Raw genomic sequence first — 57435 nt, 5'->3', positions numbered from 1 at the left:
CTGTTTGACGAACCGCTGTCGAACCTCGACGCCGCCTTGCGGGTCAAGATGCGTATCGAGATCGCCAAGCTGCACAAGGAGCTCAGCTCCACCATCATCTACGTGACCCACGACCAGGTGGAGGCCATGACGCTGGCCAACCGCATCGTGGTGCTGAGCCCGCTCAAGGGCGAGGCGGCCACCAACCTGGAGCAGTTCGGCACCCCCCTCGAGCTCTACCACAACCCGGACAACAAGTTCGTGGCGGGCTTCATCGGCTCCCCCAAGATGAACTTCCTGGCGGGCGAGCTGGTGGAGATCGGCGAGCAGGAGTGCGTGGTCAAGCTCACCTCCGGCGATACCGTGCGTGCCCGGGTGGATGCCCGTCGCGGCGCGGTGGGTGACAAGGTGGAGCTGGGCATTCGCCCCGAGCACCTGGTGCCGCTGGGTCATGCCCATGCCGACAGCCGCGTGAGCGGCGTGGTGCAGGTAGCCGAACACCTGGGGGCAGAATCCTTCGTCTACATGGACGTGGATGGTCACGACTTCACCGTCAAGGCGAGCTCCGACATCGACGTGGCCACCGGCCAGGAGTACAGCGTCGGCATCCCGGCCGAAGCCTGCTACCTGTTCGATGCCAAAGAACAGGCGTTCCCGCGCACGGCCAAATATATCCGCGCCTGAGAGGGCGAGAGTGCCAGGTTTTCCTTTCTATACGTTCAATGCCTTTTGCCGGTCGCAAGACCGGCTTTTTATTGCCCGTCATCCGAAGCCCGGGTTCCGGCCAGCGGGGGCGGCTGGCCGGAACCCGTCACTGCCCGTGCTTGTCTGACTCGAGGGCGGCGGTGACGTCCGGCACGAAGTGCTGGCTGGTGAGCGGCGGGCGCTCATACCCTTCGGTCTTGATGGGAGGCAGGGTGATGGGCTCGTAGTGGATCACCTCGTAGGGCACCTTGCCAAGGAGGTGGGAGATGCAGTTGAGGCGGGCGCGGCGCTTGTCGTCGGCGTCCACCACGAACCAGGGGCAATCCTCGGTATCCGTGTAGGTGAACATGTCATCCTTGGCGCGGGAGTATTCCACCCAGCGGGAGCGGGATTGCAGATCCATGGGGCTGAATTTCCAGCGCTTGATGGGAGTATTGATGCGCTCCTTGAAGCGTTTCTCCTGCTCTTCGTCGCTGACCGAGAACCAGTATTTGATGAGGGTGATGTCGGAGCGGATCAACATCCGCTCGAATTCGGGGCAGGCGCGCAGGAATTCGCGATACTCGTCGTCGCTGCAAAAGCCCATCACCCGTTCGACCCCGGCCCGGTTGTACCAGGAGCGATCAAACAGCACCATCTCGCCCGCCGAGGGCAGGTGCGCCACGTAGCGCTGGAAGTACCACTGGGTACGCTCCCGATCCGAGGGGGCGGGCAGGGCGGTGACCCGGCAGACCCGGGGGTTGAGGGGCTCGGTGATCGCCTTGATGACGCCCCCCTTGCCTGCGGCGTCGCGCCCCTCGAACAGCACCACCACTTTGAGCCCCTCCTGCTTGACCCACTCCTGCAACTTGACCAGCTCCTCCTGCAGGTGGGCGAGGTGATGTTCGTAGGTCTTCTTGTCCAGACGGGGGCGTTTCTTGCTCTTTTCCTTGGCCATCATCCTCTCCTTGGTGACTCCTCGTTGTGAGTCTCTCCAGCTTGCACCTGGCGGACGCCCCTGCCAAGGGTGGCGTGTTACACTGCCGCCTCATCAGCCGCTGGCAACAGAAAAACAGGAAAGCCAGTTTCATCGCCGCTGGCAACAGGAGAAAACATGAAGCAGTTTATGGAGATAGCGGGCCGCCGCATGGCCTATCTGGACGAGGGGCAGGGTCCGGCACTGCTCTTTGGCCACAGCTACCTGTGGGACAGTGCCATGTGGGCACCGCAAATCGAGGCCCTTAAGGAGCATTATCGCTGCATCGTGCCCGAGCTTTGGGGTCACGGGGATTCCGATGTGCTGCCCGAGGGGCCCTGCACCCTGGCGACCCTGGCCCGGGATCACCTGGCGCTGCTCGATGCCCTCGGCATCGACGAGTGCGTGCTGGTGGGGCTCTCCATCGGTGGCATGTGGGGCGTGGAGCTGGCGCGCATGGCGCCTGCTCGCCTCAAGGGCCTGGTGCTGATGGACAGCTTCGTCGGCCTTGAACCCCAGATCACCTGCGAGCGCTATCTCGGCATGCTGGCGATGATCGAGCAGGTCGGCGCCGTGCCTGCGCCCATCGCCGATCAGGTTGCTCCGCTCTTCTTCGCCCATCAACCGGACGCGGCCCTGATGGCCGGTTTCAAGGTCCGGCTGGCCCAATGGCCCGCCGACAAGGTGGCGAGCCTGGTGGCGGTGGGGCGCAGCTTCGTGACCCGGGAGGATCGCATCGACTGGCTCGAAGAGATGAGGCTGCCCGCACTGGTGATGACGGGGTGCGAGGACAAGGCTCGCCCTGTGCTGGAGGGGTATCTGATGGCCGAGGTGCTGGGGTGCCCGTTCAGGGAGATCCCGGGGGCCGGTCACATCTCGACCTTGGAGAACCCCGCGTTCATCAACCGGGCGCTGGCGGCATTTCTCGCCGAAGTGGCAGGGTGACGCTGCGCCGGATAGCCGTAAAAAAGGAGCCATGGGCTCCTTTTTTGTTGTCCAGTCCGGATGGGGCTACCAGAGGTAGCCCACCCCGAAGCCTGCATAGAGTTCTCCCTGATGCTGGACGATGGGGCTGTCCGCGATGTCGTCGTCGTAGCGCTCGTAGTTGATGCCAAAGCCGCCAATCCAGTTGGCGCTGAAGCGATAGCTGCCGATGAGGGCGACCATGGGGGAGAGGGTGGTGCCCGTGTTCCACGCCGGCCTGTCCGCCCTCGCTTCGTCTTGCGAGACACCGCCGAAGTAGTAGTTGGCGAGGTTGTGGCTGCGCAGCATCACGCCGGCTCCCGGCATCAGCAGCAGGGGACCGCGGATGATGGGGAAGTTGGCCCACAGCATCAGCTCCTGACCGTTGCTGGTGCCGGTCACATCCGTGGTGGCCCGCACGCTCCAGAGGGCGTAGGGAGTGATGAGATCGGCCCCAACACCGGCCTCGAACTGCCCCTTGCGCTTCTCCATGCCATGGAGGAAGGGATCGTCGTCCGGGTCCAGGTTGCCAAAGCGCATCCGGCCGAAGGCATAGGTGGAGAGGTTGCCATCCCGGCTGAGGTAGTAGCGGGCCCGATCCCCCAGATACATCAGGTTGTCACCAAAATAGAGGGCCCCCGGGATGGGCATCAGGGTGTCGTCCTGGTGCTGGTAACGGGCCTGACCGCCGATGACGGCCCCGCCCAGCACCAGCCCCTTGGGAATGGGGCTGTCAGGGCTGTCGCTGGAGAAGGCGCTGAGGGCCCCGATATCGAGGTCTGCCCGGACGGGAGAACAGAACAGCAGTGCCAGAAAGGCACCCAAAGAGGCATGGCGCAGGGCAGGGACTGGGGACATGATATATCCTTGTCGGTGGGTGGGCAGTGGGAACGAATCAGACCTGCGTAGCAAGTCAAACGGATGTCGGTTTTCAATTAAACCCGACAAGGCAAGCATGAGCCAGCGTCACGGAGGTGCTGCTGGTGGCCGGTATCTGGAAGGGGCGAGACCCAGCCTCGCCCCTTGCCAGGGTCAGGGGGCGGGGCGGGGGAGATCTTCCCGCTTGGGCCAGGCGTTGAGCACCGCTTTGACCAGGGTGGCGAGGGGAATGGCGAAGAAGACGCCCCAAAAGCCCCACAGACCGCCAAACACCAGCACGGCGATGATGATGGCCACCGGGTGCAGGTTGACCGCCTCGGAGAAGAGCAGGGGGACCAGCAGGTTGCCGTCGAGGGCCTGGATCACGAAATAGGCCACCATCAGCCATGCGAAGTCGGGGGTCAGCCCCCACTGGAACAGGGCCACCATGGCCACCGGCACGGTCACCGCGGCGGCACCGATATAGGGGATGAGCACGGAGAAGCCCACCGCGACCGCCAGCAGGGCGGAGTAGCGCAATCCCATCAGGGCGAAGGGCACATAGGTGGCGATGCCGACGATGACGATCTCGATCACCTTGCCGCGGATGTAGTTGATGATCTGGTCGTTCATCTCCACCCAGACCCGGTTCACCAGGGTGCGGTTGCGAGGCAGGAAGCGGCGCAGGCCTCCCATCAGCACCTGTTTGTCCTTGAGCATGAAGAAGACCATCAGGGGCACCAGGATGGCGTAGATGAGGATGGCCACCACGTTGATGAGGGAGCTCAAAGAGGCGCTCACCAGTTGTTCGCCGCCGGTCAGGATGCGCTGGCGAATGTTGTCGATGATGGTTTCCACCAGGCTGACGTCGATGATCTCGGGGTATTTTTCCGGCAGGGTGCGGACATAGTCCTGGGCATGGGCCAGCATGGCGGGGGCCTCCTTGGCCAGGTTGACCCCCTGGCTCACCAGCGTCGGGATGAGGCCCAGCAGCATCAGGGTCGTCACCGTGATGAACAACAGCAGGACCAGGCTGGTAGCGACGGTGCGAGAAAGGCCGCCTCGTTGCAGGCGACTCACCGGCCACTCCAGCAGATAGGCCATCACCAGGGCCACCAGCAGCGGTGCCAGCAGATCCCCAAACAGCCAGAGCACGGCAAAGCAGAAGACCAGCAGCAGGAAGAGGGTGACGGCATCGGGGTCGGAAAAACGGGTCTGATACCAGCGCTTCAATACATCTAACATCGAGGCTTCCTTGAATGGCGGCTCACGGGGTGGGTGGCATGGGCTCGGGGGCGTCCCGGGGGGGACGGGCGACGACGAGCAGCAGGGAGAGGCGGGCAGCTGACTCTTCCCGGGTCTGGACTTGATGACCCTGACGGCGCAGATAGGCGGGAATGTCCTGCCGGGAGCCTGCATCCCCGAGCTGGATGCACACGGATTGACCGGGCCGGGCCTGGCGCAACCAGAGCTTGAGCCGGATGAGGGGCTCGGGACAACGCCAGGGGGTCAGGTCGAGCTGTTCCATGAGAACTCCATCGCGTGCGTGGCGGTCATTATGGCCGTGATGAGAGGATGAAACAACGCTTGTGGGCCTTGAATGGCAAGGGTATTCTGCCGATGCCCGCTGGGGTCTGATTGGAGATAGAGATAACGTGGCACGTTTTTCCCCCCTGATAGCATCGCTTCCCCTGTTGGTCACCCTGATGGGGGCGACCTTCCACGTCCAGGGGAGCAACCAGTTGCCCGACATCGGTACCGCCGGGGTCGCCGCACTGCCCATCGAGCAGGAGGTGCGCTACGGCAACGCCTTCATGCGTTTTGCCCGGGCGGGCCTGCCCATCATCGATGACCCCGTGCTCAACGAATACATCGACGATCTGGGCCAGCGGCTGCTGACCAATGCCGACGGGGTGCGCTTCCCGTTCACCTTCTTCCTCATCAATGATCCCAGCATCAACGCGGCGGCCTTTCTCGGTGGCCGGGTCAAGGTGCACACCGGCCTCTTCCTCTACGCCGAGAGCGAGAGCGAGCTGGCCTCGGTACTGGCCCACGAAATCACCCACGTGACCCAGCGTCACATCGCCCGTTACATGGAGGCACAGGCGAGCAGCTCCGCCATGACCCTGGCCGGCCTGGTGGGCTCCATTGCACTCGCGGTGATCAACCCCACCGCCGGCATCGCGGCCTTGCAGACCACGCTTGGCTTGTCGATGCAGTCGGCCATCAACTACACCCGGGACAACGAATACGAGGCGGATCGCATCGGCATGAAGACGCTGTATGACGCCGGGTTCGATCCCATGGGCATGGCCAACTTCTTCCAGAAGCTGGCGGCGGAGTACCGCTATGCCAGCAAGCCGCCGGAGATGCTGCTGACTCACCCCCTGCCGGAGACCCGGATCAGCGAAGCCCGTGCCCGGGCCGGGAGCTATGGCGCGCGCGCCCTGCCGCCGAGCCTGGACTTCTGGCTGGCCAAGGTGCGCATCCAGGTGCGCTATGGCACCGAGACGCCCCAGGCGCTGCTCACCTACTTCGACAGCCGCCTGCAGAAGGGGGATTACCCCCTCAAGGATGCCGCCATCTATGGCAAGGCGCTGGCCCTGTTGCAGCTCAAGCGCACCGACGAGGCCGACACCCTGATGCAGGAGCTGGCGACCCGTCACCCGGAGGATCTCTTCGTGGTGGATGCCCTGACCGACATCGATCTCGCCAAGGGGCGCAGCGCCCAGGCCATCGCCAGACTGGAGCGCTTCCGCACCCGGATGCCGGACAACGAGGTGGTGGTGGTGAACCTCGGCAACGCCTATCTGGAGGGGGGCAACTACAAGAAGTCCATCGCCATCCTGGACCCTTATGCCCGTGAACACGACGAGAACAGCCTGGCCTGGAGCCTGCTGTCGGACGCCTACCGCAAGGCGGGCAGAATGACGGACCTGCACATGGCACGGGCGGAGACCCTCTCCCTGCGCGGGGACTACCAGGCGGCCATCGACGAACTGATCGTGGCGCGGGGCACCACCAGTGACAAGCTGACCCTGGCCCGCATCGAGGCGCGTATCACCCAGCTGGAGCGGGCCAAGAAGGATCTGGACAGCCTCAAGGGCTGAGTCCGGAGCGGGTTGATGGCAGGCGGGGTGCTCCTTTGGGGGCACCCCGCCTTGTTTTGCAGGCTAAAATAGGGCCTTTCATCGGTTTCAACGCATCTTGATGATGAAGAAATGAGAGTGATGGATCGCTCTGCTATGGGGCGCTCGCCACGCGGCGTTTTATCTCGGCGAGCTTCTGCTCGTCCAGCTCCCCCACCAGGGTCTCCAGCAGCGTGCCCCTGGCATCGAGCAGATAGCTGGTGGGCAGCGCCCCGGGCCTTGGGAACGGGAGGCGGGCGTCGTCATCCGGGATCATCAGGGGAACCCTGATGGCGTGGCGCCGTGCCAGCTCGGTCAGTTCGGCGGGGGAGGCGGGGTCATAGTTGATGGCGATCACCCGGATCTGACCTTCCTGGTGCAATGTTGCCAGCAGGGGCATCTCCCGCAGGCAGGGGGCGCACCAGGGGGCGAAGTAGTTGACCAGCAGCGGCTTGCCACCGAGATCCGCGAGGCTGACCTTCTTTCCCGCGCCGTCGGTGAAGTCGGGTGCCGGGCTGCAGGCCCCCAGCAGGGTTGCCACAATCAGCCAACAGATCCGTTTCATTTCCATAGCCTTCCCGCTTACCCTGACCATCCGTTTCCCCTACAATAGCGCCATTTCTTGTCCCATCTTGCGATTAATCAGGGAGTTATCATGAGCGAGACCCAAATCTACCACAATCCGCGCTGCTCCAAGAGCCGTGAAACCCTGGCCTTGCTGGAACAGCACGGGGTCGCCCCCGAGGTGGTGCTCTATCTGGAGCAGGCCCCGAGCGAGGCACAGATCCGCACCCTCCTGAATCAGCTTGGCTTCACGGATCCCCGACAGCTGATGCGCACCAAGGAAGATCTCTACAAGGAGCTGGGGCTCGGCGAGGTGAGCGGCGATGACCTCATTCGTGCCATGCACCAGCACCCCAAGCTCATCGAGCGCCCCATCGTCATCAAGAACGGGCAGGCCCGCATCGGCCGTCCGCCCGAGCAGGTGCTGGAGATCCTCAAGTGAGCACCCGCTTCGCCCGTCTGCTGACCCTGGCCGGTTTTTTCGGCCTGCTGGCCTGGGTGCTGCTCTGGCACCTCTGGCTTTCGCCCCACCCGGATCTCGCCCCCTGGCTGTTGCCGGTGATCTGGACGGTGCCGCTGCTCTTCCCCCTCAAGGGCATAGTGCAGGGCAATCCCTACACCCACGCCTGGGGCAACTTCGTGCTGATGCCCTACTTCCTGCACGCCCTGACCATGATCACCACGGATGAGGGGGAGCGGTGGTTGGCGGTGGTGGAGCTGGTGCTCACCACCCTGGCGTTTGTGGGCACCATCTATTATGCCCGCCTGCGCGGCCGCGAGCTGGGGCTGAGTATCCGCAAGAAGGAAGGCTGAGCCCCTCCCTGTCCGCCTGCTGGCGGGCAGGGAATGTGTCTGAAATCGACGCAAGCCAGCGAATGGCATCTGGCGGTATCGCCCCGAAGTGGCTTGCTTATCTCTTTGATTAATTTATGGATATTGATCGCTGATTGGCAGGGAAGTGCCTCTGTTGGCAGATCTGTCACCTGGCTTGCCAGTCTCAGTCAGCCCCTGTTATGCAAAAAGGGGTATGCTTGTGTTTTCACCAGACTCGAGTGATCCATATGACAATCCTGCGTTCCCCCCTGTTGCACAAGACCCTGCTGGCCCTGACCTTCTCCCTCTCCGTCAGCTCCCTCGCCGATGCCTGTACCCGCGCCGTCTATCAGGGGGAGGGGGCGCTGGTGGTGACCGGTCGTACCATGGACTGGCGCAGCGCCATGCCGACCAATCTCTGGGCGCTGCCCCGTGGCATCGCGCGGGAAGGGGAGGCTGGTGCGCACTCCATGACGTGGACGTCGCGCTACGGCTCCGTGGTGGCGGCAGGCTTCGATGCAGGCACTGCCGACGGCATGAACGAGAAGGGGCTGGTGGCCAACCTCCTCTATCTGACCGAGTCCGAGTATGTGACCCCGAGCGACAAGGATCCGCGCAAGACTCTCTCCATCTCGCTCTGGGCCCAGTACGCGCTGGACAACTTCGCCACCGTGGCCGAGGCAGTCGCCGCCCTGTCGAAGGACGAGTTCTATGTGGTGACCACCCTGACCCCGGATGGCAAGCCGGGCCAGCTGCACCTCTCCCTCTCCGATGCGAGCGGCGATTCCGCCATCTTCCAGTACGTGGGGGGCAAGCTGCAGATCTACCACGACCGCAGCTATCAGGTGATGACCAACTCGCCGACCTTTGACAAGCAACTGGCCCTCAACGACTACTGGGAGGAGATTGGCGGTCTCACCATGCTGCCCGGCACCAACCGCTCGGCGGACCGTTTTGCCCGCGCCTCCTTCTACATCAAGACCCTGCCAAAGACCGACCAGGCCAACGAGGCGGTGGCCGGGGTAATGAGCGTGATGCGCAATGTCTCGGTACCCATGGGGATCAGCACCCCGGATCAGCCCAACATCTCCACCACCCTGTGGCGCAGCGTGGCGGATCAGCAGCATCGCCGCTATTTCTTCGAGCTGACCCATCTGCCCAACACCTTCTGGGTGAGCATGGACAAGCTGGATCTCACCGCGGGGGCCCCGGTGCGCAAGTTGCCCCTGACCGAGCAGCAGCTCTATGCGGGGGAGACGGCGGAGAAATTCGTCCCGGCCAAGGCGTTTCGCTTCCTGCCGGCCAGCCCCAAGGCCTGAGCGTCCCCCGATGACAACGCCCCGCTCGGGGCGTTTTTTATGGTGGGGATGAGGTGGCAGTGCGGTGGGCGGCGATCTGCGCCTCGCAAAAGCGCATCAGCTCCGGGTAGAAGTGCAGGAAGGCGTACTCGGCCTCGATCCAGCGAGCCTGATCCAGGGCGTGGAGCGCCTCCCCGAGCGGCACGGGGCGGCGCAGCCGACGACCGATGCCGTTGAGGGCCGCCCCCACCCCTTCCCGGTACAGGTAGGAGGCCAGCCAGTCCTGCTCGGCCATGTGCCGCAGGGCCATCGGCAGGCCCTGTGGCAGGCTGTGATGATCCAGGAGAAGTTGACCATAGCTCTGCGCCAGAAAGCGGGGCAGGGGGGCTGCGCTGAACCTCTGCCAGTGCTGGCTAAGCCAGTGATCGTAGAGCATGTCCACCACAATGTCGCCGAAGCGGCGCCAGGGGAGGGCGAAGCTCGCCACGGCGGCCCGATGGGCCGGGTGGGCATCGGTGAAGGCGTCTATCTTGCGGTGCAGCCAGATCCCCTCGTCGAAGTGGTCAGCCAGACCCGTCGGCAGCGGGCCCTTGATGAAGTCCCCCAGCAGGTTGCCGGTGAGGGATCTGCCGGTATGGGCCGCCAGATGGAGGTGGGCGAGAAAATTCATGGGATGGGGCTCGCGTGCCTGGGCGTGAACGGGTGATCCGAGCCTAACGAATCGTGGCCGGATTGACCATGGGCAGGATGTTTCATCCCCAAGTCCCCTTGCCGGGCAAATTTGAGGCGTGGTAAGGTGCTTGCCATCTTTGTCACAGGACGCGACAAATCACCATGATGCGCAAAGCCAGAGGCTTTTTTCTGGCCTTCTACTTCAAGCCTTTCTATCTCTCCGAGTGGTTCGACGAATAGGTCGAGGCCCCGGAGCAGTTCATTGACGCCCATGGCGGCGTAATCCAGCTCATCTGCAATTTGCCGTTTGTTGGCCATCGCTTACCTCTGCCTGCGATGCCTTGACCGCGCCTGTGCGCTTTTTATGTAATGGAGTACTCACGATGAAGACCACACTGACCCTGTCAGCCCTTGTTGCTGCCTGTCTGCTCGCCGCCCCCGTCACCGCCAAGGAGTGGAAGACGGTACGCTTTGGCGTGGAGGGGGCCTATCCACCCTTCTCATGGACCGATGCGTCCGGAGAGATCAAGGGATTTGACATCGATCTTGCCAACGCCCTGTGCCAGCAGATGGCCGTCAGGTGCGAACTGGTGGCCCAGGATTGGGACGGCATGATCCCGGCCCTGCTGTCGCGCAAGTACGACGCCATCATCGCTGCCATGTCGATCACCGACGAGCGGCGCAAGAAGGTCGACTTCACCGAGAAATATGCCCACATTCCCAACCGCTTCGTGGCGGCCAGGGGCACCGAACTGACGCTGACGCCGGAAGGGATGGCGGGCAAGCGCATCGGCGTGCAGCGGGCCACCACCCACGACAAGTACCTGACCGACAACTTCGGCTCCAGCGTCACCATAGTGCGTTACGGCAGTGCCGATGAAGCCTACCTCGACCTGAAGGCGGGACGGGTGCTGGCCCTGCTGGCAGACGCCTCGGCCATCGAACAGGGGTTGCTTGGCAAGGAAGGGGGCGACAAGTTCGACTATGTGGGGCCGGCCCTGACCGATCGTCAATGGTTTGGCGACGGCATGGGGATCGCGGTGCGCAAGGGGGATCAGGATCTCAGGGCCAGGCTGAACGACGCCATCAAGGCCCTGCGCGCCAATGGCAAGTATCAGGAGATCAACCGGAAGTACTTCAAGTACGATATCTATGGCGGTTGATGGGTAACAGTCGGAGGGAGCCTGCTCCCTCCTTTTTCATGCAGCAAGGAGAGACCCCATGTTGACCCTGATCGAGGGTGCGCAGATCCATAGTCCGGCCCCGCTCGGCCAGCAGGACCTGCTGGTGGCGGATGGCCGCATCGCCTGGATGGGCAAGGGACTGACGGTTCCGGCCGACTGGCCACTGACGCGGGTGGACGCTGGCGGCCGCTATCTGGTGCCCGGACTGGTGGACCCGCTCGCCCATATCACGGGAGGGGGCGGCGAGGGAGGCTTCGGCTTTCGCACGCCGGAGCTCTCGGCAAGGGAAGCTATGGCGGCGGGGGTCACCACGCTCGTGGCGGCGCTCGGCACCGACAGCCTGACCCGCAGCCCGGCCCAGGTGCTGGGGAAGGTGCGCGAGTTTCGCGCCGCCGGGGTGAGCGCCTTCATGTACACCGGCTCCTACCACCTGCCGGTCAAGACCCTCACCGGCACGGTAGAGTCGGACATCATGCTGATCCCCGAGGTGCTGGGGGTGGGGGAGGTGGCCATCAGCGATCACAGGTCCAGCGCCCCCACCCACGACGAGCTGGCGCGGCTGGCGAGCGAGGCGCGGGTGGCCGGGCTGTTGTCCGGCAAAAGTGGCGTCAGCTTCTTTCACCTGGGGGATGGCCGCGGGGCGCTGGCGCCCCTGCGGGCCCTGCGCGATGACACCGACATCCCGCTTCGCCAGCTCTACCCCACCCACTGCAACCGCAATCCCTGGCTCTTTGCCGAGGCCATCGAGTGGGGTCGGGCAGGTGGCTGGGTCGACCTCACCACGTCGAGCTTCCCGGATCTGCTGGATGACGGGGAGCGGCTCGCGGCCGACGCCCTGGTGGCGTTGCTGGCGGCGGGCGTGCCCGTGGATCGCATCAGCTTCAGCTCGGATGCCAACGCCAGTCTGCCGCGCTTTGACGGCGAGGGGCGGCTCATCGAGCTGCGCTGCGGCCAGATAGGGAGCCTGTGGCAGGAGGTGGTGGCGGCCTGCGGCAAGGGGGTGGCGCTGGAGACGGCACTGGCGGTAGTGACGGCCAATCCGGCCAGGGCGCTGGGGCTTGCGAGCAAGGGTACCCTGGGGGTAGGGCAGGATGCGGATCTGCTGCTGATCGATCCTGATACGTTCGCCATCGAGCGGGTGATGAGTGGGGGGCGGTGGCGCACCTGAATACCGGCGCTTGTCATCCAGCCCGCTCAGTTCATCAACAAAAAGCCCGGCAGCAGTGCCGGGCTTTGTCGTGCCATGGGGTTCAGATGGCGAGAAACCCCAGGATCAGAATGGGGCCGAGCAGGCTCAGGATAAAGCCGGAGACGATGGCCACCGGCACCACCTGGATGCCGCCGGATTTCTGGATGACAGGCAGGGTGAAGTCCAGCGCCGTCGCGCCGCCGTAGCCGATGGCGGCGCTGGGGTGGCGGCGCATCAGCACCGGGATGATGAGGATGGCGATAAGCTCGCGCCCCAGATCGTTGATGAAGGCGGCGGAGCCCAGCACCGGGCCCAGCTTGTCCGCTACCAGGATGCCGGAGAGCGAATACCAGCCAAAACTGGAGCTCATCGCGAGGCCATGGGCAAAGGGCATGCCGAGCAGCTGGGCGGCCAGCAGGCTGCCGAGCCAGCTGCTGAGGATGACGGTGAGCGCGATCTTCATGCCCCAGGGGTTGAGCAGGATCTGGCGCAGGCGCATGCCGGAGTTGCGCATCTGGATGCCGATGAGCAAGAGCAGCAGCATCAGGGCCCACTCGCTCAACTTGTCGATGGGCAGGGCGCGCAGGTCCACCACCAACCCCAGCAAGACGCCCCCCAGCACCACGAAACAGAGCTGGAGGGATTCCCACAACAGGTGCAGCTTGCTCGGCATCTTGCCGTCGCTGGCCTCGTGGGTGGGGGGGCTGCGTTTGTCCAGCCACCACAGGGCCAGCAGGTTGCAGAGGGTAATGGCGGCGAGCATCACCCCTGCCACCTTGAAGATCACTGCCAGGTTGCTGCCCAGGTTCTCCACATAGGCCAGTCCCAGCCCCATCAGGAACAGGATGAGGTAGACCATCTTGCCCAGGGACTGGTTGACCAGCTTGATCAGACGGGCGGAAGAGAGGGGAACCAGATAGCCGATCACGAGCGGCAGCAGGATCAGCAACACATTGAGCAACATCGGGGCCTCGATCACAAAACGTGGAAAAACGGCACCTTATCACGACTTGTTGCACCTGTGTCACGGATCTGTGCATCAGCATGGCCCATACGGGACTTTTTTATCATATTGTTGTGTTTTTTGATGACAGTCGGCTCTGTATGCAAACAGAGAAAGAGGGCCACATCACCTGAAAAATCAATTTCATCCCCATGAAATGACGAGAGAAGGGGAATCTGCCTGGATGAATAAAGTCCTTTTAGATGACATCTGGCGGATATGGTGAAATATGCTTGCTACCAGTGCGCTGCGGGTATAAAAGAGCGGTAGGGAAGGTGCGACAAAAAATGGATTTTATGCAGACAAAGTGCTGAAAAATACTCAATAGGCCAATAAAAATACAGATAAAACACCAAATACCTCGGTTCTGTATTGTTTTTTCACTACCTCAATGATATTTTCGCTGAAGGTTGCCATCGGTTAACGTTTTGTTAAATGGACGATGGTGGAGTCACGCCGAAGCGGCGTCTAGGGACAGACAAGGTTGTAATGGATGAGCGACGTTCCCGCACTGGAAGTTCGTGATCTGCACAAGTATTTTGGCACCCACGAAGTGCTCAAGGGCATCGATATGACGGCCCACAAGGGGGATGTGATCTCCCTCATCGGCTCCTCGGGTTCGGGGAAGTCGACCTTTCTACGCTGTATCAATCTGCTTGAAACCCCCTCATCGGGCAGCGTCTCCCTCCATGGGGAGTTGATCCGGATGAAAACCAGCCGTTCCGGCGAACGCCTGCCGGAAGACATGCGCCAGGTGGAGCGTATCCGCAGCCGGTTGGCCATGGTGTTTCAAAGTTTCAATCTCTGGTCCCACATGACCATCATGCAGAACATCATCGAGGTGCCCATCCAGGTACTCAAGGTGCCCCGTGCCGAGGCCATCGCCAAGGCGGAGCATCTGCTCAACCGGGTGGGGCTGTGGGAGCGTCGCGACTATTATCCCGGTCACCTCTCCGGCGGTCAGCAGCAGCGGGCCGCCATCGCCCGGGCGCTGGCGGTGGAGCCCGAGGTGATGCTGTTTGACGAGCCTACTTCGGCCCTCGACCCTGAACTGGTGGGGGAGGTCCTTGGCCTGATGCGCGAGCTGGCGGAAGAGGGGCGTACCATGATGGTGGTGACCCACGAGATGTCCTTCGCCCGCGACGTGTCGAACAAGGTGATGTTCCTGCACCAGGGGCGCGTGGAGGAGGAGGGCAATCCCAAGGAGATCTTCGCCCATCCCAAGTCGGAGCGATTCAAGCAATTCATCTCGTCCATCTATTGATGGACGGGATTCAATTTAAACCATCCGTACTTTCAACGATCGACGTGTTTATCAAGGAGAGATACATGAACAAGCTGATGCTGGCGACTGCCGTGATGACGGCCCTGTGTTCCGGTAGCCTGATGGCCAAGGAGTGGAAAGAGGTCCGGATCGGGGTGGAAGGGGCCTATCCCCCCTTCTCCTGGACCGAGCCGAGCGGCGAGGTGAAAGGCTTCGACATCGACATCGCCAACGCCCTGTGCGAAGAGATGAAAGTGAAGTGCACCCTGATCAAGCAGGACTGGGACGGCATCATTCCGGCGCTGCTGTCGCGCAAGTATGACGCCATCATCGCCACCATGGACATCACCGAAGAGCGCAAGAAGAAGGTGGACTTCACCCAGAAGTACCAGCACATCCCGGCGCGCTTCGCCGCCAAGAAAGGGACCGAGATCCAGCTTGACAAGGCCTTCATGGACGGCAAGACCATCGCCGTGCAGCGTGCCACCTCCATGGATACCTACATCACCGACAACTTCCCCAACGCCACCATCAAGCGCTACGGCACTGCGGATGAAGCCTACCTCGATCTGAAATCCGGCCGTGTCGACTACGTGATGGCCGACTCCGCCGCCATCAGCGACGGCCTGCTGAAGAAGGAAGGGGGCGATGCCTTCGAGTTCATCGGCCCGAAACTGACCGATCCCAAGTGGTTTGGCGAGGGTGCCGGCATCGCGGTGCGCAAGGCTGACAAGGATCTGAAAGAGAAATTCAATACCGCCATTCTGGCCCTGCGTGCCAATGGCAAGTACAAGGAAATCAACGACAAGTACTTCGACTTCGACGTGTACGGCGAGTAAGCCGACGTCAGGCGAACAACGACAGGTTGATCCCGTCAGTAGTCATCGGGCCCGTTGCCTTCCGCTGGGAGTGACGGGCCCGATTGCGATGGAGCTGCATTGCATATGTTTGATTTGAAAGGATACGAAACCTCTCTGCTGGAGGGGGCCTGGATCACCCTGGAGGTGGCGCTCGCCTCCCTGCTGCTGGCCCTGGTGCTCGGCATGCTGGGGGCCCTGGCCAAGCTCTCTCCCTACAAGTGGGCACGCGGCATCGCGGCGGCCTACACCACCGTCATTCGCGGCATCCCGGATCTGGTGCTGATGATGCTGCTCTTCTTCGGCGGCCAGGTGCTCATCAACGGGATCTGCACCTGGGTCAACGAGGCCTACAACAACCACCTGCTGGCGAGCAACCCGAACCAGGAGTGGGTCTCCCTGCTGCCCGATTACATCGACATCAGCCCGTTTGCGGCCGGGGTCGCCACCATCGGCTTCATCTTCGGTGCCTACATGACCGAGACCTTCCGCGGCGCCATCCTGGCGGTGGACAAGGGGGAGCTCGAGGCGGCCCGTGCCTTCGGCATGCGGGCAAGCCAGGTCTTTGTGCGGATCCTCTTTCCCCAGATGATGCGCCACGCCCTGCCCGGGTTTGGCAACAACTGGCTGGTGCTGCTGAAAACCACGGCCCTGGTCTCCATCATCGGGCTCGATGACATGGTGCGAAAGGCGTCGCTCGCGGCGGGCTCGACCCAGCAGCCTTTCACCTTCTACATGGCGGTGGCGCTGATCTTCCTGGTCTTCACCGCAGTCTCTACCTCGGCGCTCAAGTGGGCCGAGCGTCACTACGCCATCAAGACGAGGTAAGCCATGGATTTCTCGATCATTCTCAAGGAGTGGCCCACCTACTGGGAGGGGCTCTATACCACCATCTGGCTGGTGGCCGCCTCGCTCATGCTGGGGCTCATGCTGGCAGTGCCCATGGGCATACTGCGCAACAGCCGCAACTGGTTGATAAAGGGGCCAATCTGGGCCTATATCTACTTCTTCCGTGGCACCCCGCTCCTGGTGCAGCTCTTCATCATCTACTACGGCGCTGCCCAGTGGGAGTGGCTCAAGAACAGTGCGGCCTGGTCCCTCTTCTCGGAAGCCTGGTTCTGTGCCCTGCTGGCGTTCACTCTCAACACCGGTGCCTACACCGCCGAGATAGTGCGTGGCGCCGTGATGAACATGCCCAAGGGGCAGATAGAAGCGGCAAGCGCCTTCGGCATGACCCGCTGGCAGACCCTCACCCGCATCATCCTGCCCAACTCGTTTCGCCGTGCGCTGCCGGCCTACAGCAACGAGGTGATCTTCATGCTGCAGGGGTCGGCGGTGGCGGGCATCATCACCATCGTCGATCTGACGGGGGCGGCGCGGATCATCAACTCCCGCTACTACAGCCCGTTCGAGGCGTTCCTGACCGCAGGTCTGCTCTACATGCTGCTCACCTTCGTCATCGTCTGGTTGTTCAAGAAGTGGGAAGCCCGCTGGCATGCCCACCTGCGCCCGCGCAGCGTCTGACTGCCAGCAGAGAAAAAGCCCGCAACTGCGGGCTTTTTTTATGGACCACGGGCAGGCTCAGCGCCCCAGGTACTCCCTGTCGAAGAAGGTGTTGACCCAGTGGGGGCGATAGACGGCGAGCAGGGTCATGGTCATGCCGTTGAGGAGCGCCTCGGGGAAGAGCAGCAGCGGCCAGATGGAGAGGTAGTCGGCGCTGATGGTGTGCCAGGAGTAGGTGCCGCTCACCCCCATCAGCAGGGCGCTGGCGATCACCTTGGCCGAAATGCTCAGCGCCCCCCCGAGAAATGCCGCCACGAACAGATAGACGAAGAGGTGGCGAGGCAGCCAGGCCCAGCTCCCCAGAAACAGTAGCCAGCTGGTGGCCACCGGCAGGGCGACGCCGATGAGGGCTTGCCAGCCGATGTCGGTCAGGGGGATGACCCCGAAGTAAGCGAGGATCAGCAGGGTGAGGCAGGGGGCGAGCAGGGCGAGGCGCCAGCCCAGCAACAGGGTCAGGCTGGTGAGGCCGAGAAAGTGGATCTCGAGCCCCTCGTGCAACCCGGCCCGCAAGGTCCACAGCGGTACCAGCACGATGGCGCCGCCGAGGCAAAGATGCTGATAGAGCGGGTGGGCGCCAAGGGTGCGCAGCAGGGAGGCGTTCAGACTGAAGGCGAGCAGCACCAGCCAGAGCAGGAGGGCGGCGACTTGTCCTTCACTCATGAGCGGTTCCCCCGGATGCGGCTGTCGGTGATGGCGCCGTGGCGAACGCCAGCGCAATGAAAAGAGGCCGCCCTCTGCCGGGCGGCCTCCTGTCTCAATACTTCACGTTGGGGTGATACTTGCCAAGGATGCCCTGGACCCTGTCCATGGTCTCCTTGCTGGGGGGCTTGATGCCGACCAGATCATAGGTATCTCCCAGCACGTCCCACTTGTGCTTGCCAAGTTCGTGGTAGGGCAGCAGCTCCACCTTCTCGACGCACTCCCCCAGCTCGGCGATGAACTGGCCGAGTCCTTCTGCGCTCTCGTCATCGTCGGACCAGGTGGGTACCACCACGTAGCGGATCCACATAGTCTGACCGCGGGAGGCCAGGTAGCGGGCGAACTCCAGGGTGTATTTGTTGCTGACGTGGGTGAGGGGAATGTGCTTCTCGTCGTTGATCTGCTTGATGTCGAGCAGCACCAGATCGGTGTTGTCCAGCACCCGGTCGAGCAGTTCGTCGTAGTGACGCACGAAACCGTTGGTGTCGAGGCAGGTGTGGATCCCCTGGGCCTTGCAGGCGGTGAACAGTTCGGCGATGAACTCCTGCTGCAGCATGGCCTCGCCGCCGGAGGCGGTCACGCCACCGCCGGAGGCATTCATGAAGTGACGATAGCTGGTGAGATCCTTCATCAGCTCGGGCACGGTGACCTCGCGGCCGCCCTGGGTGTCCCAGGTGTCCCGGTTGTGACAATACTTGCAGCGCATCAGGCAGCCCTGCATGAACACGATGAAGCGGATGCCGGGGCCGTCGACGGTCCCGCAGGTCTCGACGGAATGGATCCGGCCAATGATGTCGGTAGTGCCGGTGTCGCTGGCTTCAACGGTCGGGATCCGCTGCGTGCCGGGGGTGGCAGGTCCCTTGGATTCAACGGCGGGGATCCGGTTAATGACTGACATAGACGACTCCAATGGTGCGGACAAGGTTCGAGCGGTCGTTATTTTATGACAGAAAGCCCTATAAATCCTACCAGTTTAGCCCGCAGGGGTGGCACCCAGCAGGCTCTCCAGTGCCTTGACGGGGAGCGGCCGGCTGGTGAGGAAGCCTTGATAATGCTGGCATCCCAGGGCCTTGAGCACGGCGAGCTGCTCCTCTTCCTCCACCCCTTCGGCGGTGACGGTGAAACGAAACACCCGGGCGAGATCCAGGATGGCCTTGACGATGGCCTTGTCCTGTTCGCTGTGGACCAGGGTCTGGATGAAGCTTCTGTCGAGCTTCACCTCGTCGGCGGGCAGATCCCGCAGATAGGCCAGGGACGAGTAGCCCGTGCCGAAGTCGTCGATGGAGATGAGCAGGCCGAGGGCCTTGAGCTGGCGGATCCTGGCGATGCTCTCCAGCCGGTTTTCCAGCACCACGGACTCGGTGATCTCCAGCAGCAGGCGCGACGGGGGCACCCCGGTGTCCCGCAGAATGTACTCCACCTGCTGCACGAAACCGGCGGTGTGGAACTGGCGGGCGCTGACGTTGACCGACAGATGGGGGATGGCGAGACCGTTGTTGAGCCAGAAGCTGTACTGGGCGCAGGCGGTCTTCATCACCCAGTAGCCTATCTCCTGGATCAGGGTGGTCTCCTCGGCGATGGGGATGAACTCCCCGGGTGGCACCATGGTGCCGTCGGCCTTCTGCCAGCGCAGCAGCGCCTCTATGCCCGAGAGCGTGCCGTTGTCGACCCGGTATTGGGGCTGGTAGTGCAGCACCAGCTCGTTGTTGCGCAGGGCATCGCGCAGCTGGTTGTTGAGAGAAAGCTTGCTCTTCTCTTTTTCCGCCATGGCTTCACTGAAGAAGATATGGTTGCCCTGGCCCGCGCGCTTGGCCATGTGGACGGCGGTATCGGCCTGCTGCATCAGGACAAGGTGATCCTTGTCGTCATCGCTGAACAGGCTGATCCCCACGGAGGCGCTGCAGTGCAGCTTGTGATCGCCGATGTCGAAGGGGGCACGGAAGATCCCCATCAGCTCCCGGGCAAAGTGCTCCGCCAGGATCTTGGCGGTGATATAGCCCTGGCCCAGTGCCGTGAAGAACAGGGCAAATTCGTCACCCGAAGTGCGGGCGAGCACCAGGTTCTCCTGGGGCAGGGACTTGAGTCGCACCACCACGGCCTGGAGCAGCAGATCGCCGCAGGCGTGACCGAGGGAGTCGTTGATGGATTTGAAGTTGTCCAGATCCAGCAGCAGCAGGGCCCCCCACTGACCACTCGGGGCCTGCAGGGTGCGCTGCATGATGTCGGTCAGGCTACGCCTGTTGTAGAGATCGCACAGGTCGTCGTAGTAGGCGAGGCGCTCGATGTGGCGGGCGGTCTCTTTCTCCTGGGTGATGTCGTGGAAGCTGCAGACGAAGTGACTGATCTCCTCCTCCTCGTCCTTGACCCCGCTCACCATGAGCCGCACCGGGAAGAGGTGTCCTTCCCTGTGCAGACATTTTTCCTCCCCGAGCCAGTATCCCTGCCGGTTGACCGCCGCGATCACCTCCTCCTTGAGGGTGTCGCCATAGTAGGTGGGCCTCAGGGCGTCGATGTGCAGGCCCAGCATCTCCTCGCTGGCAAAGCCGGTGATGCGGCTGAAGGAGGCATTGACCTTGAGGATGATGCCCCCGTGATCCATCACCAGCAGGCCGTCGTGGGTGTTGAAGGCCACTTCGGCCAGGCGCAGGGCATCGTCATTGGCCAGGCGTTGCAACTCGCTGGCGGCCCGCTCGCGCTGTTCGTAGAGGACGTCCAGCAGGGGCGCGGGATCGGCCAGAGGGGTGGCGAGCAGCAGGGTGAGCTGTCCCAGGGGGAGACCGTTTGGCCCCGGGAAGGGGATGCCGACATAGGCCTTGGCGTCGAGGGCCAGCAGCTGGCTGGACTGGGGATAGCGCAGGGCCAGATCTTCCACGTAGAGACTCTGCCCGTGCTGGAAGATCTCCCGGCCCGGGCCGATGTCCATGGGCATGGGTTTGACGACGGCGAAAGCATCCCCCTCCACCACGCAGCGGGGAATGAGCCAGAGATCCTGGCCGCGAGGCTGAAACTCGCCGATCCAGCCCCTGTGGGCACCGCTCAGGCCCATGGCCCATCGCAGCAGGGCGCGGCAGTAGTCGTTGCCGGTCAGGTTGGCAAGCCCCGGGGGAGGCGCGAGGTCCGGGGTGTCGGTCGCCACGGGGTCCGGCTGCCAGTGGCCGAGCAAGCGGGCGCAATGACGCACCAGTTGCAGGGTGTCATCGCTGATGAGGGTGTTCTCGGCATACTCCAGGCTGAGCACGCCGATGAGCTTCTCCTGCTCCAGCAAGGCGCCGTCCAGGCGGGAGCAGACATTGGCATCGGCCAGATAGTAGTGCTGGCTCAACATGGGCTGGTGGGCCGCCTCCGAGAAGCTCAGGGCGCCCCGGGCGCGCAGGGCTCGGATGTAGCGGCTGTCTCCGCGAATGGCACCGAGCGCGTCCACCCCCAGGGTGAAGACCGGGGTCAGCTGTTCGCCGCCAAGGGCGCCATGGGCCTGGTAGTGCCAGAGGATCAGGCGATCGGCCCCCAGGCACTCCTTGAGGCTCTCCAGCATGGCGTCATACTGCTGCTGGCTGGCCATCTGGCTCAGGCGCGGCAGTTGCAAGGACAGGCTGGCGGCACTCTCCTGGGACTGGGTCTGCAGGCAGATGAGCCAGAAGGCGTCCTGCTCGTGGGAGAGGGAAATGTGCCAGAGGAGAGCGTCAAAGCGCAGCACCAGCTTGCCCCCCTTGCCGCTGGCCAGCCGCTGCTCGATGGGCTGGCGCAGGGCGTCCGGCAATTGGGCCGGCCAGGCACTGCGGGGCTCGTCGAGCCAGTGGAGCGGCGTCTGCATCACATCGGTCAGGGCGACCAGCCGTTGACTACGGGTATCCAGGCGGAAAAACAGGGGCGCCTGGCTGGCGGTCGGAAGATGGCTGAGCGCGGTAGACGACATGAACTGACACTATCCTGTTGAGCAATTGTCGGAGGGCAAGAATACTGCAAATCCGTGGCAAACAAAATTTCATTGAATTCTAAATTAGATAAGTCTAATTTATTGGTCATTTCCTGTTGAGTGGAGTCTTGCAGATGAAACGGATCCTGATTGTGGGTGGTGTGGCCGGGGGGGCGTCCGCCGCCGCCCGTGCCCGCCGTTTGAGCGAAGAGGCGGAGATCGTGATGCTCGAGCGGGGCGAGTTCGTGAGCTTCGCCAACTGCGGTCTGCCTTATCACATCGGGGGGGATATCCCGGATCGGGATGCCCTGCTGCTGCAGACGCCGCAAAGCTTCAAGCGCCGTTTCAACGTGGATGTGCGGGTGTTTCACGACGTCATCGAGATAGACAGGGCCGGCAAGAGCCTGCTGGTACGCAACCTGCTGACCGGCGAAGAGCGGCGCGAAGCCTACGACGTGCTGCTGCTGAGCCCGGGCGCTGCGCCCATCCGGCCTCCCTTCCCGGGCATCGACAGCCCGGGGGTACACACCCTGCGGAGCATTCCCGACATGGATCGCATCCTGGCGGCGCTGGCGCACGACAAGCCCCGCCACGTCACCGTGGTGGGGGGCGGTTTCATCGGGCTGGAGATGATGGAGGCGCTGCACCAGCGCAAGCTGGATGTCACCCTGCTTGAGCTCTCCGATCAGGTGATGGCGCCGGTGGACAAGGAGATGGCCAACCTGCTCCACGCCCGCATCCGCGAAGAGGGGGTCGATCTTCGCCTGCGCACCGGCCTTGCTGCCATCGAAAGCCTGGAGGTGCCTGCCGAGAAGACCGCCGCCGTGGCGACCGCCCAGCGGGGTGGACTGCGCCTGACCCTGAGCGACGGCTCTCATCTCGACACCGGCCTGCTGATCCTCGCCATCGGCGTCAAGCCCGAGACCCTGCTCGCCGCCAAGGCGGGGCTGGTGCTGGGACCGCGGGGCGGCATCAAGGTGGATGCGGGCATGCGCACCTCGGATCCCTTCATCTTCGCGGTGGGGGACGCGGTGGAGGAGACCGACTTCGTCACCGGCGAGTCCGTGCTGATCCCGCTGGCGGGCCCCGCCAACCGCCAGGGGCGCATCGCTGCCGACAACATGCTGGGGCGAAGCGAAACCTACAAGAAGACGCAAGGGACCGCCATCTGCAAGCTGTTCGATCTGGCGGTGGCGAGCACGGGGCTGAACGAGAAGCGGCTGGTGCAGCTGGGGCTGCCGTTCGAGAAGGTCTATGTCCACCCGGGCAGCCACGCCGGCTATTATCCCGGCGCCCACCCGGTCAGCCTCAAGCTGCTGTTTGCCCCCGATGGCAAGATTTACGGCGCCCAGGCCATCGGCAAGGATGGCATCGACAAGCGCATCGACGTGCTGGCGGTGGCCCAGCGCGCCGGTCTCACCGTGTTTGATCTGCAGGATCTGGAGCTCACCTATGCGCCGCCCTTTGGCTCGGCCAAGGATGTGATCAACATGGCCGGGTTCGTGGCGAGCAACCACCTGAAGGGGGACACCCTGCTCTGCCACGCAGCCGAGGTGCAGGCTCGCCACCCCCATCAGCAGGTGGTGGATGTACGCAATGGCCCCGAGCTCGACAAGCTGGGCCGCATCCCGGGGGCGCTGCACATTCCTCTGGACGAGCTGCGCAGCCGTCTTGATGAGTTGCCCAAGGATAAAGAGCTGCTCATCAGCTGCCAGGTGGGACTGCGGGGTCACGTGGCCTGCCGCCTGCTGAGCCAGCACGGTTTTCGGGTCAAGAACCTCTCCGGCGGTTTCAAGACCTGGCAGACGGTGATCGCCGAGTAGATCCTCCAGGCTGAAATGGCCCGATTGATCACTCTGTATGCAAACGGGCCACTCCAGTGAGTGGCCCGTTTCTTCATCAGGGGCCGATGCCGCCGACATGGCAGTTGGTGTTCCCGGGAGCGACGCTTTATTCTATTGGCTCCTGCGCTGCGGCGATCCAACCCGGGATGAACACCATGCACCTCTCTCTCTCCTGCCCCGTGACTCGTCTTCCCCGTGTGGCCTGGCTGGCGGCGCTGCTGCTGGCCGGTTGCGGCCCCGACAAACCTGCCAGCCAGGTGCCGACGACTGACCCGATGGCCCGGCAGGATGCGGGGGCGCCCGCCTCCGTGGTGCAGGCCAATACCCGCCAGTATCGGGATGCCCCGGCGCTGGCGCTGGTCTTCTCCGGCCCCTTGGTGCCCAAGGCAAACTGGCAGAGTTGGCTCGGGGTCAGTGAAGGGGGCAAGCAGGTGCAGGGGGAGTGGATCCTGGCCGACGATGGTCGCACCCTCTATTTCCCGAACGTTCAGCCCGACAAGAGCTATGAAGTGAGCCTCAAGGCTGGGCTGGGCCCATCCCCCCAGCGCTGGACCCTCAAGACTCGGCCGCTGGAGGCGGGGGCGTCGTTTACCGCGAGCGGCATGGTGTTGCCGCTGCGCGACGAGCTGCGCCTGCCCATCAGCGCGGTCAATGTGGACGAGGTCAATATCGACTTCTTCCGGGTCGATGCGGAGTATCTGCCCCGTTTCCTGGCCGAGTATCGCCCCGGTGCCGGCATGGGCAACTGGGAGCTTGAACAGATCACCAAGCGGACCAAGCGGGTGTTCAGCGGCCGCTATGCGCTGGAGCTCGATGCCAACCGGCGCGAGACCCGCCTCATCAATGTGAAGGAGCCGCAGCTGGCCCAGGCTGGCGTCTACTTTGCGGTGATGTCACCCCTTGGCAACTACGACTGGCGCAAGGAGACCACCTACTTTGCGGTGAGCGACATGGGGCTCAGTGCCCGCCGTTACCGCGATGAGCTGGAGGTGTTCGTCAGCTCCCTGGCCAGCGCCGACCCCCTCAAGGATGTGCAGCTCTCCTTGCTCGACGAGAAGGGCAACCGGCTGCAGGTGCAAACCACCGACCCCCAAGGCCATCGCCGCTTCGATCAGGTGCAGGGGGCTCGCCTGCTGCTGGCCGAACAGGGCAACCATCTGGCGGTGCTGCGCCTTGATGGGGCGGCGCTCGATCTCTCCACCTTCGATCTCGGCACCCAGCCCTGGCAGGCCCAGCAGCTCTATCTGTTCAGCGGACGCGACCTCTATCGCCCCGGCGAGCGGCTCGACAGCGAGATCCTGCTCAAGAGGCAGGATGGCCAGCTGCTGCCGGGCATGGCGGTAGAGCTGGAGGTGAAACAGCCGGACGGCCAGCTGCTCGAACAGAAACGGCTGCTGCCGGACAACCTTGGCGCGGCCCACTACGGTCTGCGCCTGCCGGAGGATGCGCCGCTCGGGCGCTGGACCATCAACCTCAAGACCGCGGCCGGTAGCCGCTTCGAGTGGCCTTTTCTGGTGGAGGAGTTTCTGCCGGAGCGGCTGAAACTGCAGCTTGGCAAGGGGCCGGATGGGGAAGTGACGAGTCTAGACGCCGCCCTCACTCTGCCGCTGCAAGGGGACTATCTCTACGGCGCACCTGCGAGTGCCACCAAGGCGAAGGCGGAGGTGAAAATCAGCCGCGCCACCATGCCCTTTACCCAGTGGCAGGAGTTCACGCTGGGTAACGCGCTGCTCGCCGAGCAGGCCAAGGATCTCGAGCCGCTGAATCTCACCCTGGATGCGCAGGGGCAGGGGACTTTTTCGTTAGCTGATGAGCTCGACGGGGTGCGTGCCCTCGGGCCGCTGGAGGTGGCTTATCGGGTGTCGCTCTCCGAGCCCGGTGGCCGCGCCGTCAATCGCAGCCGCACCCAGTATGGCTGGCCCGCGGGCAGCCAGTGGCCGGCGCTCAAGGCCGATTTTGTGGCGGATCGGGTGGAAGGGGGCAAGCCGCTCCCCTTCCAGATCCTCAACCTCGATGAGCAAGGCCAGCCGGTGGCGGGGTCGGTGAAAGTGCGCCTCATCAACGAGTACCGCGACTACTACTGGCACTACGCCGATGGGGAGGGGTGGAAGTACGAGTTCAACAGCCAGCCCTATCTGGAACAGGAGCAGACCCTGCAGTTGGATGGCAAGGGGCCGACCCTGCTCACGCTGCCACTGGCGGCGGGCTGGTATCGGTTGGAGGTGGAGAACAGTCAGGGCCATCAATCGAGCCTGCGGGTGGAGATCGGCAGCTACGCCTGGGGCGGCGGTGGCGAGCAGGCTCGGCCTGACAAGATTGCCATCACCCTCGACAAGCGCGCCTATCAGGCGGGTGACAAGGCCAAAGTGACCCTGGTGGCCCCGCGCCCCGGCAAGGGGTTGCTGCTGGTGGAAGATGGTGACGGCCTGCGCTGGTGGCAGCGTATCGAGCTCAAGGGGGCCGGTGGCGATGCCAAGGATGCCCGCGGCGAGTTCGAGATCCCGGTCAGCCCCGAGTGGCAGCGTCATGATCTGCATATCTCGGCCCAGATCGCCGCGCCAGACAGTGACTCAAAGCCGGTGAGCCAAAAGAGTGTGCAGAGCCTGCGCTCGGTCGGTCTGGTGCCGCTCACCCTGGATCGGGAAGCGCGCCGTCTGCCGCTCACCTTGAGCGCGCCGGACAAAGCGGTGCCGCTCACTCGACTGGAGGTGACCGCCACCTCTACCCCCAACAGTCAGGGCCGCGTGGTGCTGGCGGCGGTGGATCGGGGCGTGCTCAATATCAGCGATTACCAGCCCCTCGACCCGTTCGAGATCTTCTTTGGTCGCAAGCGCTTCGCCCAGGATTTGTTCGACAACTATGGCCAGGTGATCCCGCCGCAGGATGGCAAGCTGGCCCGCCTCAACTACGGGGGTGACCGGGCGCCGCTGAAAAAGGGCGGCGCGCTGGAGAGCCGGGTCGAGATTGCCGCGCTCTGGAGCGGCGAGGTGAGTTTTGATGAGCAGGGCAAGGCGGTGATCCCGCTCGAGCTGCCCAACTTCAACGGCGAGCTGGCGCTGATGGCGCTGGCGTGGAACGAACAGCAGGTCGGTGAGGCCGAGCGCGCCGTCAAGGTGGTGGCGCCCTTGGTGGCCGAGATTGGCTGGCCGCGCTTTGGCGCCAAAGGGGATGAGACCCGGGCGCTGGTGCAGCTGCGCAACATGAGCGGCGAGGATCAGACCCTCTCCCTTGTCTGGACCCTCAATGGCGGGCTCAAGGCAAACGGCGAGCTGCCCGGCACCCTGTCCCTTAAAAATGGCGAGGAGCAGTGGTTGACCCTGCCGCTCACCGTGACCGGAGCAAGCGGCGTGGCAAGCCTGCAGTTGGCGGCTAGCGGCAAGGATTTTGCCATCAGCCGCGACTGGTCTCTGCCGCTGCGCTCCCCCTGGCCGGCCGAGACTCGCCAGCGTTACCAGATGCTGGCCCCCGGCCAGCAGATGAGCTTTGCGCCAGCTGAGCTGGCCGGTCTGGATCGCGCCAACCTGCAGGGGCTGCTCAGCCTCTCCGGTACTCCACCCTGGGATCCGGCAGCCCAGTGGCAGGCGCTGGCCGACTACCCCTATGCCTGTCTGGAGCAGACCTTGTCCCGTGCCTGGCCTTACTTGCTGACCACGGCCGATGAGCGGGCCGTCTGGCGCAAACTCGCAGCGGGCAAGAAAGCGGCGAGTGAGGCGGATGTGCAACGCGCCCTGCTGCAACGGCTGCAGCGGTTGCAACTGCCAAGCGGCGGTTTTGGCCTGTGGGATGGTCGCTCCGACGAGGAGCAGTGGCTCACCGCCTATGCCGCCGACTATCTGCTGGCGCGCAAGGAGGCGGGCGACTCCGTGCCGGAGGCGATGCTCAATCAGGCGCTGAACCGGTTGCAGAGCTATCTTACCGACAGTCAGTATGGTGAGCGCTGGAGCAGTGCTCCCGAGCACAGCCGGCTGGCCTATCAGGCCTACAGTGCCTATGTGCTGGCCCGGGTGGGCAAGGCGCCGCTCGCTACCCTGCGCCTTGTCTGGGAGCAGCAGGCCGATCACGCTCGCTCCGGTTTGCCACTCTTGCACCTCTCGCTGGCGCTCTCGGCCATGGGGGATGAGCAGAATGCCGCCAAGGCCCTCAGCCGGGCATTGGCGACCGAGCGCGGGGATGATTATCTGGGAGATTACGGCTCACCGTTGCGCGATGAAGCCCTCGAGCTCTCCATGCTGCGCCAGCACAAGCTGGCTGCGGAGATCTGGCCGGCCCTCAGTGCCAAGGTGGCCGATACCCTGGCTCACCGTCAGTGGCTCAGTACCCAGGAGCGGCTCGCTCTGCTGCGACTCGCCCGCGTCGATCCGGCCGTCGACTGGCAGGCCAGGGTGACCTCCTCTCTTGGCAGTGGATCCCTGAGCGGTTCGGCTCCGCTACAGCAGGGCACCCCCGAGGCACTGGCGGCGAGCGCCGTCACCAACGAGGGCAAGGGATCCCTCTATGTGCAGCGCACTCTGGTCGGTTACCCCGAACAGGCACCGGCACGGATCAGCAAGGGGATAAGCGTGACCCGCAGCTGGTTCAACAGCGACGGTCAGCGGTTTGATCCCGCCACAGTGAAGGTGGGCGATCTGGTGGTGGTACGGCTCAATGTCAGCAGCGAATCGGCGGTGCCCGATGCCCTGCTGGTGGAGATGGTGCCCGCAGGCTTTGAGCTGGAGAACCCGGCCCTTGGCAACAGCATCAAGCTCGAAGAGCTCTCCATCGAGGGGAAACCGGCGTGGCAGAGCGAGTGGAACGATTATCTCAAGCATCAGGAGTTTCGCGATGACCGCTACACGGCAGCGCTGGATCTGAGTGCCGGGAGCAACCAGCAACTGGTCTACCTGATGCGGGCGGTGACGCCGGGTCGCTATCAGGTGCCGCCGACTCAGGTGGAGGATATGTACCGACCCGAGATCCGGGCTGTGGGTGAGGATATCCACGAGGTGATCATCTCTGAGTAACAAACCCTCCCTTGAGCGGGTTCACCCGCTCACTTTCTGGCAGCGTGGCTGGCTGAAATTGGGTCGCACTGGCCACGCTTGCTGGCGCTGGCTTGGTCACCTGCCACGCTGGCTGCGTGTCTCGGTGCTGGGGATTGTCGCACTGCTGCTGTCATTGCTGGCGCTGGATCGACTCTTCCCGCCGCCGCCACTCGACCCTGCCTATGCACGGGTGGTGCTCGACATGAAGGGGCGACCGCTGCGCGCCTTTGCCGATACCAGCGGCGTGTGGCGCTACCCCGTGACCCTGGAGCAGGTCTCCCCTCGCTATATCGAGGCGCTGCTGGGCTACGAGGATCGCTACTTCTGGCGTCATCCCGGGGTCAATCCGGTGGCCATGGTGCGCGGGGTCTGGCAGTGGTTGCGCTACGGGCGCGCCGTGTCGGGCGGCTCGACCCTCACCATGCAGGTGGCGCGTCTTATCGAGCCCTACCACAGGAGCGTGCCCGGCAAGCTGCGCCAGATGGCCCGTGCGCTGCAGCTGGAGTGGCACTACGACAAGCGCACCTTGCTCACCGTCTACCTCAACCGGGCGCCGTTTGGTGGCAATCTTGAGGGGGTGCAGGCGGCAAGTTTTGCCTATCTCGGCAAGAGTGCGGCCAAGCTGACCCATGCCGAGGCGGCGCTATTGGCGGTGCTGCCGCAGGCTCCCAGCCGCAACCGGCCGGACCGGCATCCCGAGCGGGCTCGCGCCGCCCGTGACAAGGTGATGCAGCGGCTGGTAGCGCAAGGTATCTGGCCCGAACAGGTGTGGCTGGAGGGACGCATCGAGCCGGTGCTGGCCCGCGGTCACTTCACGCCGATGGAGGCGCCGCTGTTTGCCCGCCTCGCCGCCGACCATCAGGCCGGGGCCCTGGTGCACACCACCATCGACGGGGATCTGCAGCGCTGGCTGGAGGGGCGGGTTGCAAGCTATATCCGCCGCTTCCCCGAGCAGACCTCAGCGGCGTTGCTCCTGGTAGACAACAGAACCATGGCGGTGCGCGCCTATGTGGGCAGCGCCGAGTATGGCAATCTGCGTCGCCACGGTTACCTCGACATGGTGCAGGCGATCCGCTCTCCCGGCTCCACCCTCAAGCCCTTCATCTACGGTCTGGCCATGGACGAGGGGTTGGTGCACTCGGCCTCCCTGCTCTCCGATGCGCCAAGGCTGGGCTCGGACTATAGACCCGCCAACTTCTCCGGCGCCTTTCAGGGGCCGGTGACGCTGGCCCAGGCGCTACAGCAATCCCTCAACGTGCCGGCGGTGCAGGTGCTGGAGGCGCTGGGGCCGGACAAACTGGTCAGCCGTCTCGACAACGCCGGTGTGAGGCTGGCCCTCTCCGACAAGCCCAATCCGGCCATTGCGCTCGGGGCAGCGGGCATTCGGCTCGAGCAGCTGGTGGCGCTCTACAGCTCGCTGACCCGGCAGGGGCAGGTGGCGATGCCGGTCTGGCTGGCGGGGCAGCAGGTGGTGTCACGCCCCTTGCTGAGCCCGGGGGCCGCCTGGATCATCTGGCAAATTTTGAGTGCCCAGGGACGGGCAGATCAACCTTTTGCCAGTGAGGCGACTGGCCGGGTCAACCGACTGGCCTGGAAGACCGGCACCAGCTATGGCTATCGCGATAGCTGGGCCATGGGGGTCTCCGGTCGCTGGACCATCGGCGTCTGGCTGGGGCGCCCCGACGGCACCCCCATGCCCGGCTTTTATGGACAGAGTGCGGCAGTGCCGCTGCTGCTTTCTGTCTATTCGCGGCTCTCGGACAACAGCCCCCTGCCGGCACAACCCAACACGGTGAGCGAAGCGGAGATCTGCTGGCCCTTGGGGCGCAAGGGGAGCGCGACCCTGCCTGAGGCCTGTTTGCAGCATCAGAGCGCCTGGTTGCTGGAAGGGCGCGACCCTCCCACCTTGCCGGACCCCATGGATTGGCCCTCGCCGCTGCGCCAGGTTGCGCTCACTGTCGACGGCAAGCCGACGCTGACCCGCTGCCACGATGCGGCACAATCCGCTTTTAGAGCGCTCTGGCCGCTGTCGCTGGAGCCATGGCGCTCACCGGGCGAGCGGCGTCAGGCGCTGCTTGCCAGGGGCTGCGCGGGGGAGGGGCAGAGCGCCGAGCAGCAGGCCCCCATTCGTATCGTAGCGCTGGGGGAGGGCAACCTTATCCGCAGTCAGCGCTATCGGTTGCAGCCCAGGGTGCTGGGCGGTGTCGGCAAGCCGGCATGGTTTCTCAACGGGCAGCGGCTGCGCTGGGACGGGGATCAAGTAGTGAGCAAGGCGGGCCGCTATCAGCTGGTGGTGGTGGATGAGGCGGGAAACAGCGATCGCATCGAGTTTCGGCTGGAAAACCCCTCCTGAGGGCGTGGTGAGCGCCAGAATATTGACGGCATCGGTGATGGTCCCGATGCCGTCAGTTGATTGTCGATTCCCCGGCAGAGGCGGGGAGTCAGGGCTTGACCTGCCCCAGCCGGGTGAAGAAATGCCGGCTCTTGCGCTGGTGGAAGTGGCTCTTCTTGATGGGATGAAACACCAGGTCGCTCTGTGGGTGACTCCCCTTGAGGTGGTGGATCATCGCCATGGCCGGTAAGCCAGTACTGACGAGCGTGGTGAGCGGCAGGGTGACGGTCTCGGGTCCCAGCAAGGGTGTGAACCCCTGCTGGGCCTGCTCGAAGCGGGTCAACACGGCGGGTTCGGCGTAGCCGCTGCCCAGCATGGCGAGCAGGGCATCGAGGGCCTGATGGAACTCGGCGAGCTGCTGACGAAAGCCGCTTCGTCCCCGCAGGGCAATGAGCTCTGCCAACGGGATGTCGGCCAGGTGAGTGGGCACTTGCAGCGGGATCTCGAGGTGGAAGCAGTCCTGGCCGCCCCGGTTGTGGTAGCGGGATTCGAGCAGATGGAGCAGGCGGTCGAGATAGTCGTGATCGGTAATAAGCGCCCCGTCATTGGCGAGTGCCCACTCACGGGCGAGGCGCATGGAGAGCAGGTTGGCAAAGCGGCGCGCCATTCTGATCCCCCCTTCATCCTGCGTCGCAAAGCCGTGGGTCAGACAAAACCCGTGCAGCCGCTCCAGTCCCGCCTGGGCCGGGCAGAAGCAGTCGTGGTTGGGGGCTGAACGCCAGCGGGCGATGAGCTCCCTGTTGCCAAACACCTTGTGGCGGACAAAATCGGGGGCGACCAGGCCGGCAATCTGGCTCTCGACCTGGGGCGTGATATGGGCGAAGAAGGCGGGTTGTGGCGGCTCGGCCAGCAGGTCGGTTTGCTGGCGCAGGGTCTCCAGCAGGGCGGTGAGACCGCTCTTCTCACTGACGGTGAAGACGAAGGCGAGCCGCTCCAGATAGAGCAGGGCAAACTTGAGCCAGAGCTCGTCGCGTACCTCCATGCCGGGGTAGTAGATATGGGTTTTCATGGATGCTGTGTTGCCAGGATGCAGGGGTGGGAATATACGCATGATTGCCCGGATGCGGCAAACTTTGCGTGGGGGAATGTGAGCAGCCGCTCATGCAGTAGGCGCTGGTCACAAAGTTCTGATATAATTCGCGCCCTTAAATCAAGGCCACCCGAGTCATTACCATGAAGTTCATTATCAAGCTGTTCCCTGAAATCACCATCAAGAGCAAGTCGGTTCGCCAGCGCTTTATCAAGATCCTGCAGGGCAACATCCGCAATGTCCTGCGCCGCTTCGACGACGATGCCCGGGTGCGGATGGATTGGGACAAGCTGATCGTGAGCTCCCGTAATGACCAGTTCCGCGAGCAGGCCATCGAAGCCCTGGCCTGCATCCCCGGCATTCAGGCCTTCCTCGAGGTGCAGGCCAGCAAGTTTACCGACCTGCACGACATCTTCGAGCAGGTGAAAGCCGTCTGGGGTGATCAGCTCGAGGGCAAGACCTTCTGTGTGCGTGCCAAGCGCCACGGCAAGCACGAATTCTCCTCGCTGGAGATTGAACGCTACGTGGGCGGCGGTCTGAACCAGCACTGCGTGAGCAACGGTGTGCGCCTCAAGAACCCGGATGTGAAGATCAACCTCGAGATCGATGGCGAGGAGCTTTTCATCGTCAGCGCCATCCACCAGGGGCTGAGCGGCATGCCCATCGCCACCCAGGAAGATGTGCTGAGCTTGCTCTCCGGCGGGTTTGACTCGGGTGTCGCCTCCTTCCAGTTCATCAAGCGCGGCTGCCGGGTGCACTACTGCTTCTTCAATCTGGGTGGGGCGGCTCACGAGATCGGCGTCAAGCAGGTGGCCTATCACCTGTGGAACCGTTTCGGCTCCTCCCACCGTGTGCGCTTCACCGCGGTGGACTTCGAGCCCGTGGTGGCCGAGATCCTCGAGAAGATCGACAACGGCCAGATGGGGGTGGTGCTCAAGCGGATGATGATGCGTGCCGCTGCCAAGCTGGCCGACGAGTTCCAGATCCCGGCCCTGGTGACCGGCGAGTGCGTTGGCCAGGTTTCCAGCCAGACCCTCACCAACCTGAACGTCATCGACCGGGTGACCGACAAGGTGATCCTGCGCCCGCTCATCACCTGGGACAAGCCGGACATCATCAGCGAAGCCCGCCGCATCGGTACCCTGGAGTTCGCGGAGACCATGCCGGAGTATTGCGGCGTGATTTCCAAGAAGCCGACCGTGAAGGCCGAGCTCTCCCGCATCGAGGCGGAAGAGGAGAACTTCGACTTTGCCATTCTGGACAAGGTGGTGGCCGAGGCCCGTTACCTCGACATTCGTCGCATCGGTGAAGAGACCGCCGCCGAGGTGCAGGAGGTAGAGACCACCGCCGAGAGCGGTGACGACGAGGTGATCCTGGACATTCGCTCCATGGAGGAGCATGACGACAAGCCGCTGGTGGTGGAAGGGCGCGAGATCATGCATATCCCCTTCTTCAAGCTGGCCACCGCCTTTGGTGATCTGCCGAAAGAGAAGACCTACCTGCTCTATTGCGATCGTGGCGTGATGAGCAAACTGCAGGCGCTTTACCTGAAAGAGAAGGGCTTTGCCAACGTCAAGGTCTACCGTCCGTGATGTGACGGCAAGACGCGTATAAAAAATCCGGCCAAGGCGCCGGATTTTTTATTTCACTCGGATGAAGGTAGATGCTCAGGGGCAGGGGACCGGGGTGAAGGTTTCCTGACCCTGACAGCGCCAGCCCATCTCGGCCTGACGCATCTGCCACAGGTTGTTGCTGCGAAACAGGGTCAGGATGTAGAGCATGTCGCTACGCTGGCCATCAAGGGCCACCGAGAGCACCAGATCGTTGTCCAGCTGTTGAGCATGGATACGGGTGGGTACATCTTTATGGCCGACGAAGCGGCGAGCCACTTCGCGATAGTCGTTGACCCAGCCTTGCTGACTGCTGCTCGCCTGACGGATCTGCTGGTTGAACTGCTGCACCGGGGTGGATGCCAGACGCCCGAACAGTGCCTGTGCCCCCGCATGAGCCGCTGCCACCATCATCAGAACAAGCGTGGTAATGAGCCCAAGTTTTTGCATGAGGTTTTCCGGCTTGAAACGACCCCTGTATGACAACAGAAAAGCCGGCTTGGTTCAATCTTGTCCCTGCCGGGATGGGATCTCGCCCACTCTGAGGCTTCTCAGTTGCGCTGCAGCGAGAAGGTGGGCAGGGAGAGGTGCCAGTAGATGGCCGCCACCCGCAGACCAAACACCCCGAGCATGCTGATGAGCATGGCGCTGACCCTCTCTACCCCGACCTCCAGCGACAAGGTATAGAGGATGCCGCCCAGAATGCAGGCGGTGGCGTAGATCTCCTTTTGCAGCACCATGGGCACTTCCCGGGCCAGCACGTCACGGATCATGCCGCCCGCAACCCCCGTCATGGTGCCCATCAATACGGCGATAAGCCCAGATGTACCAAAGTTGAGGGCTTTTTGTGCCCCGATCACGGTAAAGAGCGCCAACCCGAAGGCGTCCGCCACCGGCAGCACGTACCAGGGCATGCGACGGGGCAGTTTGACCATCCACATGCCGATGAGCGCCGTGGCAATGACCACCCAGATATAGAGGGGGTCGCGCACCCAGAAGACGGGGGTTGCCCCCAGGATCATGTCGCGGATGGTGCCACCCCCGATGGCGGTGACCGCCGCCAGCACCATGACACCGAAACCGTCCATCCTGAGACGGCCCGCCACCAGTACGCCCGAAAACGCGAATACCGCAGTACCAAACATGTCGCTGATGTAAACAATCTGCTCAACCAGTGTCTGCATGGAGAACAACTCACGTCCAATAGATGATGGGGCGGCGATTTTAGGGGCAAGGTGTGGGGATGAGCAATGCTGGCGTGCAAAAGTGGGAGCCAGCGCCGGTTTCTGAAGGCTGGGTGAAGATCACGCTCCCGCCTTGTCTGATGCGGGCTGTGGCCACTATGGCCCGGGGGGCGGGCTGCCAGGTGACAAAAAATCCCGATTTTTTTCTCAAGGGTGAGGAATAGAGGCCGATATATAGGTTAGGCGGCGATTACTGCCAGAAAGGCAGAAAAAAGAAATTAAAGTCTTGTGAAAAGGCGCCGTTAACTAAACATATCAGGCACAAAACACAATAAAGCCTGAGTGAATTAAAGTTAAATTTTAATAGCTTAGGAGAAAAATCATGAGTCTGTATATCAATACCAACGTTTCATCGCTCAACGCTCAGCGTAACATGATGAACAGCACCAAATCCCTGGATACCTCCTACACCCGTCTGGCCTCCGGCCTGCGCATCAACAGCGCCAAGGACGATGCGGCAGGTCTGCAGATCTCCAACCGTCTGACCTCCCAGATCAACGGTCTGGATCAGGGCAACCGCAACGCCAACGACGGCATCTCCTTGGCGCAGACCGCGGAAGGCGCCATGGACGAAGTGACCGGCATGTTGCAGCGCATGCGCACCCTGGCTCAACAGTCTGCCAACGGTTCCAACTCCGCCAAGGATCGTGAAGCCCTGCAAAAAGAAGTGAATCAGCTGGGTGCCGAGATCAACCGTATCGCCGGTGCGACCACCTTCGCGGGCACCAAGCTGTTGGACGGCTCCTTTGGTGGCACCTTCCAGGTCGGGGCGGATGCCAACCAGACTATCAGTTTCAGCCTATCCCAGACAGATGGATTCAGTGTTTCAGGAATTGCTCTTGCAGCAGCTCAAACTGCTATCTTCGTTAGTGGTGCCACAGGTATAGACATTAGTACTCAAACTAAAGCTCAGGATGTACTTGGGGCTGTTGATGCCATGCTTGAGGTGGTTGACGGAAAACGTGCCGAGCTTGGTGCTGTACAGAACCGACTAGATTCTACTATCCGCAACCAGGCCAATATTTCGGAAAACGTCTCAGCTGCCCGCTCCCGTATCCGCGATGCAGACTTTGCCACCGAGACCGCCAATATGACCAAGCAGAACATTCTGCAGCAGGCAGCCTCCAGCATCTTGTCCCAGGCCAACCAGCGTCCGCAGTCTGCGCTCTCCCTGCTGCAAAACTAAGGGCTCTGGTGCCGAGAAAAAGAAAAGGGCGGTTGTTCAGGCCGCCCTGGTCAAGAGATGGAACAAAGGGGTGTTCGATTCGCACTCTGTTCTATCGGGAGAGAATCTATTCTCTACTAGTAAAGCCAAGTGTTGTACAGCTGTTCAGTGCTGTCACGCTTGGTCATCTTCTCCTGAGCAGATGCTCGTTTTAGGCCGGGTTTTCCGGCCATTTTTTATTGTGCCGTCAAATTGACGCCACTCCCCCATAGTAAGGCACAAACTGTGCCAAATATGTTCATTCATCCCTCCACGTTGGTTTCTGGTCTGGTGTCGTGTCCAAGGACATGGGGTGCCTGCCGTTTTCCGCTTGCCGGATAAAACTTGCCGCCTTCGGCAATTATTTTCCTAAAGCTTGTCGCTGTGCAGCCGTTAAATAAAGTGAAGCAATCGAGGGGTGTTCGGAATCCAACGTTTGCACTACTGCGGGTGGCCTGTCCGTTCAAACAGACACCCGCCAGAAGAATCAGGCTCGTTCAACCTGTTCTTCTAACGGTGGGACGTCGTCTAGGTGACGCAACCCGCAGTCGCATGTTCTTCAGGAGAATTAATTATGGCTATGTTCATTAACACCAACGTTTCATCACTGAACGCCCAGCGCAACTTGATGAATACCAGCAAGTCTATGGATACCTCTTACACCCGTTTGGCCTCCGGTCTGCGCATCAACAGCGCCAAGGACGATGCGGCGGGCCTGCAGATCTCCAACCGCCTGACCTCTCAGATCAACGGCCTGGATCAGGGCAACCGCAACGCCAATGATGGCATCTCTCTGGCACAGACCGCGGAAGGGGCCATGGATGAAGTGACCGGCATGCTGCAGCGCATGCGTACCCTGGCCCAGCAGTCTGCCAATGGCTCCAACTCCGCCAAGGATCGCGAAGCTCTGCAAAAAGAGGTAAATCAGCTGGGTTCCGAGATAAATCGTATCTCTCAAGACACTACCTTCGCCGGCACCAAGCTGCTGAATGGGAGCTATGGCGGTACCTTCCAAGTCGGGGCGGATGCCAACCAGACTATCAGTTTCAGCCTATCCCAGACAGATGGATTCAGTGTTTCAGGAATTGCTCTTGCAGCAGCTCAAACTGCTATCTTCGTTAGTGGTGCCACAGGTATAGACATTAGTACTCAAACTAAAGCTCAGGATGTACTTGGGGCTGTTGATGCCATGCTTGAGGTGGTTGACGGAAAACGTGCCGAGCTTGGTGCTGTACAGAACCGACTAGATTCTACTATCCGCAACCAGGCCAATATTTCGGAAAACGTCAGCGCCGCGCGCTCCCGTATCCGTGATGCGGACTTTGCCACCGAGACCGCCAACATGACCAAGCAGAACATCCTGCAACAGGCGGCTTCCAGCATCCTGGCCCAGGCCAACCAGCGTCCGCAGTCAGCCCTGCAGTTGCTGGGTTAAGCCAGAATCTCCAACAGCCACTGACTGATAGAAGGAGCAGCAGATGGCCAATGAATCGATAGCCATGCCCTCTGTTACTTCGACGCTAACTCAACATGGCGGCCCTCAGGCCGCCATGTCTGTTTCTCCATCCATCGCTGAGGAGCGTGTGGACGAACAGGCAGGTGTCGAGCCGACAACCAAGGCATCGCAGGAACCCGCAGCGCATATCAAGGCGTCAGCATCGCGCATGGAGAAGGAGCAACTAGAAAAGCAGGCCCAAGAATTGCAAGAGAAACTGGCCAACCTGAGCAAGGTGAAGGGGTGGACCATCAACTTCACTCTGATGCCTGAGTTCGATCAACCCGTGGTCAAGGTGATAGATGCCGATACCAGGCAGGTGATTCGCCAGATCCCGAGTGAAGAGATCCTCTTGATAAACAAGAGGTTGCAGGCCATGGAGCAGGCGGGGAACGATAGTGTCAACCTCTCGGGTCTGTTGTTCGATGGTCAGGTGTGAACATATTTTTTAGCTGATTGACAGGAGCATGTTATGGCGATTACCTCCGCCGGTGCAGGATCGGGTCTCGATCTTGAAAGTGTGATCTCGGCGAGCGTCGCCGCCAAAAAGGCCCAGTTGCAGCAGCCGATCATCACCAAACGCAACAGCACCCAGATCACCTTGTCTGGTGTAGGTCAGCTCAAGTCCTCTATCTCCGCCTTCACCGACATCCTCGACAAGTTGAGTGCCCCGGGTGCGTTCAACAAACGGGCTATCAATATCACGCAAGACAAAGATGATCCTGTGCTGAAGATGGAGAGCAAGAGCGGCGGCTCCAATGGTCAATACAATATTACCGTCAATAAGTTGGCACAGACGAGCCGACAGGAAGGGGTGTTTGACAGCTCGACAGCCCCTCTGATCACCCAGGATGGTCAGCTGACCTTCAAGGCGGGTGACAAGGAATTCAAGGTAGATGTGAACGCGGGGGATACCCTGCAGGATATCCGCAAGAGCATCAACGGCAATGGTGACAACTTCGGCCTGAGCGTCAACATAGTCAATACCGCAGATGGCAAGGCAAAACTCATCATCGACTCGGGTGTGTCGGGCGACGGCAAGGATCTGACCATCACAGGCGATAATGCCGAGCTGGATATCTTCTCGACCGGCACCGCCGGCAGTGCCATGAGCCAGACTCAAACCGCGAGCAGCGCCGAAATCGTGGTCGATGGCAACGTCCTCAAGAGTGATACCAATGTCTTCGATGACACCATTCAGGATCTGAAATTGACGGTGCTGCGGGTCTCCGACAAGGACAGCAATGGCGACCTGAAGTCAAACAAGGTGGATATCACGACGGACAAGACCTCCATTCAGGAGCTGGTACAGCAGTTCGTCGATGGCTACAACGCCTTGCAGGACAAGATAGGGACACTCGGTAAACGCAGCAGCTTCGTCGGGGGCGTGAAGCAGGATGACGGCGGAGCACTGGCCGGGGATTCCACGACACGGGCCATCAGCACCTTCATGAGCAATCTGCTGGTCAGCCCGTCTGAAAGCAGTTCGACCTATTCGACCATCTTCGAAATCGGCATGAAGATGGATAACAAGGGCAAATTGTCTCTAGACAAAGAAAAGTTCGGCGAAGCGGTCGACAAGAACTTCGATCAGGTCGTCGCCCTGTTTGGCAATGAAAAGGGTCTTGCCGGCTCTCTGAGCAAGGGGCTCAAAGAATACACCAAGTCAGGAGGCATGCTGGCGCAGCGTACTGATACTCTGAATTCTGATCTGCGTAGCTTGGGTCAGAAAGAAGCGACCTCCAATGCTCAGTTGGTGAAATATGAGGCGGCGCTGCGTGCCCAATACGGCAGCCTAGATGCCCTGTTGGTCAAAATGAACAACTCGGCATCCGCCCTGTCTGCATTGCAAATAAAAGATAATTGAGAGTGATATTTCGAGGTTTCATCTTATGTACCACCGTAATCTGAAGGCATATAAGGCAACCAGCATAGCGGCGGATTTGGCGGTTGCCGATCCTCACCGTGTCATTCAGCTGATGATGCAGGGATTTCTCGAACGCCTGGCGCAGGCCAAGGGCGCCATTGAGCGGCAAGACATGGAGGCAAAGTCCATCGCCGTCTCCAAGGCCCAGGGCTTGTTGCATGGGCTGCAAGATGCACTCGATATGAGTCAGGGCGCCATCTCCGAAGACTTGCACGGTCTTTATGCCTATATGGATGAGCGGATCTGGGATGCCAGCCTGACACGGAATGTTGCCCCCCTCGATGAGGTCATGAACCTGATGGTGACGATCAAATCCGCCTGGGATCAGCTGCCCGAGGCCGAGAAACAGCAAGGTTTTCAGATGCGCCAGCAGCTGGGTGAGCTGTGAGCACCGCGCTCGCCGCCCTCGATGCGGCGCTGCTGGACAACGTCAGCCTGATGGAGGAGCTGCTGGAGCAGCAGCAATATGACGAGGCCCTGCAGTGCATGGATGAACGGTTGGCTCTGATAGAGAGTCTGGTGCAGCTGGCCAAGTCGGAGCCGGCGCAGCGACAGTCCGTCGCCACCCTGGCTGCCGCCCTTGCCATTGAGGACGCACGCCAGCAAGCCCTGGCGGCCAGTCATCACCAGATCGTATTCAAACAGCTGGCTCAAGTCGGTAAAGCCAATAAGGCTGGGCAAGCGTATCGTATGAACAGCAAGGAGTTCTGATGTCAGTCAATTTGGATGCGGCTCTGGCAAAAGCCGAGCAGGAGGCGCAGCGACTGCAGCAGCAAGCCGAGCAAGAAGCGGCCATGGCGGTCGCACTGCCGCTGCGTTTTGAACAGAATATGGCGGCGTTTCGCCAATACATTCCCCATATCGCCGACATGTATGAGGCCTATCAGCCTGCCCGCCCGTTCAAATTCTTCTGCACTGAAAATGGTCAACCAAACCTTAAATGGCTTGATGATGACGTCGTTGTTTATGGGGCTGAACCCTATCTTAGCTGTGAGACACTTGTAGCTGAATTCATGGATAAGGGGGTATTGTCAAAATTTTCCTTCCGCCAGGAAGCGAATCCAATGGGTTCTATTCATATTGAACACCTCAACAATCTTAATATTTATAAGGATGAAATATCATCACAGGCAGAACACCTCGTTAAAGTACCAGATCAAGTTCCCTGCGCATTGATCTTTGGGGTCGGTTTGGGTTATCACCTTGGTTATCTTTATGAGCGTTGCAAAATTAGCACATTGTTCTTGTTTGAGCCAGACTTGGATTTATTTTACGCATCATTGTTCTGCTTCGACTGGGCTCCACTGCTGGCTTATTTGTATCAGGAGAATCTGGGGTTGCACATTCTGTTAGGGCAGGATGAACAAAGTATTGTCAGAGATTTTTCATCGGCGGTTAGTTCTCGGGGCTCTTTCTTGGTTGCAAATGCTTTCACTATGTGGGGCTATCAGAGCGATGAAATAAAAAAACTGATGAAAACGATACATCAGCAATATTATCTGTTAGTGATGGGATGGGGTTTTTTTGATGATAACCTGATCGCACTGTCCCATTCTATGCGTAATATTGAACATGGCGTGCCATTTTTTAAGAAAAATAAAAATGTGTCGCAAAAATACCAAAGAGTTCCGGTGTTTATCATTGGTAGTGGTCCATCGCTAGATGATTCACTACCCATTATTAAAGCGAATAAAGATCGTGCTATATTGATATCTTGTGGTAGTGCGATATCTGCTTTGCATAAGTATGGGATCAAGCCAGACATAGAAGTTCAAATTGAACGTACCAAATCAATCTATGATTTCATGGTTAATCTGGATGACCCTGAATATTTACAGGATATTTTGTTTTTGAGCACTGATGTCGTTCATCCTGACTGTGCAACCCTGTTCAAGAAAACGGTTCTTGCGTTCAAGAGCAATGAACCAGGGGTGATGATGTGTCAGACATATTTCTCTGTCGCCAAAGATTTTTCCGCTTGGCAGGCAGTTAATCCCTTTGTTGGAAATATAGGGGTTCATGCACCTATCCAGCTTGGATTTAAAAACCTATATCTGTTTGGTTTGGATAATGGTTATAAGGATAAAAATCACCATCACGCTAAGTCTAGTGCATATTATAATAATGAAGTAAATGCTAAACTCTTGACTGAGTTGGTGTGTAGCGATAATGAACGGCAATGTGAGGGTAATTTTGGTGGTGTTGTCATAAGTAATGCGATGTATGATACTTCGAGATATATTATTGAAGGTGTATTAGCTATCAATAAAGATGTACATTGTGCTAACTGTAGTGATGGTGCCAAAATATTAGGGGCTAGAGCCGTTCCTGCCAATGACATTGGATTACATCAGCCTATTGATAAGTCAGCTATCCTGCATGAAATAACGAACTCTCTCTGTGCACCCTTGGTACTACCAGCGCAGGACTTTAATACATTGCTTGATGTTGATTTTTTCAATCATGTTGCTGAGAAGATAATAGATGAATGGCAACGTAATTTTTCATCTAGAAATGAGATAAATCAATTGATGCTAAAGCATTTTGGTTATCTCTCTCAAATATCTATAACTAAAAATAGAATAATAGCGCAAATGTTGTACGGTTCAATGAATCATATGTTCGCTATGCTGAGTTCTATTCTTTACTTGTTTAAAGAAGAAGAAAAAGCATTGGCAATGATGAAACCCGCAATCGAAATTTGGTTAGATTTTATGAGAAAAGCAAAAGAGATGTATCCCAATGCCCTTAACAGCATAGACACCGTTGATGATGAAACAATAAATTTGTTTAAGAAATAAAAAGGCCGACCTTTAGGTCGGTTTTCTATTTTTAATACACTCGGACAGATATAAATCAAATGCATCATCGATGTCTATAGATTCGCTTTTTTCCATAATATAAGCAAAAGAGTTACTAGAGTAAATATCTGATAATGAACCAACGTATTGTCTGTCAAAAATATAAATTGCACCATTTACTCGATAATAACGTTCTAGTTCTTGACTACGTCGATTTGCAATAGTTGGAATAAATCCTGCCATACTTAAATTGTCTGGTAATCTATTACAATATTGAATTGGGTGTTCGAGTTCGCATACAGAGATGACAGCTGACGCATTTTTCATATGATAAAGAGCCATAGCTCCTTTAATATGATTTGCATTCCGTAATGGAGATGTTGGTTGTAGTAGTGTGACTCTGGCTACTTCTCTATATTGTGATTCAACCCACTTAACCATGTGGCTAATGACATCATTAGTGGTAGCCGTATCAGTTGCTAATTCGGCGGGTCGTAGAAATGGCACTATTGCTCCAGAATTGGCAGAGATGTTAGCAATATCTTGAGAGTCTGTGCTTACAAGAACCAGATCAAAAAGTTGGCTTTCGAGAGCGGCCTCTATGGTCCAGGTTATTAATGGTTTTCCTGCTAATGGTAATTTGTTTTTATTAGGGAGACGTTTACTCCCTCCCCGCGCAGGTATAATCGCAATGTTGAGATTCATTATTAAAGGTCCTTGATATCTATTTGAGCTTTATTAAAGTCATCAATTCGGCCGATGTCTAGCCAATATTCATTGATTGGAAACATTAATACATCCGCTTGCTTTGCTATTTGTTGCTCAAGTAGCGTTGGCATATCAATACGCTCATTTTTAGGCATGTTCATAAACAAATCAGGACTTACTACGTAGATTCCAGCATTTACTAGGTATCGTAGAATTGGTTTTTCCTGCATATTTATAATGTGATGTCCATCACCATGTATAACGCCATATGGGATTTGATAGTCATACTCACGGACACACATTGTAGCTTGTGGTTGATATTTATTGTGGAAATCAAGTAGTCGATTAAAATCTACAGTTGTCAGCACATCACCATTAATCATTATAAGTGGTAAGGGGGGGATGTCTGCCGGAAGTAGACCTAATGCTCCGCCTGTTCCTAGTGGTGTATCTTCATGTACATATTGGATATTGGCTCCCCAAGAAGATCCATCGCCAAAATAACTAGTGATCTGCTCAGGCATGTAATGAGTAGATATATAAATATTCATGAATCCAGCTTTGAGAAACTGATTAATCAATATTTCTAAAAGTGGTTTTCCTCCCACTTTCAACATCGGCTTTGGGCAAAGATTGGTGAGAGGCCTTAATCTAGTTCCAAGTCCTCCTGCCATAATAAAAATCGGATTATCGTATGTTGGTTTGCTTAATAAGCCTTGGATTGTTTCCAAACCAACGACTTGACCATTGTCAATCAGTGGAATGGATAAAATACATTTTGATTCCATGAGCGAGATGAGCTCTTCACGCTGGAGACCGACCTCTGCTGTTGTTGGATTTGTATTCATAATTTTAATGACAGTATCATGTAGCGATAGGCCATTTAGCAAACCACGACGAACGTCACCATCGGTTACAACACCGACAAGATGACAGTCTGTATCTACAACTAATGCAACCCTTAGGGCTTCTTTATTAATAACTTCTAGAGCTTCCAAGACCGTTGAAGACGGTGTAATTAATACATTTTTCCAGTTATGCATCATAGCTGTTACCATCAGATGTTACATTTTAAATATGGGAGGTATTTTTTCGAGTAAAAGACTAGAACATATCAATAATATTAGCATACTAAAAATAAGTGTATGTTTAAAGAAATAAAAAGTCCATTATATTCTTATAATTTATTTTCTATTTTATCTATAGATGAAATAGCTTGTAGTGCTATTTTTAACATTTAAACTGGCCAGCAAGTAATGATATTTATGTTAAACCTAGTGCGAACTTTGCTACACTAGGTTTAGCATCATGAAGTAGTTATATTTTGCTGCACAGGATTAAAAATTCAGAGACTGTATTTTTCATGCTGTTTTCAGTTCTAGTTATTTTTTCAATGGAGTCGACATTATAGTTTTTTACTAATTCAAATATATCCTCTAATGAGGTAAATCTACTTTGACCTTTACCTGTTAGTGGTCCTTCTGTACAAACCCAGCGATTATAACCTGTATGTTCACCACAACCATCACCCCAAGAACCTGATGAAAATGTTCTTGAGTATAGCCTTCCATTGTATTTTGTTACCCGCCATGCTTCATTATAAATATGTTTCGCAGTTTCATAATCAGTACAACAAATACATTCATTATCAATGACAGCATCAAATGACTCACTAGCATATGGTAGGTCATCTGCATTTCCAACAATTAATTCGCCGTGTTGTCGCCAGTTTGGAAATTCTTTATCAAGGCGCAAGCTTGCCTGCTCAATGGCTATGCTTGAACAATCAATGCCACAAAAAGAAAATCCCTCCCTAGCAAGAAACCATATGTTAGCGCCAGGGCCGCATCCGAGCTCGAGGATTTTAACATCCAACCTATTTTCAACCGGATAAAAATTCTTTGCAATAAACCTAATTAAGTCTTCACTCGGATACTTACCCCACTCCTGATTTGAAAATATAGCATTCCAAATATTTTTGTTTGACATAAGCAAATCCTTATCTAATAATATTTCATTTGAGCAATGCTTTAATTCTACAAAATACTACAGAATGATGTTTCGTGCAGCCTAAATTAAATCCGATTGCTCGTAAATACTGAGTGTATACTTTATTTATTGCATATCCATCGTACGAAAGGTTTTGTAATCAATATGTTGTTGATACAATAGGCTCGATTACTGTCGAGCAATTCTAGTGTAAAACTAATAAGTATCCCAATGCTATAGGAGTGTTCAGACTTAGATGTTAACGTATTTGTAATCACTTTTCCACCTTATTGATAATATCACACATGCGCTTAATGTCTTCCTTGGTATACCGAGAGTCTAAAGGTAGTGATAATAACCTATCTGAAAGAATATTTCTTGATTGTTCTATTGCAGGCCAATGAATAGCGAGATAAATAGAGTTTCTCATGAGTTCATTTTTGACATCTTCTCGCTTGCTTAAAAGCAAAGGCAGAAAGCTAGGGAAGGCGGGGGTGATATTAATGAAGTGGCTGTTACTTAATATACTTTTTGCAAAAACTAAATTTTGCTGACGAATTTTTAAATCTTCTTTGAGATAATAAAAAAAACGCCCCATCAAAAAAATGCTTCTATCTTCTGCTTCAAAAATGCTTTTGTTCTCATTCAATATCATTTCTGCTTTTGAAAAACATTTTAAGTACGTTTCCTCATTGTCTTGTAATAAGTTGACAACATTGTGTTTGGTTTCTTTTGCATGATATTTTATTTTTGAAAAAGATGGTAATCTTACTTTGTTAATATTTAGTAACGGCTTATTAGAGATAATCTGACTAAAGTCAGCAATGAAGGATATTTTTCGTAGACTATTAAATTGGCACCAATGAACATGTGTGTTTATATCAGACGACTGAGCATCAAATACACTGTCTATAATTAGGGGTAATTTAGAGCTATTTACAACACTTTTAAATGCTATTGATTCATGTCCAAAATACTTCACTACATATAATGCATCATAATCATCTAAACAATCAGGCAAAGAAAACTCAAGATTTTCTTTCACTTCGTAAAAATCTAAGTGAATATTATATTCATTAAAAACATTAATAACAATCTGACAGATAAAGTTAGGTAATAGAACGCGCTTACCTTGCAAATTCATAGAGAGCAACGCCCACCGTAAAGATGAACGACCACTGTTTGTTGTCCCATAATACAGAGGGTCTGGAGCAATCTCTTGCTCACCACCTATCGGTTTGTGGTTAAAATTTGATATCATAGAAGCGCTTTATCTTTAAATCGTCCAAATTAACTTTCTTCAACGTATTTAAGACCACTTGGGAGCTATTACCTTGCCCATATGGGTTATGGGTACATTTTAGAATTTCTTTAAACTCTGGAGTATATATTTTTTGTATAGCATCAAATATCTTATTGGTGTCAACATCAACATCTAAAACGCTTGCAGCCCTTACACGTCCTTTTTGGCGATTACCTATATTTATAGTAGCAAGTTTGAATGATGGTGCCTCGACAATGCCGCTTGAGGAGTTGCCCACAACTGCATCTACATGTTGTAATGCTGACAAGTATCTTAATTGTCCTAATGAAGTAAACACAATTGCATGGTCTTTATTATGAGCAATATATTCATCAATCATGTTATTTATTAATCTCCCACCAACATCAGCATTGGCTTTAGTAAAGATTAATAATGTATTTTCAAGCTTATTTAAACCGTTTAGTATTTTGATAAGGTCATATTTTATTTCTGTAACATTATGAGTGGTTTCTGGGTGATAGGTGAAGAGAAGGTTCCGAGCTTGTAGTTTACAACCAATCGAATCCTCAAATTCTGAGCGAGACATCAACTTCATTCGCATCAAGTTATCCAAGCCTACTTCACCAACAGTGAATACTCTACTTGGTTGCTCACCCATTTGTATTATACGGCGAGAGTACTCATCTAAAGCTGTAAAGTGAAGTTGTGACAACTTAGTAATTGCATGACGAAACATTTCATCAAGAGAGCCTTCGGTCAGCTCCCCTCCGCTCAAGTGTGCAACGGGAATACGAGCAATATTTGCTGCCGATACTATGGGAATAAGTTCATAGCGATCACCCAATACAACTACAATATCTGGTTTTAGTTCATCAAATGCCTCAGAAAAGCTAATCTGAGCCAGCCCCATACTTTTACTTACACCGACATGGGTATCTGATGACAAGAGTACTTCTATTTTTTTATTAACAGTAAAACAATCCCCTTCAATTTGTTTACGTGTCAAACCAAATTCGGGTGAAAGATGAGTGCCTGTTACTATAATCTGTAAGTCTAAATCATCATCAGCTTGAATATCATCTAGCAGGCACTTAAGTAACCCGTATTCAGCACGAGTTGCTGTTACTACACAGATCTTACGCACTAGATCAGATCCCCTTTACTGTAGTTTCTTTTCGCTACCATCCCAACTACCTCATCCCAACGTGTTGGCGGGATACCATTACCTGGACGTTTTATTTCCAGCATATCTGGACAGATCAGCATGCCAGAAGGAATGTCTCTTCCTGCAACAATGCTTTTTCTGACAATATTGCGATTTAATTTTTCAGCTTTTGTTGGAATTTTCCAACCATTACCCAAAGCTAGCTCAACATTTCGAATTGCAGTTACCATTGCAGTTAACTCATCAGGTTCTATGCTTGCTTTATGATCTGGGCCTTTCATTGTTTTATCTAATGTGAAATGTTTTTCAATTACTGTCGCACCTAGAGCGACAGCTGCTATTGGCATTTCTATGCCAAGGGTATGATCAGAATAACCAAAAGCTACTCCTGGAAATGCTTTTGCAATCGTTGTCATCGCCCTTAGATTCACATCGCAAGGCGAAGTTGGGTAGTCTGTTGTTGCATGAAGGACAGTAATATCGGATAAAGCGATTCCCGCTTCACTTAACGTAAAGATTGCATGCTCCACCTCCGATAGATATCCCATACCAGTAGATAAAATAACTGGTTTACCAAAATACGCAATATGACGAAGAAAAGGAGTGTTAGTTAACTCTCCAGAACCAATTTTAAAGATATCTTGCAGGCCATCGAGAAATGTTGCGCTTTGCTCTTCATCTGGCGTAGATATAAAAATTATTTTTTTTTCATCGCAATATTTTTTCAACTCTATGAAATCAGCGTAACTTAATTCAAGTCGCTTCAGCATTTCGAATTGAGTTTCCTCTTGTTGAGTATTATCAATCTGATAGTTAGCCATTTTTGCGTCTTTAGTTACCAGTAATTCAGTTTTCCATGTTTGAAATTTTACAGCATCAACGCCGGCATCAAAGGCTACATCGATCAATTTTTTTGCTAAGTTGATGTCACCATTATGGTTCACTCCAGCCTCTGCAATAATAAAAGTACTGCTCATTATGTGTTCCTCTCAGCTCTGTATAGCTGGAATAATTTCGGAGGTTGCACTCCTTGATTTTGCCTACACCAAATCTGGTTTAACATCTGGCGTTTTTTTGGCATAAAATCCAAGCCTGCAATATAAAAGGGGGATGTTAATGGCGAGAACTTAGACTTAAATAGAAACAAGTTATCATCTGGAGACGACGTCCTCCCTCCTCCTAAAATCATATATTTGCATCCCTGGTTTTTCGCAAATTCGAATGCAGCATCAAGCAGCAGATAATTACCATTCTCTTTAAAAAATTCTGGGTTATTGGCTGAAAGATGATAATGAGCAAGTTCTTTACTACACATAAAAAAACCAATAGATGTGTAAATGTTATCTTTTTTAATAGCGAGGAGGGATACTCCCGTTAAATTCATCAATTCTTTGAAGTAATCTTCTTTAAAGTAGAAAAAATTGCGCGCGGCATTTTTTTTCATCGTCAGATAATACATGCCAATGAAGTCATTAAGTTTTACACCTTCAATTTCGACTAACAAGTTTTTTTCTGCTTTTTTTACAATATTTCTCGTTGTTTTTGAATATAAATTGCGACGCTCTGTTATCGTTGTTTTTAAATCAACAATAACTACTTGTCGCTCAGGAAAGTGCATGTCGAACAGCATGCTTTTATCAGCCATACTGTTAAATGGATGAAATCGGATAAATTCACATATAATGTGATGCTGTTTACAGTATTCTCTGTATGCATTAAAGGCATTTTGTAAAAATCGTTCATCCATACAGTTAGAGATAGGACCACCATACCCATAAGGCGTTTCTAAATCATATAGCTCCTCATCAATTTTTACTCCTGCAACATTCATTATTTGGCGTTTCAAAGCACTAAATTTTACGTAGTGATGTCCTTCTTCATATAAAAATTGAAAGTAAGTACTGGCACCCTCATACAAGGCCGAATAAGCTCGCTGGTAGTAGATATCTGACGATAGATCAGCAACCATTGCCTTAACCTCGGAGTACTGGCGTACTCGGTAAATTTACCAGATGAGCTTCAATGAATTCTGATTGAGTTAGGTCTCCCCGCAGGGCATGGGAGAACATCGACAAGCGATGCATCAGCTTCCATACAGGCCGGGTCATGACACCAGCCTTGTTCAGCTCGGTCAGCAACATATCCCGCTGGGTCTGATTTTCACAGACAATCGCATTGAGCCAGTAGTTGGAGCGTCCATAAGAAGGCTCGGTCACAAACTGGCATGCCTGTCCCTTGAAGAACTCGGCATAGTGCATGGCAAGCGCCCGCTTTTGCGCCAGGAATTGCGGCAGGGCTTCCATCTGGGCACATCCGAGGGCCGCATTCAGATTGGGCATCCGGTAGTTAAAACCGGGTTCATCATGATAGAACTCGAACGGATGGGGTACCTTGGCGGTGGTGGTAATGTGCTTGGTGCGCGCCCCCTGTTCGGCATTCTGGCAGAGCACCATGCCACCACCACCCGTGGTGATGATCTTGTTGCCATTGAAACTCAGGGCGGAAAACGCACTCAGCGTCCCCGTGTGTTTGCCTTTGTAGTAGGAACCCAGGCTCTCGGCAGCATCTTCCACCAGGGCGATGCCCCAGGCCTCGCACACGGCCTGAAGCTCATCGAGTTCAACCGGATGACCAAAGGTGTGCATGGGCACGACGGCTTTGAGGCGGCGTCCGCTTGCCTTGTGAATGGCACCTGTCTCGGTGCGAGACGCATGCTCTTCCAGCCAGTTGGCCAAAGCAACGGGACACAGACCCAGGCTCTGGCGTGATACATCGACGAACACGGGTTCTGCGCCCATGTGATACAAGGCATTGCAGGTCGCCACAAAGGTCAGGGGCTGGGTGATCACCAGGTCCCCTGCCTGCACACCTGCCATATAGAGCGCGATATGCAGCGCCGCCGTGCCATTCATGGTGGCAACGGCACGGGCTGAACCGGTAAAGGTGGCTATTTGCTGCTCGAACTGCTCAACATAGGCACCGACACTGGAAACGAAGGTGCTTTCGAGGGTATCGAGCACATATTGACGCTCATTGCCGGCAAAGGTCGGGGCGTGAAGAGGGATGAAGTCATCGGTTTTGTAGGTATCACGAATAAAACGTATCAATTGAGTATGCATACCGATTCCTTACATCTTGCCGTCGAGATATTTGCCCGTTTCTTTGTGACCAAAATCCGGGATCATGGCGAAGAACAACTCGACGATCTCTTTCTTGTCCCAGGCGCGTTTTGTTTTCATGGCTGCAATGGTCTGCTCGAAATGGTTGAGCAGATCATTCTGATATGAGGGTTCATTCTTGATGATGCCCAGGTTCTCGAACCGGGCCATATCCAGCACTTCCTTGTCCGTGAAGAACTCTTCGAAGTCTTTTTCACCCGTGGTGTCACTCTCGGTAAACAGGCAGGGCCACATCCCCTGCTCGGGCAGGCTCGCCATCAAGGCTCTGGCTTCATCCTCGTCTTTGCACAGATGCGGCTTGTAACCATGCTGCTCCAGATACTTCACGGCGATTTCGGCGAAGGTAATCAGGTGCAGGGATTCGCTGAGCTTGGGGAAGAAGATATCCCTGTTCTCACCGAAGATGCAGGACATCAGGCACAGCTCACCGGACTCCTGGGGAGTCACGAAGTAGCGTTTGATGTCGTTGGGGGCGACGATGGGCTGACGCTTTTGCAAGCGCTGGTTGAAGCCATGCAGCAAGGAGCCATCGGAGAAGGCCACGTTGGCAAAGCGCGCGGTTGAAATGGCAATCTGTTCGCTGCGGCGCATCAGGAACATTTCCATGATGCGCTTGGACGCCCCCATCATGTTGACCGGATTGGCCGCCTTGTCCGTCGAAACACAGAAATACTTTTTCACTCCCATGTCGATGGAGTGCTGGATGGTTTTGTCCGTGTTGAAGACGTTGACATCGATCATGCGCATCAAGGTGAAAGGATCTTTCTCGCTGCGTACATGTTTGAGCGCAGAAAGATTGAGCACGTAATCATAGGCGCCGTCAGCTTTGATAAAGGCGTCATATTCAATGGAGCCGATATCCAGGGCGAACGTCTGGAAATCACCATCGATATACCCGAACGAGCTGCGGATATCGCGCACCAGCTCGACCATGTTGTTCTCGCTGATATCGACCACATGCAATTTACGTGGATTTCTCTTGAAGATCTCTTTGGTTACCGCCTGGCCAATAGACCCTGCGCCACCGAGCACCAAGAACCGTGAATTCGCCACGATGTGACCCATTGTGTTTCCAGTTCTGTCGATATCCTGAGCAAGCAAGGCATTCTCACGGCAAATTAGTGTTAGTATCTCGTTGTTCATGCGCCATCACCAGTGCAATAAAGGAGGCCAAATATTATTTGGGGGACGTTGAGTTATTTATGATATCGAGTCACGTACAATGTTATCTCTTTATAGCAATTTCTAGACCAAATGGTACGGGATTATGAACTATTTGGTTCTGGACATGTGTATTGCCCCGATCGCCTCGCATATCTGCTCCACCGCGTTGAGGGCGCGGGGGGTGAAGCGGTGCAGTTCATCGGCGTTGATGAGGGCGAGCCGTTGGTGTTTGACGGCGTCCAGCATGGGCCACTGCCGCCAGTGATCCAGCACGGAAGGATCCTGGCCGCCAGCCAGGATAAGCCCGGGATTGGCCTTGATCACCTGCTCCAGCCCGACCTGGGGGTAGGCTGCTCCCGTCTTCGCCATGATGTTGCGTCCGCCGCAGAGGGTGATGGCCTGCCCCGGCCAGGTCGAATTATTGACGCTGGTGAGCGGCGGGTACCAGAGCTGATAGAAGACAGACAGGGGCTTGGGCTCGCCGTAGCGCGCCGCCAGAGCGTCGAGCCGGGTCAGATAGGCGCGGGCTTGCTCGTCGGCTCTGGGCGTGAGCCCGAGAAGGTGCCCCAGGCTGCGCATCTCGGTGGCCAGGGAGGCAAAGTCGGTGGGCTCCGAGTAGAAGACGGGAATGCCGAGGCGCTCGACCGGGCCCAGCATGCGGGCCTGGGCGGAGCGCCAGGCCACTACCAGATCCGGCTTCTGGGCCAGCAGCGCCTCGAGGTTGATGCTGCGATAGTTGGCCACTCGGGGGAGGTTGGCCACCTCGGCGGGGTAATCGGAGGCATCGTCGGTGGCGACCACGCGATCCCCGGCGCCGATATCGAACAGCAGTTCCGTCAGATGGGGAGTGAGGCTCACGATACGCTGCGGCGGGGTGGCCATGGCGCACAGTGAGGTGCCCAGCAGGCAGACAAACAGGCCCAGGGCACGAAGGGAAACGCGATCAGCCATGATTGAGCGCCATCCATGTCAGGAGCAGCGAGAGCCCGAGCCAGCCCCAGCCGGTCAGTTGCAGACGCTGCAGCAGGCGCAGGGGCAGGTTGGCATCGGGTTCGCTCCCCTCATCAAATACCGGAAAGCGCACCAGCTGGCCCTGATAGTAGCGGGGGCCGCCGAGTCGGCGGCCCGTGGCCCGGGCCAGCAACGCGAGCAGGCCCCCCATGGCGGGATGAGGCCAATGCAGCGCAGGCCGCACTCTGTTGCCCAGCCCGCGCACCTGGGTCAGGCACAGGGGGAGTGCCAGCAGCAGGATGGCGGGGGCGCAGAAACCCTGATAGAGCGCCGCAGCCGGGCGGCCGAAGTGGACGAACGCGCTTTGCTTGGGGTTCCACGCCAGATGGGTCAACTGGGCGAGCCGCACCAGCAGGGCACCCTGTACCCCGGCCAGGGCAAAGCCCAGCAGGGGGGCGGCCCACTGACCCACGAGGCGCAGTACGCAGGTCTCGCTCACCGCCTTGTTCAACCCCATCACCGAGAGCTTGCCGGTCTCCCGCTTGAGCCAGGGGGCGGCCTGCAGCCTCGCCACGACCAGCGTCTCCTGGGTTGCCAGGGCGCAGCTCCCCCGGGCGAGTTCCCGCAAGGGGCGGGATTCGAGCATCAGCAGCAGGAACAGGAGGTCGAACAGGGGCTCGGACAGGGAGAGATTGCGCACTGCCCAGAGACCGGCAGCGCAGGGTACCCAGACCACCAGCAGGGCAAGGAGCCCGGCCTGGCTCTGCTGGCGTGGCGTGCCGTCGGGGCGATAGACCTTCTGGCCGAGGCGGGTGAGCAGAGGCACGGCTGCGCCGGGTCGAAAGCGTGCGGGCCAGGGCAGCAGAGCCTCCAGCAGGGCGGCCCCCACCATGATGGCCGCCGTCGTGGAGGCGAGGGCGGTCATCAGAGCATCCCAGGAGGGGGCGTCGATCACAGCTTGCCGAGCAGCGCGATGATCACTTCGGCGGAGTGTTGACCCGCCACCTCGATGAAGGCATCGAAGGATTCCACCTGCTCCTTGCCGGCGATGTCCGACATGGCCCGTACCACCAGATAGGGCACCTTGAACATGTGGCACACCTGGCCGATGGCGGCCCCTTCCATCTCCACCGCCAGCATCTGCGGGAAGTCGGCACGGGCTTTCGCGATGGCGTCCGGCTTACACATGAACTGATCGCCGGTGCAGATGAGCCCGACTTTGGTCTGGTGCTTGCCTTGCTCGGCAATGCAGGCTTGTGCCAGGGCGATGAGTTTTTCGTCGCAGGGGAAGGCGGCGGGCTGCTGGGCCATCTGGCCCATCTCGTAACCGAAGGCGGTCACGTCCACGTCGTGGAAGCGCATCTCGCTCGCGATGACCACGTCACCGATGTGCAGATCCTGGGCGAAGCCGCCGGCGGAACCGGTGTTGATGACGCAATCGGGAGCGAACTTCTCCAGCAGCAGGCTGGTGGCGACGCTGGCGGCGACCTTGCCGATGCCGGAGCGGGTCAGGATCACCTCTTTACCGGCCAGCTTGCCCTGATAGAACTCGCAGCCGCCCAGTTGCAGGGTGGTGGGTTCGCTCAGCTGGCTGCGCAGCAGGGCCACTTCCTGCTCCATGGCGCCGATAATACCTACTTTCATCATCTACCTCGTCTCGATGGCCGCTGGGCCGAAAAAGTTGGCGGGGATGATAACAAAACTTGGCGATGGCGCCGAGCATTCCTATGGGGCTGGCGGGGCATCTCCTGCGTCAGTGGTAGTGCTGGACAAGGGTGGCCGGCTCGCCGCGCTCTGCAAGCCGTTGCAGTGTGCTGGCGAACAGGGCCAGCCGCTCGGGAAGCGCTTTGTGGGAAACTACGGAGTGCACGGGGGGCCGACGCGTTATCCCAGCGCGGTATCCAGGGTCATCATCAGGGCAAAGCCGACCATGAGGCCCAGGGTGGCGTGGGTCTGGTGGCCGTTGCGGTGGGTCTCGGGGATCACCTCGTGGGAGACCACGAACAGCATGGCACCGGCCGCGAGCCCGAGGCCGATGGGGTAGGCGATGGCCATGCCGCTGGCGAGTCCGACCCCGAGCAGGGCCCCGAGCGGTTCCAGCAGGCCGCTGCCGATGGCGACCAGCACGGCCACCGGCGGGCGAAAACCGGCTGCGCACATGGCCAGCGCCACCGCCAGTCCTTCGGGAATGTCCTGCAGGGCAATGGCGGTCGTGAGCGGCAGTCCCACCGTCATGTCCCCCTGGGAGAAGCTGACCCCGATGGCCATGCCTTCGGGCAGGTTGTGCAGGGCGATGGCGAAGACGAACAGCCAGACCCGTGAGCAGCTCTCATGGCCGGGACCACAGGGGCCGGTCTTGTCGTGTTCGTGAGGGGTGAATTGATCCAGTCCCAGCATCAGCAGCACCCCGAGGGTCATGCCGGCCACCACCACGGCGGCGGCGAGGAAGCTGTCACCCGTGATCCCCCCGGCGGCCTCGAGCCCCGGCAGCAGCAGGGAGAAGGCGCTCGCCGCCAGCATCATGCCGGCGGCGAACCCCAGCATGGCGTCTTCCACCCGTTGGGGAACGGCTCGCAGGAACAGGGCTGGCAGGGCGCCCAGCGCCGTGGCGGCAAAACCCGCAGCGCCGCCGATGAGGCCATAGCGTACTCCGGGTGTGATCTCTCCTGCTGCCAGCATGACGAGACTCTGTACCAGGAGCAGCAGCACGGCGACCAGGGCGAGCAGCAGCCCCAGGGCGATGAGGGGGCGATCCGCTATCTGCTCGCGCAGTTGGACAGACCAGGAAGGGGAGAGGGTCGATACGTTGTCCATGGGGCCTCTGAAGACAGGAATGGGGAGAGACGAGCGGCCATTACATAACCTGGCCCCTGCTTTGTCCATGACGGCGGACCGATTGTGGCAATCGGCTCAAGTTTTGCGTCGAGCTGGTCGCTCCTGTGCTGGCAGCCTCGTGGCGGGCACAAGGCCCGGCGTGGGGCGAGCGGGAAGCAAGGGATCCCCTCTCTTCGCTCCCATCGTCATTTCCCGTCAGGAGTCTCGGGTCACCGGTTACACGGATGTGATCATTGTGTCACTGCACAACCGCAGTCGAGGATCACCAGCCAACATGTCTTACAAGCATCTCTCCATCGGCAAGAAGATTGCCGCCGTCTTTGCGGTCATTGCCGTCATCAACGCCGTCTTCGGCCTGTTTCTCGCCACCGAACTGCGGGACATTCGGGATCGGGTATTGAACTTCACCGACTCCACCCTGCCAAGCGTGCTCTCGGTGGACAACCTGCTCTACGACGTCTCCTATGTACGCCGTGCCCAGTTTGCCCTGCTAATGGTGGAAGATGCCGTCGACAGGCAGGTTCGCCGCGCCCGCATCCAGGAGAGCCTGGGCAAGGTGCAGCAGGTCATGGATGCCTACGAGGCGACCGTGGGGGCCGAGCATGAACGCCAGGCCTTCAACCGCGTCAAGCAGCAGTGGCTGCAATATCTTGGCGCCGTCAACCAGGTGGATGCCCTGTTGTTCCAGGGCAGCAGGGATGAGGCCAGGGAGGCGCTGTTTCGCTCGAACGGGCTCTACACCGAGCTGGAGCTGGCGGTGCGTGCCCTGGTGAAGGTGAATCTTGGCTTTGTGGAAGAGAACCGTGGCAGCCTGCTTGGCAGCGTCACCATGGTGATGACCTTTGCCGTGGTGAGCATCGCGACCCTGCTGATCTTCATGGGGGTCATGACCTGGTTCCTCACCCGCCAGATCTGCCTGCCCCTGCAAGCCGTGGTGGCCCAGGCCAATGCCATCGCCCTGGGGGATCTGACCCATCGGCTGGATCGCCAGCACATCGGGCAGGACGAACTGGGGATGCTGGCCAGCGCCTCCCTCAAGATGCAGGGCAACCTGCGTGGGCTCATCGAGGAGGTGGCCGCCGCCGTGACCCAGCTGGGGGCCGCCATCGAGGAGGTGAGCGCGGTCTCCGAGCAATCATCCCAGGGGATCCAGAGCCAGCAGCAGGAGATAGCCCAGGTCGCCACCGCCATGGCCCAGATGAAGGCGACGGTAGCGGATGTGGCGGGCAACACCGAGGTGGCCTCGGAGTCGGCAAGCTCCGCCAATGCCCTGGCTCGTCGTGGCAGTCAGGATGTGCAGGGGGCCCTGGATGCCATCACCCGGGTGGCCGGTGAGATGGAGCAGGCGGGCAACCTGGTGAGTGAACTGGAGAAAGAGTCCGCCCAGATCAACCTGGTGGTGGATGTCATTCGCGGCATTGCCGACCAGACCAACCTGCTGGCACTCAATGCCGCCATCGAGGCGGCCCGTGCCGGTGAGCAGGGGCGCGGCTTTGCGGTGGTGGCCGACGAGGTGCGCACCCTGGCGGGTCGTACCCAGGCCTCCACCGGCGAAATCGTCGCCATCATCGAGACCCTGCAGGCCCGTGCCAACCGGGCGAAGTCGGTGACCGGCCAGAGTTGCGAGATGATCCGCCAGTGCGTGAGTCAGAGCGAACGCACCAGCGCGGGCATTCGTCAGATTGAAGAGGCGGTGGCCCAGATAGCCGACATGGCGATCCAGATTGCCAGTGCCTGTGGCGAGCAGGATGCGGTCTCCGATGAGCTGGGCCGCAACGTGGCGCGCATCAACGACTCCTCCAACGAGGTCGCGACCGGCGCGGATCACACCGCCAAAGCCTGTCTGGAGCTGAGCCAGCTGGCGGCGGGTCTGCGCCAGAGCATGGGGCGCTTCCGCCTGGCCTGACGGTGGCCGCAGCCAATGAAAAGGCGCTGTCCCAATTACATGTTGAAAGGCTAACCTTGAAGTAGGTCATCACCCTGAGGGCCTCCATCATGGATACCC

General features: G+C 58.2%; 51 protein-coding genes (1 of these 51 only partly in view). 24 read left to right on the top strand and 27 right to left on the bottom strand.

What is annotated here, in order from left to right; genetic code table 11:
* On the top strand, nt 1-663 hold the 3' portion of the coding sequence (locus PG892_RS07635; protein ID WP_223916786.1) for an ABC transporter ATP-binding protein. The gene continues 474 nt to the left of window position 1, outside the view; 663 of the gene's 1137 nt are visible here — the last part of the coding sequence; the start codon falls outside the window, past its left edge; it ends in the stop codon at nt 661-663.
* Nucleotides 664-790: 127 nt separating this feature from the next.
* On the opposite strand, the gene ppk2 is transcribed toward PG892_RS07635, so the two are convergent.
* Nucleotides 791-1621: a polyphosphate kinase 2 gene (gene ppk2, locus PG892_RS07630; RefSeq protein WP_223916784.1), complete on the bottom strand. Its 831-nt coding sequence runs from the start codon at nt 1619-1621 to the stop codon at nt 791-793.
* 156 nt (nt 1622-1777) lie between these two features.
* Between ppk2 and PG892_RS07625 the strand changes: the two genes are divergently transcribed.
* Nucleotides 1778-2584, top strand: a complete 807-nt coding sequence (locus PG892_RS07625; protein WP_049637100.1) for an alpha/beta fold hydrolase — start codon at nt 1778-1780, stop codon at nt 2582-2584.
* Between the two features lie 66 nt (nt 2585-2650).
* Here the strand turns inward: PG892_RS07625 and PG892_RS07620 are convergent, their stop codons facing one another.
* The 3 genes from PG892_RS07620 to PG892_RS07610 form a co-directional block, all read right to left on the bottom strand.
* A complete protein-coding gene (locus tag PG892_RS07620) occupies nt 2651-3460 on the bottom strand; it encodes a MipA/OmpV family protein (RefSeq protein ID WP_223916782.1) in 810 nt (269 codons plus the stop codon).
* A 174-nt stretch (nt 3461-3634) separates the two neighbouring features.
* Nucleotides 3635-4705, bottom strand: a complete 1071-nt coding sequence (locus PG892_RS07615) for an AI-2E family transporter (protein WP_029314318.1) — start codon at nt 4703-4705, stop codon at nt 3635-3637.
* Between the two features lie 22 nt (nt 4706-4727).
* The gene (locus PG892_RS07610) at nt 4728-4988 is read right to left on the bottom strand and encodes a sulfurtransferase TusA family protein (protein WP_141116471.1); all 261 of its coding nucleotides are present in this window, start codon (nt 4986-4988) and stop codon (nt 4728-4730) included.
* 127 nt (nt 4989-5115) lie between these two features.
* On the opposite strand from PG892_RS07610, the gene PG892_RS07605 reads away from it, so the two are divergent.
* Nucleotides 5116-6570, top strand: coding sequence for a beta-barrel assembly-enhancing protease (locus PG892_RS07605; RefSeq protein WP_223916780.1), 1455 nt, complete (start codon nt 5116-5118; stop codon nt 6568-6570).
* Between the two features lie 133 nt (nt 6571-6703).
* Here PG892_RS07605 and PG892_RS07600 read toward each other — a convergent pair whose 3' ends face one another.
* Nucleotides 6704-7183: a TlpA family protein disulfide reductase gene (locus PG892_RS07600; RefSeq protein WP_049637102.1), complete on the bottom strand. Its 480-nt coding sequence runs from the start codon at nt 7181-7183 to the stop codon at nt 6704-6706.
* Between the two features lie 60 nt (nt 7184-7243).
* On the opposite strand from PG892_RS07600, the gene arsC reads away from it, so the two are divergent.
* From arsC to PG892_RS07585, 3 genes are all read left to right on the top strand, one after another.
* Entirely contained in the window at nt 7244-7594 is a 351-nt protein-coding gene (gene arsC, locus PG892_RS07595) for an arsenate reductase (glutaredoxin) (protein WP_049637103.1), read from the top strand.
* Nucleotides 7591-7965, top strand: coding sequence for a DUF2069 domain-containing protein (locus tag PG892_RS07590; RefSeq protein ID WP_049637104.1), 375 nt, complete (start codon nt 7591-7593; stop codon nt 7963-7965). The genes arsC and PG892_RS07590 overlap by 4 nt, the downstream gene beginning before the upstream one ends.
* Nucleotides 7966-8213: 248 nt before the next feature.
* The gene (locus PG892_RS07585; protein WP_053093358.1) at nt 8214-9284 is read left to right on the top strand and encodes a linear amide C-N hydrolase; all 1071 of its coding nucleotides are present in this window, start codon (nt 8214-8216) and stop codon (nt 9282-9284) included.
* A 37-nt stretch (nt 9285-9321) separates the two neighbouring features.
* On the opposite strand, the gene PG892_RS07580 is transcribed toward PG892_RS07585, so the two are convergent.
* Nucleotides 9322-9933, bottom strand: coding sequence for an acyl carrier protein phosphodiesterase (locus tag PG892_RS07580; RefSeq protein WP_049637105.1), 612 nt, complete (start codon nt 9931-9933; stop codon nt 9322-9324).
* Entirely contained in the window at nt 9930-10253 is a 324-nt protein-coding gene (locus PG892_RS07575) for a hypothetical protein (protein ID WP_049637106.1), read from the bottom strand. Before PG892_RS07575 ends, PG892_RS07580 begins: the two co-directional genes overlap by 4 nt.
* Nucleotides 10254-10318: 65 nt before the next feature.
* On the opposite strand from PG892_RS07575, the gene PG892_RS07570 reads away from it, so the two are divergent.
* Both PG892_RS07570 and iadA read left to right on the top strand, forming a co-directional pair.
* Nucleotides 10319-11098, top strand: a complete 780-nt coding sequence (locus tag PG892_RS07570; protein ID WP_049637107.1) for an ABC transporter substrate-binding protein — start codon at nt 10319-10321, stop codon at nt 11096-11098.
* Nucleotides 11099-11156: 58 nt separating this feature from the next.
* Nucleotides 11157-12287: a beta-aspartyl-peptidase gene (gene iadA, locus PG892_RS07565; RefSeq protein ID WP_049637108.1), complete on the top strand. Its 1131-nt coding sequence runs from the start codon at nt 11157-11159 to the stop codon at nt 12285-12287.
* An 82-nt stretch (nt 12288-12369) separates the two neighbouring features.
* Here the strand turns inward: iadA and PG892_RS07560 are convergent, their stop codons facing one another.
* Nucleotides 12370-13272: a lysine exporter LysO family protein gene (locus tag PG892_RS07560; RefSeq protein WP_041215456.1), complete on the bottom strand. Its 903-nt coding sequence runs from the start codon at nt 13270-13272 to the stop codon at nt 12370-12372.
* A 532-nt stretch (nt 13273-13804) separates the two neighbouring features.
* On the opposite strand from PG892_RS07560, the gene PG892_RS07555 reads away from it, so the two are divergent.
* The 4 genes from PG892_RS07555 (at nt 13805) to PG892_RS07540 (ending at nt 16956) form a co-directional block, all read left to right on the top strand.
* Nucleotides 13805-14575 carry an ABC transporter ATP-binding protein gene (locus PG892_RS07555; RefSeq protein ID WP_049637109.1) on the top strand — a complete coding sequence of 257 codons (771 nt, stop codon included), beginning with the start codon at nt 13805-13807 and terminating at the stop codon, nt 14573-14575.
* A gap of 65 nt (nt 14576-14640) precedes the next feature.
* On the top strand, nt 14641-15414 hold the full coding sequence (locus PG892_RS07550) for an ABC transporter substrate-binding protein (RefSeq protein WP_270825301.1): 774 nt from the start codon (nt 14641-14643) through the stop codon (nt 15412-15414).
* A gap of 105 nt (nt 15415-15519) precedes the next feature.
* Nucleotides 15520-16260 carry an ABC transporter permease gene (locus PG892_RS07545; protein ID WP_010674269.1) on the top strand — a complete coding sequence of 247 codons (741 nt, stop codon included), beginning with the start codon at nt 15520-15522 and terminating at the stop codon, nt 16258-16260.
* 3 nt (nt 16261-16263) lie between these two features.
* A complete protein-coding gene (locus PG892_RS07540; protein WP_010674270.1) occupies nt 16264-16956 on the top strand; it encodes an ABC transporter permease in 693 nt (230 codons plus the stop codon).
* A 57-nt stretch (nt 16957-17013) separates the two neighbouring features.
* On the opposite strand, the gene PG892_RS07535 is transcribed toward PG892_RS07540, so the two are convergent.
* The 3 genes from PG892_RS07535 to PG892_RS07525 form a co-directional block, all read right to left on the bottom strand.
* Nucleotides 17014-17655, bottom strand: a complete 642-nt coding sequence (locus PG892_RS07535) for an energy-coupling factor ABC transporter permease (RefSeq protein WP_048207373.1) — start codon at nt 17653-17655, stop codon at nt 17014-17016.
* Between the two features lie 94 nt (nt 17656-17749).
* Nucleotides 17750-18592 (bottom strand): pyruvate formate lyase 1-activating protein, encoded by an 843-nt coding sequence (gene pflA / locus PG892_RS07530; RefSeq protein WP_010674272.1) that lies wholly within the window; start codon nt 18590-18592, stop codon nt 17750-17752.
* Nucleotides 18593-18667: 75 nt separating this feature from the next.
* Nucleotides 18668-21607 carry a sensor domain-containing phosphodiesterase gene (locus PG892_RS07525; RefSeq protein ID WP_270825300.1) on the bottom strand — a complete coding sequence of 980 codons (2940 nt, stop codon included), beginning with the start codon at nt 21605-21607 and terminating at the stop codon, nt 18668-18670.
* A gap of 134 nt (nt 21608-21741) precedes the next feature.
* Between PG892_RS07525 and PG892_RS07520 the strand changes: the two genes are divergently transcribed.
* The 3 genes from PG892_RS07520 to pbpC all read left to right on the top strand — a co-directional run bounded on the left by PG892_RS07520 (nt 21742) and on the right by pbpC (nt 30825).
* Entirely contained in the window at nt 21742-23430 is a 1689-nt protein-coding gene (locus PG892_RS07520) for an FAD-dependent oxidoreductase (RefSeq protein WP_270825299.1), read from the top strand.
* Nucleotides 23431-23606: 176 nt separating this feature from the next.
* On the top strand, nt 23607-28451 hold the full coding sequence (locus tag PG892_RS07515; protein ID WP_270825298.1) for an alpha-2-macroglobulin family protein: 4845 nt from the start codon (nt 23607-23609) through the stop codon (nt 28449-28451).
* 52 nt (nt 28452-28503) lie between these two features.
* Complete coding sequence (gene pbpC, locus PG892_RS07510) at nt 28504-30825, top strand: penicillin-binding protein 1C (RefSeq protein ID WP_270825303.1); 2322 nt, start codon at nt 28504-28506, stop codon at nt 30823-30825.
* Between the two features lie 88 nt (nt 30826-30913).
* On the opposite strand, the gene PG892_RS07505 is transcribed toward pbpC, so the two are convergent.
* Nucleotides 30914-31873 carry a hypothetical protein gene (locus tag PG892_RS07505; protein WP_039038655.1) on the bottom strand — a complete coding sequence of 320 codons (960 nt, stop codon included), beginning with the start codon at nt 31871-31873 and terminating at the stop codon, nt 30914-30916.
* A gap of 164 nt (nt 31874-32037) precedes the next feature.
* On the opposite strand from PG892_RS07505, the gene thiI reads away from it, so the two are divergent.
* Entirely contained in the window at nt 32038-33486 is a 1449-nt protein-coding gene (gene thiI, locus PG892_RS07500) for a tRNA uracil 4-sulfurtransferase ThiI (protein WP_270825297.1), read from the top strand.
* Nucleotides 33487-33561: 75 nt separating this feature from the next.
* Here the strand turns inward: thiI and PG892_RS07495 are convergent, their stop codons facing one another.
* Both PG892_RS07495 and PG892_RS07490 read right to left on the bottom strand, forming a co-directional pair.
* On the bottom strand, nt 33562-33954 hold the full coding sequence (locus tag PG892_RS07495; RefSeq protein ID WP_039038657.1) for a hypothetical protein: 393 nt from the start codon (nt 33952-33954) through the stop codon (nt 33562-33564).
* A 101-nt stretch (nt 33955-34055) separates the two neighbouring features.
* On the bottom strand, nt 34056-34688 hold the full coding sequence (locus PG892_RS07490; protein WP_042863619.1) for a trimeric intracellular cation channel family protein: 633 nt from the start codon (nt 34686-34688) through the stop codon (nt 34056-34058).
* Between the two features lie 382 nt (nt 34689-35070).
* Between PG892_RS07490 and PG892_RS07485 the strand changes: the two genes are divergently transcribed.
* The 7 genes from PG892_RS07485 (at nt 35071) to PG892_RS07455 (ending at nt 42175) form a co-directional block, all read left to right on the top strand.
* Nucleotides 35071-35934, top strand: coding sequence for a flagellin N-terminal helical domain-containing protein (locus tag PG892_RS07485; protein WP_214003360.1), 864 nt, complete (start codon nt 35071-35073; stop codon nt 35932-35934).
* Nucleotides 35935-36526: 592 nt separating this feature from the next.
* On the top strand, nt 36527-37387 hold the full coding sequence (locus PG892_RS07480) for a flagellin N-terminal helical domain-containing protein (protein WP_214003361.1): 861 nt from the start codon (nt 36527-36529) through the stop codon (nt 37385-37387).
* Between the two features lie 43 nt (nt 37388-37430).
* On the top strand, nt 37431-37886 hold the full coding sequence (locus PG892_RS07475; protein WP_234935923.1) for a flagellar protein FlaG: 456 nt from the start codon (nt 37431-37433) through the stop codon (nt 37884-37886).
* Between the two features lie 33 nt (nt 37887-37919).
* Complete coding sequence (gene fliD, locus PG892_RS07470; protein ID WP_214003362.1) at nt 37920-39314, top strand: flagellar filament capping protein FliD; 1395 nt, start codon at nt 37920-37922, stop codon at nt 39312-39314.
* Between the two features lie 25 nt (nt 39315-39339).
* Nucleotides 39340-39762 carry a flagellar export chaperone FliS gene (gene fliS / locus PG892_RS07465; RefSeq protein ID WP_111873004.1) on the top strand — a complete coding sequence of 141 codons (423 nt, stop codon included), beginning with the start codon at nt 39340-39342 and terminating at the stop codon, nt 39760-39762.
* Nucleotides 39759-40085 carry a hypothetical protein gene (locus PG892_RS07460; RefSeq protein WP_270825296.1) on the top strand — a complete coding sequence of 109 codons (327 nt, stop codon included), beginning with the start codon at nt 39759-39761 and terminating at the stop codon, nt 40083-40085. The genes fliS and PG892_RS07460 overlap by 4 nt, the downstream gene beginning before the upstream one ends.
* Nucleotides 40085-42175, top strand: coding sequence for a motility associated factor glycosyltransferase family protein (locus tag PG892_RS07455; protein ID WP_214003363.1), 2091 nt, complete (start codon nt 40085-40087; stop codon nt 42173-42175). The genes PG892_RS07460 and PG892_RS07455 overlap by 1 nt, the downstream gene beginning before the upstream one ends.
* Before the next feature lie 12 nt (nt 42176-42187).
* On the opposite strand, the gene PG892_RS07450 is transcribed toward PG892_RS07455, so the two are convergent.
* From PG892_RS07450 to PG892_RS07390, 13 genes are all read right to left on the bottom strand, one after another.
* The gene (locus PG892_RS07450; RefSeq protein WP_270825295.1) at nt 42188-42880 is read right to left on the bottom strand and encodes an acylneuraminate cytidylyltransferase family protein; all 693 of its coding nucleotides are present in this window, start codon (nt 42878-42880) and stop codon (nt 42188-42190) included.
* A gap of 2 nt (nt 42881-42882) precedes the next feature.
* On the bottom strand, nt 42883-43929 hold the full coding sequence (locus tag PG892_RS07445; RefSeq protein ID WP_214003365.1) for a nucleotidyltransferase family protein: 1047 nt from the start codon (nt 43927-43929) through the stop codon (nt 42883-42885).
* 271 nt (nt 43930-44200) lie between these two features.
* Complete coding sequence (locus tag PG892_RS07440) at nt 44201-44872, bottom strand: class I SAM-dependent methyltransferase (RefSeq protein WP_270825294.1); 672 nt, start codon at nt 44870-44872, stop codon at nt 44201-44203.
* Nucleotides 44873-45146: 274 nt separating this feature from the next.
* The gene (locus PG892_RS07435) at nt 45147-46133 is read right to left on the bottom strand and encodes a hypothetical protein (protein WP_214003367.1); all 987 of its coding nucleotides are present in this window, start codon (nt 46131-46133) and stop codon (nt 45147-45149) included.
* Nucleotides 46117-47280, bottom strand: a complete 1164-nt coding sequence (neuC, locus tag PG892_RS07430) for a UDP-N-acetylglucosamine 2-epimerase (protein WP_214003368.1) — start codon at nt 47278-47280, stop codon at nt 46117-46119. Before neuC ends, PG892_RS07435 begins: the two co-directional genes overlap by 17 nt.
* A complete protein-coding gene (neuB, locus tag PG892_RS07425; RefSeq protein ID WP_270825293.1) occupies nt 47280-48278 on the bottom strand; it encodes an N-acetylneuraminate synthase in 999 nt (332 codons plus the stop codon). Before neuB ends, neuC begins: the two co-directional genes overlap by 1 nt.
* On the bottom strand, nt 48278-49270 hold the full coding sequence (locus PG892_RS07420; RefSeq protein WP_270825292.1) for a hypothetical protein: 993 nt from the start codon (nt 49268-49270) through the stop codon (nt 48278-48280). The genes neuB and PG892_RS07420 overlap by 1 nt, the downstream gene beginning before the upstream one ends.
* Before the next feature lie 4 nt (nt 49271-49274).
* Nucleotides 49275-50420 carry a LegC family aminotransferase gene (locus PG892_RS07415; protein ID WP_214003371.1) on the bottom strand — a complete coding sequence of 382 codons (1146 nt, stop codon included), beginning with the start codon at nt 50418-50420 and terminating at the stop codon, nt 49275-49277.
* Between the two features lie 9 nt (nt 50421-50429).
* Nucleotides 50430-51623 (bottom strand): UDP-N-acetylglucosamine 4,6-dehydratase, encoded by a 1194-nt coding sequence (locus PG892_RS07410; protein WP_201894814.1) that lies wholly within the window; start codon nt 51621-51623, stop codon nt 50430-50432.
* 129 nt (nt 51624-51752) lie between these two features.
* Nucleotides 51753-52595, bottom strand: a complete 843-nt coding sequence (locus PG892_RS07405; protein WP_442865620.1) for a cobalamin-binding protein — start codon at nt 52593-52595, stop codon at nt 51753-51755.
* A complete protein-coding gene (locus PG892_RS07400) occupies nt 52588-53520 on the bottom strand; it encodes a cobalamin biosynthesis protein (RefSeq protein ID WP_270825291.1) in 933 nt (310 codons plus the stop codon). The genes PG892_RS07405 and PG892_RS07400 overlap by 8 nt, the downstream gene beginning before the upstream one ends.
* A gap of 26 nt (nt 53521-53546) precedes the next feature.
* Complete coding sequence (gene mtnN / locus PG892_RS07395; protein ID WP_010674306.1) at nt 53547-54239, bottom strand: 5'-methylthioadenosine/S-adenosylhomocysteine nucleosidase; 693 nt, start codon at nt 54237-54239, stop codon at nt 53547-53549.
* Nucleotides 54240-54479: 240 nt separating this feature from the next.
* Nucleotides 54480-55409 (bottom strand): ZIP family metal transporter, encoded by a 930-nt coding sequence (locus PG892_RS07390; protein ID WP_270825290.1) that lies wholly within the window; start codon nt 55407-55409, stop codon nt 54480-54482.
* Nucleotides 55410-55704: 295 nt separating this feature from the next.
* Here PG892_RS07390 and PG892_RS07385 point away from each other — a divergent pair, with 295 nt between their 5' ends.
* Complete coding sequence (locus PG892_RS07385; RefSeq protein WP_270825289.1) at nt 55705-57336, top strand: methyl-accepting chemotaxis protein; 1632 nt, start codon at nt 55705-55707, stop codon at nt 57334-57336.
* Nucleotides 57337-57435: the final 99 nt, after the last annotated feature.

This window comes from Aeromonas sp. QDB68 (assembly GCF_027707405.1).
GTDB classification, from domain to species: domain Bacteria; phylum Pseudomonadota; class Gammaproteobacteria; order Enterobacterales; family Aeromonadaceae; genus Aeromonas; species Aeromonas caviae.
This window is presented reverse-complemented; position numbering and strand designations above follow the sequence as displayed.

Coding starts and splice junctions, on each gene's coding strand:
- ppk2 (WP_223916784.1), bottom strand. CDS start 1,621: ATGGCCAAGGAAAAGAGCAAGAAACGCCCCCGTCTGGACAAGAAGACC.
- PG892_RS07625 (WP_049637100.1), top strand. CDS start 1,778: ATGAAGCAGTTTATGGAGATAGCGGGCCGCCGCATGGCCTATCTGGAC.
- PG892_RS07620 (WP_223916782.1), bottom strand. CDS start 3,460: ATGTCCCCAGTCCCTGCCCTGCGCCATGCCTCTTTGGGTGCCTTTCTG.
- PG892_RS07615 (WP_029314318.1), bottom strand. CDS start 4,705: ATGTTAGATGTATTGAAGCGCTGGTATCAGACCCGTTTTTCCGACCCC.
- PG892_RS07610 (WP_141116471.1), bottom strand. CDS start 4,988: ATGGAACAGCTCGACCTGACCCCCTGGCGTTGTCCCGAGCCCCTCATC.
- PG892_RS07600 (WP_049637102.1), bottom strand. CDS start 7,183: ATGGTCAGGGTAAGCGGGAAGGCTATGGAAATGAAACGGATCTGTTGG.
- arsC (WP_049637103.1), top strand. CDS start 7,244: ATGAGCGAGACCCAAATCTACCACAATCCGCGCTGCTCCAAGAGCCGT.
- PG892_RS07585 (WP_053093358.1), top strand. CDS start 8,214: ATGACAATCCTGCGTTCCCCCCTGTTGCACAAGACCCTGCTGGCCCTG.
- PG892_RS07580 (WP_049637105.1), bottom strand. CDS start 9,933: ATGAATTTTCTCGCCCACCTCCATCTGGCGGCCCATACCGGCAGATCC.
- PG892_RS07575 (WP_049637106.1), bottom strand. CDS start 10,253: ATGGCCAACAAACGGCAAATTGCAGATGAGCTGGATTACGCCGCCATG.
- PG892_RS07570 (WP_049637107.1), top strand. CDS start 10,319: ATGAAGACCACACTGACCCTGTCAGCCCTTGTTGCTGCCTGTCTGCTC.
- iadA (WP_049637108.1), top strand. CDS start 11,157: ATGTTGACCCTGATCGAGGGTGCGCAGATCCATAGTCCGGCCCCGCTC.
- PG892_RS07560 (WP_041215456.1), bottom strand. CDS start 13,272: ATGTTGCTCAATGTGTTGCTGATCCTGCTGCCGCTCGTGATCGGCTAT.
- PG892_RS07555 (WP_049637109.1), top strand. CDS start 13,805: ATGAGCGACGTTCCCGCACTGGAAGTTCGTGATCTGCACAAGTATTTT.
- PG892_RS07550 (WP_270825301.1), top strand. CDS start 14,641: ATGAACAAGCTGATGCTGGCGACTGCCGTGATGACGGCCCTGTGTTCC.
- PG892_RS07545 (WP_010674269.1), top strand. CDS start 15,520: ATGTTTGATTTGAAAGGATACGAAACCTCTCTGCTGGAGGGGGCCTGG.
- PG892_RS07540 (WP_010674270.1), top strand. CDS start 16,264: ATGGATTTCTCGATCATTCTCAAGGAGTGGCCCACCTACTGGGAGGGG.
- PG892_RS07535 (WP_048207373.1), bottom strand. CDS start 17,655: ATGAGTGAAGGACAAGTCGCCGCCCTCCTGCTCTGGCTGGTGCTGCTC.
- pflA (WP_010674272.1), bottom strand. CDS start 18,592: ATGTCAGTCATTAACCGGATCCCCGCCGTTGAATCCAAGGGACCTGCC.
- PG892_RS07525 (WP_270825300.1), bottom strand. CDS start 21,607: ATGTCGTCTACCGCGCTCAGCCATCTTCCGACCGCCAGCCAGGCGCCC.
- PG892_RS07520 (WP_270825299.1), top strand. CDS start 21,742: ATGAAACGGATCCTGATTGTGGGTGGTGTGGCCGGGGGGGCGTCCGCC.
- PG892_RS07515 (WP_270825298.1), top strand. CDS start 23,607: ATGCACCTCTCTCTCTCCTGCCCCGTGACTCGTCTTCCCCGTGTGGCC.
- PG892_RS07505 (WP_039038655.1), bottom strand. CDS start 31,873: ATGAAAACCCATATCTACTACCCCGGCATGGAGGTACGCGACGAGCTC.
- thiI (WP_270825297.1), top strand. CDS start 32,038: ATGAAGTTCATTATCAAGCTGTTCCCTGAAATCACCATCAAGAGCAAG.
- PG892_RS07495 (WP_039038657.1), bottom strand. CDS start 33,954: ATGCAAAAACTTGGGCTCATTACCACGCTTGTTCTGATGATGGTGGCA.
- PG892_RS07490 (WP_042863619.1), bottom strand. CDS start 34,688: ATGCAGACACTGGTTGAGCAGATTGTTTACATCAGCGACATGTTTGGT.
- PG892_RS07485 (WP_214003360.1), top strand. CDS start 35,071: ATGAGTCTGTATATCAATACCAACGTTTCATCGCTCAACGCTCAGCGT.
- PG892_RS07480 (WP_214003361.1), top strand. CDS start 36,527: ATGGCTATGTTCATTAACACCAACGTTTCATCACTGAACGCCCAGCGC.
- PG892_RS07475 (WP_234935923.1), top strand. CDS start 37,431: ATGGCCAATGAATCGATAGCCATGCCCTCTGTTACTTCGACGCTAACT.
- fliD (WP_214003362.1), top strand. CDS start 37,920: ATGGCGATTACCTCCGCCGGTGCAGGATCGGGTCTCGATCTTGAAAGT.
- fliS (WP_111873004.1), top strand. CDS start 39,340: ATGTACCACCGTAATCTGAAGGCATATAAGGCAACCAGCATAGCGGCG.
- PG892_RS07455 (WP_214003363.1), top strand. CDS start 40,085: ATGTCAGTCAATTTGGATGCGGCTCTGGCAAAAGCCGAGCAGGAGGCG.
- PG892_RS07450 (WP_270825295.1), bottom strand. CDS start 42,880: ATGAATCTCAACATTGCGATTATACCTGCGCGGGGAGGGAGTAAACGT.
- PG892_RS07445 (WP_214003365.1), bottom strand. CDS start 43,929: ATGATGCATAACTGGAAAAATGTATTAATTACACCGTCTTCAACGGTC.
- PG892_RS07440 (WP_270825294.1), bottom strand. CDS start 44,872: ATGTCAAACAAAAATATTTGGAATGCTATATTTTCAAATCAGGAGTGG.
- PG892_RS07435 (WP_214003367.1), bottom strand. CDS start 46,133: ATGATATCAAATTTTAACCACAAACCGATAGGTGGTGAGCAAGAGATT.
- neuB (WP_270825293.1), bottom strand. CDS start 48,278: ATGAGCAGTACTTTTATTATTGCAGAGGCTGGAGTGAACCATAATGGT.
- PG892_RS07420 (WP_270825292.1), bottom strand. CDS start 49,270: ATGGTTGCTGATCTATCGTCAGATATCTACTACCAGCGAGCTTATTCG.
- PG892_RS07415 (WP_214003371.1), bottom strand. CDS start 50,420: ATGCATACTCAATTGATACGTTTTATTCGTGATACCTACAAAACCGAT.
- PG892_RS07410 (WP_201894814.1), bottom strand. CDS start 51,623: ATGAACAACGAGATACTAACACTAATTTGCCGTGAGAATGCCTTGCTT.
- PG892_RS07405 (WP_442865620.1), bottom strand. CDS start 52,595: ATGGCTGATCGCGTTTCCCTTCGTGCCCTGGGCCTGTTTGTCTGCCTG.
- PG892_RS07400 (WP_270825291.1), bottom strand. CDS start 53,520: ATGACCGCCCTCGCCTCCACGACGGCGGCCATCATGGTGGGGGCCGCC.
- mtnN (WP_010674306.1), bottom strand. CDS start 54,239: ATGAAAGTAGGTATTATCGGCGCCATGGAGCAGGAAGTGGCCCTGCTG.
- PG892_RS07390 (WP_270825290.1), bottom strand. CDS start 55,409: ATGGACAACGTATCGACCCTCTCCCCTTCCTGGTCTGTCCAACTGCGC.
- PG892_RS07385 (WP_270825289.1), top strand. CDS start 55,705: ATGTCTTACAAGCATCTCTCCATCGGCAAGAAGATTGCCGCCGTCTTT.